The organism is Promicromonospora sp. NPDC052451, assembly GCF_044547525.1.
In the GTDB taxonomy this organism is placed as follows: domain Bacteria; phylum Actinomycetota; class Actinomycetes; order Actinomycetales; family Cellulomonadaceae; genus Promicromonospora.
The window spans coordinates 1-55,554 of record NZ_JBIUAP010000021.1; the positions used below are offsets into that span (position 1 = coordinate 1).

Genomic DNA, 55,554 nt, shown 5'->3' on the forward strand with positions numbered 1-55,554 from the left:
GGGCCTGCGTCGCGGTCACCGCAGCCTTCACCGCCTCCAACTCACCCAGCAGATCCACCCACTCGCCCTGGACCTCCCGCGAGACCAGGCCCGACACGGACGTGTCAGAGGCACCCGGCAGAATCATCCCCGCCAGCGCCTCCCGCACCCCCCGCACATCCGCCACCCCGATGCCTGCACCAATCTCACCGAGCAGCGACGCACCAGACCCACCACCGCCACCGGCCGGCAGCCCACCATCAAGCAACACATCACCGGGCAGCCCACCCTTGGGCAGCCCACCATCAGGCAGCCCACCATCAGGCAGCACCGACCCGGCAGGCTGCCCGCCCGCCAGTCCCCGCACCTCACCCGATCGCGTCATACCATCATCCTATGGCACACCTGTTCGATGTGCTCGCCGAACAACCCCATCCCCACCAGCAGATTCCACGACCCGTCAGCCCTCCGACGACACAGCGTCGCCGCCCGGCACATAGCGCACAAGATCCCCCGGCTGACACTCGAGCGCCACGCAGAGCGCCTCGAGAGTGCTGAACCGGACTGCCTTCGCGCGCCCGTTCTTCAGGACCGCGAGGTTCGCGGGGGTGATCCCGACCCGATCGGCCAGCTCCCCCACCGACATCTTGCGGCGGGCGAGCATGACGTCGATGTCCACGACGATCGGCATCAGATCACCTCGTCGAGCTCGGCCCGGAGCGCCGTCGCCTCGCCCTTCCACCCGACTGCCTTGACGAGCAGGCCACGCAGGACGGCAACGAGGAGCGCGACCCCGCCCGCCAGCACGGCGCACCCGATGAGCGCGAGCCCGATCCCGGGCTGCATCCCGTGGTCCAGGGTCTGCACCGTCAGCCACCCCAGGAGGCCGAGCGCCAGCACGCAGGATCCGGCGGAGGCCCAGATCATCAGGTCGACCCACCGGAACGCGCCGAGCGAGAACACGGCGTCGCGACCGACCAGGCCGAGAAGCTGCCAGATGCCCACGAGCACCATCTGGCGGGCACCAGCACGGCCACCGACCAGGCGAGGGTGGGCGCGCGGAGGCGCGCAGTCTCGGGATAGGCCGATGCGACACCGGCCGAGAGCTCCGGGAGCACCACCAGCTGAACCAGCAGGGTTCCCAGCAGCAGTACGACGATCACGAGCCGCAGAAGCCGTGTCACGAGCGGATTCATGACCCTCCTATCGAAGAACGATAGAAATCTATCGCTTCGCGGGGGTCCTGCCAAGCGTCAGCCCTGCCCCAGCCCCACCACCCACCGCGCCCGCTCCACCATCGCCACGTCGAGAAACGTCCCGTCCTCCAGCGCCACGGCCCCGACCCCCTCGGCCGCGGCACCACGCACCCGGTCGAGCACCTCCCGCGCGGCCGCCACCTCGGCGGCCGACGGCAGGAACGCCGCCCGGATCGTGTCGAGCTGCCCGGGGTGGATCGCCGTCCGCCCGGAGAAACCCAGCCGCCGCCCCACCAGGCACGACGCCGCCAGCCCGTCCAGGTCGCGCACGTTCGTGTACGCCGACATCACCGGCGGTGCCAGCCCCGCCGCCCGCGCCGCGACTACCACGCGGCTGCGCGCCCAGGTCAGGCCCGCGTCGTCGGAGACCCGCAGGTCGGAGCGCAGGTCCGCCTCGCCCAGGCCGATCGAGGCGACCTGCGGCGACGCCGCGGCCAGCTCGAACGCCCGCTCGACGCCGAGCGCCGACTCGACCAGCAGGTGCAGCGCCCGGCCCGGCAGCGCCTCCGCGAGCTCGCGCACCTCACCGGCCGACTCCACCTTGGGCACCCGCACGCCGATCCCGGGCGGCAACGAGCCGAGCAGTGCGACGTCGTCGGCGTGCCACGGCGTGCTGCGGTGGTTGATCCGCACCTGGACCGCCCCGGCCGGCCGGCCGGCGCCCGCGCCGGATCCCGCCGGCCCCGCGAGGATCCGCCCGGCGTTCTCGCGCGCCTCCCCCTTGCGCGACGGCGCGACGGCGTCCTCCAGGTCGACCAGCACCGCGTCGGCGGCAGAGGCCAGCGCCTTGGCCACCCGGTCGGGCCGGTCGGCGGGCACGTACAGCAGGGTCAGCGGCGGAGCGCCGGCCGTCCGGGTCATATCGCCCCCTCCGCGCGCAACGCCGCCACCCGCGCCGGCGAGAACCCCAGCTCCCCCAGCACCTCGTCCGTGTCCGCGCCGTGCGGGCGGCCCGTGAAGCCGATGACGCCGTCGTTCTCCGAGAGCCGGAACAGCGGCCCCTGCATGAGCATCGGCCCCAGCTCGGGATCCTCGATCTCGTGGATCGTCCCGAGCGCCCGGAACTGCGGGTCGGCCACGATGTCGCGCGCGTCGTACACGGGGGCCACCGCGGCCTGGGCCTCCTCGAACGCCGCCACGACCTCCTCCCGTGTCCGGCGGGAGATCCAGCCCCCGACCGCCTCGTCGAGCTCGTCCGCGTGCCGCGCCCGGTCCACGCCGCGCGCGAACCACGGCTCGTCCACGAGCTCCGGCCGCCCCACCAGGCGCATCACGCGCTCCGCGATCGACTGGGCCGACGTCGAGACGGCCACCCAGTGCCCGTCGCTCGTGCGGTAGGTGTTGCGGGGCGCGTTGTTGCTCGACCGGTTGCCGGTCCGCGCCTGCACCGTGCCGAGCTGGTCCCAGCGCGTGATCTGCGGCCCGAGCATCGCCAGGATCGGCTCCACGATCGCGGTGTCCACGACCTGCCCGCGCCCGGTCCGCTCGCGCGCGGAGAGTGCCGTCATGATCGCGAACGCCGTGGCCAGCGACGCGACGCCGTCGGCCAGGCCGAAGGGCGGCAGGGTGGGCGGACCGTCGGGCTCGCCGGTCATCGCGGCGAACCCGCTCATCGCCTCGGCCAGCGTGCCGAATCCCGGCCGCGTGCGGTAGGGCCCGGTCTGACCGAAGCCCGAGACGCGCGCGAGCACCAGGCGAGGGTTGCGCGCCGACAGCTCCTCGTACCCCAGCCCCCAGCGCTCCAGCGTGCCGGGCCGGAAGTTCTCGATCACGACGTCGGACCGCTCGGCCAGCGCCAGGAACACCTCGCGCCCGCCGTCCGACCCCAGGTTCGCCGTGATCGTGCGCTTGTTGCGGCCCAGCGTCTTCCACCAGAGGTTGACGCCGTCCTTGGCCGCACCGTGCGTACGGGACGGGTCGGGCCGCTCGGGATGCTCCACCTTCACGACCGACGCCCCCAGGTCGCCCAGGTGCATCGCGGCCATCGGACCGGCGAACAGCGTGGACGCGTCCACGACGCGCAGGCCCGCCAGGGCGCCGTCGGCGGCGTCCCGCGAGACGCTCATGCCCGCACCTCCCACGCGCACCGGAACCCCACCGTCGCGCTCCGCGCCAGCCCGAGCCCCGGGAGCAGCAGCTTCACCGAGTAGTCCGGCGCGTGCCGCCCGCCCTCGACGTACCAGTCCGAGTCCGCGGCCCGGTAGTCGCTGCCGCCCTTGAGCATGACGAACCGGGTGCGTCCGTCGCTGTGCTCGCTCTCGGTCCAGTTCCAGACGCCGGTGCCCGGCCGTGCGACGCCGAAGAGACCGGGCGCGGCCTCCCCCGCGAGCTGCCACTCGTCCTCCGTGGGCAGCCGACCGCCGCGCCACGCGCAGTAGGCGCGGGCGTCGTCGAGGTCGACGTAGGTGACGGGCTCGTCGCCCGCCGCCGGCACGCCACCGGCCCAGTGCGCCAGGAACCGGTGCGGCTGGGCGGGCGTGTAGCCCGTCGCGGCCAGGAACTCCGCGAACTGCGCGTTCGTCACCTCCGCCGCGGCCACCGCGACCGGCGCGGGCAGCGTGCCGTCGCGCTGGAGCGTGCGCGCGTCGTGCAGGCGCGGCGGCAGCGGCTTCCACTCGTCCACGTACGGCGCGCCCTGGTACATACCGGTCTCCCGGGCGCGGTAGCGGACGGTCAGGGCGTAGGCGCCCTGCGGTACGACGACGGCGTCCGGCTCGGACGTACCCGACGGCGGAACCGACCCGACCGGCGCGTACGTCACCGGGGTGACCTGTGCGGCCGCCTCGCCCACGCGGCGGGCGAGGCGGTGCGGGAACCGGGCGTCGGGGTCGTGCGGGACCGCCGCGAGGGCGTCGAGCAGGTCCGGCAGCCAGGCCGGGTCCGCGACACCGTCGGCGACGTGCAGCAGCGCGGCGATGCCCCGCCCGGGCACGACGACGTCGGCCGACGTGCCAGGCGCGCTGCCAGCCTGTCCGTCCGTGAACGGGAACAGCCGCCCCGACGCCCGCTCCGCGGCCTCCGTGGCCAGCACCTGCCCCGCGTAGTCCGACTCCCCGCGGTTCACCAGCGTCCAGAGCGTCACGCCGTCGAGCGACCACGTCGAGGCGTACACGCCCGCGGCCTCGGCGTCCGGTGAGAGCGGCGCCAGCGGCGTCCACTCGCCGTCGAGCAGCAGGTCGCGCGCCGCGCGCTGGACGGTCACCAGGCGACGCACCGTCGCGGCGTCGCGCCGGGACCAGCCCACCCACACCCCGAACACGACCTCCCACACCATCACGCCCACGCCGTTCAGCCACGCGGACTGCAGCTCCTCGGAGTGGTCCCGGTGCCAGCGCCGCACGTGGTGCTGCATGTGTCGGCGCTCGTACCAGTGCGCCCGCAGCACGCCCGGCACCGGCGAGTCGGCGAAGAACTGCGCCCAGGACGAGGAGTGGTCCTCGATCCGCTCGACGGGCAGCTTGGACTCGCCCTCCAGCACGATCCCGGGCCGCGCCGCCTCCAGCCGCGCCACGAGCTCGGGCTCGGCCTTCTTCAGCGTGTCCAGGAAGACGCCGTCCGCCCCGAGCTCGGCCACGACCGCGGCGAGCTCGGTGAGGTCGTCGGCCCCGCGCCGCGTGCCGACGTCCCACGGGTTGTAGTCCACGAACACGTGCATCCCGGCCTCGTGGAACGTCGCCACCAGCGCGTCCAGGCCGGGCACGTCGCGGTAGAAGTCCCACTGGTTGCGGTCGTCCAGCCCGATCACCGGGTACGCGTGCCACAGCACGACGGCGTCCAGGCCGCCGAACCGCTCGGCGGCGTCGGCCAGGAACCGCTCGGGCGTGAACCGGCGCTCCTCGAACGAGTAGAGCAGCTCGTCCCACAGCCACACCTGCGCCACGGTGCTGCACCGCGCGGCCCACGCCGCCTCGGGCCGTGCGTAGGCGGCGCCCGTGTATCCGTGGCGGGCCCGGGCGTCGGACCGCCAGGCCCGCAGCATCTCGCGCCACGCCGGGCGGTCGGCAGGGTCCGCGGGACCCGAGAAGATCTTGGCCTCGTCCAGCGCCGCGCTCCGCTCGGCGGTCAGCGGCCCGACGACGACGTCCGTCGGCCGGTCGATCGGCCGCGGGACCAGCGGGTCGAAGGTGTAGCTCATGGTGCCTTTCCCAGTGTCTCGGCCAGCGCTGCCACGTCGGCGGCGTCCGGCACGGCGTCCTGTGCCCCGGGCCGGGTGACGGCGAGCGCCCCGGCCGCCCCGGCCAGCCGCGCCGCCTGCGCGAGGCCGGCGAGCCCGGTGCGGGCCAGCGCCGCGGCGAGGACGCCGCAGGAGGTGTCGCCCGCGCCGGTGGTGTCGACGGCCTCGACCCGCGCGGCCGGGACCCGCACCTGCTCCCCGCCCCGCCGGGCGACGAGGCTGCCGTGCGAGCCGAGGGTCATGACCACCGCGGGCACCCGGTCCAGGAGGGCTGTGGCGAGGGCCTCGGGCGTGCCGTCGGCGGCGTCGTCCACCAGGTCCGCCGCTTCGTGCTCGTTGACGACGAGCACGTCGACCTGCTCCCACAGCGCCTCGGGCAGCTCCCGGGAGGGCGCCGCGTTGAGCACGAACAGCGCACCCTCACGACGCTCCCGGGCCGCGGCCACCACGGTGCCGAGCGGGATCTCGAGCTGTGCCAGCACCACGTCCGCGGCCGCGATCCGGCGGGCCTGCGCCGCGCCGACCCGCACCCGCGAGTTGGCGCCGGGGGCCACGACGATGGCGTTCTCGCCGTCGGGCGACACGGTGATCAGGGCGGTGCCCGTCGGGGCGTCGACGCGGTCCACGGTGTCGGTGCGCACGCCCGCACCGCCGAGCGAGGCGAGCAGCAGCTCGGCGGAGTCGTCCCGGCCCAGGGCGCCCACGAACGTGGTGTCCGCGCCCCCGGCCCGTGCCGCCGCCACGGCCTGGTTGGCGCCCTTGCCACCCGGTGTGCGGCGCAGGTCGCCGCCCAGGATCGTCTCGCCGCCGGCGGGGTGCCGGGGCACGTCCACCACCAGGTCCACGTTGGCCGAGCCGACGACCACGACCCGCCCGGTCATGCCGCGCCTCCGGCCAGGGCCACCGTGCGCGCCGCGAGGTCCGCGACGCGCTGCTCCCCGCCCGGCAGGGACGTCGCGATGCGGCCGTCCAGGGGCGCCGCCCACTGCTCGCCGATCCCGTCGGGGTGCAGCGCCCCGACCACGCCGCCGACGGTCGCCGCCGCGGAGTCGGTGTCCCACCCGGCGGTGACGGCGATCGAGACGCTCGGCCCGAACGCACCCCGGCCCGCGGTGAGCGCGAACGCGATCACCGCCGCGTTGTTCAGGGTGTGCACCCAGTGCAGGTGCCCGTACTCGGCGTGCAGCCGGTCGAGCCCGGCGCGGACGCCCGCCTCGCTGCCGTCGCACTCGCGCCCCAGTGCGCGTCCGAGCCGCACGGCGGCGGCCAGCCGGCTGCCCGGCGGCACGACGGCGTCCGCGGCGTCCAGCACGTGCTCGACGTCGTCGGCGACCACGGCCGCCGCGGCGAGGGCCGCCGCCCACGCCGCCCCGTAGACGCCGTTGCGGGTATGGCTCAGGCGGGCGTCGGCCCAGGCCAGGCGGGCCGCGCCGCGCACGTCGCCGGGCGTGACCCAGCCGAGCAGGTCGGTGCGGATGAGCGCGCCGATCCACTCGCGGAACGGGTTGTGGTGCGTGGCCGTCTCCGGCACGGGCCGGCCGTCGAGGATGTTCCGGTAGGCGGCGCGCTCGGCCGTGAAGGTGCGGCCGGCGGGCAGGTTGTCGAGCCAGAGCTGCGCCACGTCGTCCGTGGTGAAGGCGCGGCCGTGCCGTTCCAGGAGCGCGAGCGCGAGGATCGGGTAGTTGAGGTCGTCGTCCTCGGGCATCCCGGCGATGTTCTCCTCCAGCGACGTCGGCGCCGACCGGCGGTTCCACGGCCACCGGGCGGCGACGTCGTCGGGCAGGCCGACGGCCGTGAAGTAGCGCGTCAGCGGCCAGCGGCCGGTCGCGCGCAGGATCTCCTCGATGCCCTGCCGCGGGATCTTCTCCACGGGCTTGCCGAGCAGGCAGCCGGCCGCGCGGCCCGTCCAGGCACCGGCGACCCGGGTCGCGTACGCCGCCTCCGGCTCCGCGCCGGCCGGACGACGCGGCAGGTCGGGCGCGGGCGGCAGCAGCGCCTCGACCTGCTCCCAGGTGTCCGGCTCGTTCGGGGCCGCGGGGGCGGGCCGGGCGTCGAGCTCGTCGAGCAGCGTCCGGGCGAGGTTCCGCAGCGCCGGGGGCGCGGGGACCGGTCCGGCGCCGCTCACCGCGGGCGTCGGCTCGCCGCCCGCCGCGACCCAGCGGTCGCGCACGTCGGCGACGTCCTTGCCCTCGTGCGCCGACTGGACCAGCTCGTGCGCCAGGAGATCCTCCGGCTGGGCCCAGGTCAGCCTCACGCGGGGTCACCCGCCCCGACCGCGTCGAGGGCCGTGAGCCGGGACAGCGCCCGCTCACGATCCGCCCGCAGGATGTCGGTCGCCGCCGAGGCCATGAGGCGGCCTGTCTCGCGGACGTCCATCTTGCTGGCGGCCTCGACCTCGTCCAGCCACTCGGCAGGGACGACGCCGCTGCCGCCCAGCCCGGCGGCGACCGCACCGGCCATGACGGCGATGGAGTCGGCGTCGCGGCCGTAGTTCACGGCGGCGAGCACGGCACCGCGGTAGTCACCGCGGTGGGCGAGCAGCAGGCCGAGCGCGACCGGCAGCTCCTCGATCGACTTGGTCCGCGACGGCCGGCGCGCGTCCATCGACATCTGCCGGTACTCCGGCCCCACCGAGTCGTACGGTGCCACGACCTCCCGCACGAGGCGGGCGAGGCGGCGTTCCTCGTCGTCGGTCCTGGGCGGCTCGGGCCAGCCGTCGACGGCGTCGACGACGGCGCGGAGGGCGGCCGCCGTCCCGTCGTGCGCCACGTCCAGGGCGGCGGTCACGACGTCGTCCAGCGTGGCCCCCGGGGCGACCGAGGCCGCGACCATCGCCGCGAAGACCCCGGCCGCCTCGCGGCCGTAGCTGGACTGGTGGGCGCCCGTGAGGTCGATGGCCTCGGCGTAGGCGCCGCGGGGGTCGCCCGCGTTCGCCAGCCCGACGGGCGCGGCGTACATCGCAGCCCCGCAGTTGACGACGTTGCCGACGCCCGCCTCGCGCGGGTCCACGTGCCCGTAGTGCAGCCGGGCCACCAGCCACTTCTCGGCGAGGAACACCCGCTGGAGCAGCAGCGCCGTCGACTCGAGCTCCGGGATCCAGCGGGGCTCGCCGATCATCAGCGGCACCAGGTCCTCGGCCATGGCGTACGCGTCCAGGTGCGCGCGCCGCTTGGCGTACACCTCGACGAGCGCCCTGGTCATGAGGGTGTCGTCCGTGATGTGCCCGTCGCCCTTGTGGTACGGGGCGATGGGGCGGGCGTCCTGCCAGTTCGGGTACCAGGGCCCGACGATGCCGCGCACGCGGCCCCCGTGCCGCTCCTCGATCTGCTCCGGCGTCCAGCCCTCGGTGGCACCACCGAGGGCGTCACCCACGGCGGCCCCGGTGATGACGGCCACCGACCGGTCCTCCAACCAGCTCACGGATTCTCTCCCTCGTCGTTCCTGCGTCGGTCAGTGTCGGTCCGTCGTCACTGCGTGATCTCGTCCCAGCCGCTCGTGAGCTGGTCGGCGAGCTCCGCCTCGTCGGTCTCCTGCGCCAGGTAGCGCTGGTAGGCCGGCGTCGCCACCGTGTCCTTCCACTGCGCGTAGGAGTCGGCGAACAGGTATGGGGCGGAGACGAAGTGCTGGCCGCCGGCCAGGATCGTGCTCCAGCCGTTCTCGTCACCGAGCTTCTCCGTGAGGGCCTCCTGGGCCGACGTCGTGGCCGGGATCAGGGCGTCCGCCTCGTTGAGCGCGGCCAGGTGCTCGGTCTGCGTGAAGAACTCGATGAACTGCGCGGACTCCTCGACGTGCTCGGAGTCGATGTTGACCGACAGGGTCTGCGGGTTGGCGGCCTGCTGCGCGCCCTCGGGGCCGGCCAGCGGCGGCAGCGCCACCCAGTCGAAGCCCTCGGGGGCGTCCTTGGCGATGTTCGCGGCCTGGTAGGAACCCTGCACGGTCATCGCGGTCTGCCCGGCGTAGAAGGAGGCGATGGCCTCCGACCCGGACTGGGTCAGCGTGACGGGCAGGATCGACTCGTCGTCGTAGGCCATGGCGTACACCAGCTCCGGCAGGGCCATCTCGCCGTCGCCGATGGTCACGGCGGCATCCTCGCCCGTGCCCTCGAAGTACGTGCCGCCGAACCCGGGCGCGAGCGACATGAACGCCGCCGTCGGGCTCGACAGGCCCCAGCCGAGGCCGTAGACGTCGCCCTTCGTGGTGGCCTGCGCGATCTCACGCAGCTCGTCCCAGGTCATGGTGTCGCCCGTCGGGATCTCGACCCCGGCGTCCTCCAGCAGGGCCCGGTTGGCGAACACCACGTACGACTGCAGCTCGGTCGGGTAGGCGACCACCTGGTCGTCCACGGTGACCGACTCGAGGATGCCCTCGGGGATGTCCGCGCGGCGCTCGTCCGACATGAGGTCGGTGAGGTCGGCGAGGTAGCCGTCGCGGGCGAAGGACACGATGCTCGCGGCCTCGTAGTGGATGATGTCCGGCGCGGCACCGCCGTTGAACTGGGTGATCAGCTTGTCGTACACGCCGTCCCAGCCCGCCGGCACGATCTCGACCTGGACGTCGGGGTTCTCGGTGTTCCAGTCCTCGACGATCTGCTCGGTCGCGGCGATCGCGGCCGGCTGGTCGGACAGCGCCTGGAACTTCAGGGTCACGGGGCCGTCGTCGGCGGCGTCCCCGCTGCCGCAGGCGGCGAGCAGGAGGGTGCTGGTCGTGAGGCATGCAGCGATGAACACTCCACGAGACTTCATGGGTCTGCCTTTCGGGTCGGTGGTGCACGTGCGGCGGCGGAGGCTGGTCATCCCTTGACCGCCCCGGCCATGAGGCCGCCGATGAGCTTCTTCTGCATGATCGAGAAGAAGACGATGCTGGGGATCGCGGCGAGCACGGAGCCCGCGGCGAGCGGACCGAGCGCGACCTTGCCCTCGCCGCCGATGAACGTCGACAGCGTGATGGGCAGGGTGTAGTTCTCGGGCGACTGGAGCAGGACGAGCGCGAAGAAGAACTCGTTCCAGGAGGACACGAAGCTGAACATCGCCGTCGCCACGACACCGGGCGCCAGCAGCGGGAAGACGATGCGGCGCAGCACCACGAGGCGGCTGCCGCCGTCCATCGCCCCGGCCTCCTCGAGGTCCACGGGGATGGCGGCCACGTAGCCCTGGAGCATCCACAGCGCGAACGGCAGCGTGTAGGTGGTGTGCACCAGGATCAGGCCGAGCAGGCTGTCGGTGAGGCCGATGGTCCGCAGGATCAGGAACAGCGGCAGCACCACGAGGATCACCGGGAAGACCTGGCTCACCAGGATCCAGCCGACGCCGGCCGCCCGGATCGCACCCTTGAGCCGGGCCAGCACGTAGGACGCCGGCAGGGCGATCAGGATGACCAGGGCGGTGGACGCCAGTGCGACGACGGCGCTGTTGGCGGCCGAGCTCACCAGGCCCTGCCGGGCGAGGGCGTCGGCGTAGTTCTCCCAGTGCCACTCCTGCGGCAGCAGGTTCACCACGAGGGAGTTGAGCTCGGCGGACGACTTCACCGACGCCGAGACCAGCCACAGCAGCGGGAAGCCCAGGAAGAGGATGTAGCAGGCCAGCGCCACGTACTGGGCGGGGCGGACGAGTGCGCGCATCGACTCAGCCCTTCTTCTCGGCACGGTCGTCGCGCAGCTGCGACCGCAGGTAGAGCGCCAGGAGCGCGACGACCACGACGACGAGCACGACACCCATCGCCGCCGCGTACCCGATGTTGCGGTTCTTGAACGCCTCCAGGTACGTGAACAGCATCGGCAGCATCGTGCGGCCGCCGGGCCCGCCCTCGGTCAGCACGTAGACCAGCGAGAACGAGTTGAAGTTCCAGATGAAGTTCAGCGAGGTGATCGAGGTGACGACGGGCCGCAGGCTCGGCCAGGTCACGGCCGTGAAGCGCCGCCATGCGCCTGCGCCGTCCATCGACGCGGCCTCGTGCAGCTCCGCCGGGATCTGCTGCAGCCCCGCCAGGAGGGTCACCGTGGTCTGCGGCATGCCCACCCAGACGCCGACGACGATGACGGCGGGCAGCGCGGTCGAGAAGTCGGCGAGCCAGTTGATGTCGTCCGGCAGGCCCAGCGAGCCGAGGAACGCGTTGAGCGGCCCGGCGTTGGGCGAGTAGATCATCTTCCACATGATCGCCACGACGACGGGCGGCATCGCCCACGGGATCAGCGCGAGCACGCGGGTGAGCCCCTGCAGCTGCAGGCCGGAGTTGAGCAGCTGCGCGAGCCCCAGGGCGGCGACGAGCTGGAGCAGTGTCACGGCCACGGCCCACACCATGCCGATGCGGAACGACTCCCAGAAGAACGAGTTGCCCGCCAGCCGCGTGAAGTTGTCGACGCCCACGAACTGGTAGTCGGGACGGCGCACCAGCTCGGCGTCGGTGAACGCCAGGAGCAGGCCCATGAGCAGGGGCGCCACCGACAGCACCAGGATCGGCAGCAGGGACGGCATCACCAGCGCCGCGGCCTCGCGGCGTCGGGCGCGTTCCATGCCGGTCGCGGCGCGACGGCGCCCGGACCGGGGCGGCGACGGCGGCCGGGGTGAGGCGAGGACGGTCATCGGGCGCTCTTCTCCTTCGAAGCGGCGGGGCGGACGGCGGTGTCGGCGGTTGCGGTGGTGTCGGCGGTGGACTCGCGCACCACGAGGTGGGGGCCGATGGCGATCTGCCGGGCGGGCTCGACGGCGTCGCCCACCCGGTCCAGGACGAGCTGCGCGGCGGCGCGGCCGCGGTCGGCCGACCCGAGGGACACGCTGGTCAGGCTGGGCTGGAAGACCCGGCCGATCTCGGTGTCGTCCATCCCGGTGACGGCGAGGTCGCCCGGCACCGACAGCCTCAGCTCCCCCGCGGCCCGGATCACGCCGATGGCGAGCAGGTCGTTGGCGGCGACGACGGCGTCGAACCGCCCGGCGGCCGGGGTGCGGGCGAGCAGACGACGGGCGGCGTCGAGCCCGGCGGAGACGGTGAAGTCGGCCGCGCGCTCCGTCTCGGCGTGGTCGCCCTGGAAGCCGGGGGCCGTCGTCGCGGCGTCGAACCCGCGCTGGCGCGCCGCACCCGGGGTGGTGTCCAGGGGGCCGTTGACGAACCCGATGCGCCGGCGTCCGATCTCGACGAGGTGCGCGACGGCCTGGCCGAGGCCGGCCGCGGAGTCCGTGGAGACGGAGTCGATCCCGTGCTCGTCGAGCGAGCGACCGATCACGACGACGGGCACGGGCGCCTGCTTGATCGCCTCGACAAGCGCGTCGTCGGTGCGCAGCGGGCTGACGATCAGGCCGTCCACGAACCCGCTGCCGAGGCTGCGGACCAGGTCGACCGTGGATGCGACGGTCTGCCCGGTGGACATGACGACCACCCGGTAGCCGTGCGGCGCGAGCACCTCGTGGATCGCGGTGAGCATCTCGACGTACACCGGGTTGCCGATGTCCGCGACGGCGAACGCGACCTGGAAGGTGCGCTTCATCCGCAGCGAGCGGCCGGTGGCGTCGGGGCTGTAGCCGAGCTCGGCGGCTGCGGCCCGGACCCGGTCCACCATCGCCTGGCTCGCCCCGGTGCCGTGCAGCGCCCTCGACGTCGAGGCGAGCGACACCCCGGCGCGCTGGGCCACCTGGATGAGGGTGGCGCGTGATGACGACACTGTCTCTCCACTTCGGCGTGAGGTTCCGGGCGTCGGGTGCGGCGCCGGTTGGAAACGTTTCCAGGTTGCGGGTGCGGAAGACTGGAAACGTTTCCGGTGATGAGCGTCAGTGTGGCATCGGCGGGGACGGGGCGTCAAGCGGCGGGGGTGTGGGGCGCTGGGGGTGCTGTGGCGGGGCGGGCGCGGGGCCCGGGGGCCGGGGGCCAGCACGAGGCGGGGCGGGCGCCAGGGCCGGGGGGCGGCGGGGAGCGCCGGCGGGAGGTCCAACTCGGCAGTGCGCTTCTACCCAGTCATTGGGCCCAGAATCACAGTGGATTGTGGGCCCAATGACTGGGTAGAAGCGCACTCTTCGTCGGAGGACCAGGGAGGCGGGCGGCGGCGTCGCGTCCGGAAGCCCGGGTCAGGGGCGGGTCGACGTCGGGGTCGGCGTGCGGTGGCGGGAGCGGTAGGCCGAGACCTTGACCCGGTTGCCGCACGTCCGCATGGCGCACCACTCGCGGCGGTGCCCGCGGGAACGGTCGAGGTAGACCTGGGTGCACTCCGGACGGCCGCACTCGCGCAGCAGCTCTGCGTCCGGGCCGCCCAAGATCTCGACGGCCTCACGGGCGATCGCCGCGAGGCCCTGGGCGGCTGAGCCGGCACGGCGGGTGGCCGACACGGCCCCGCCCGCTTCGAGCTGGACGACGAAGGGCGGCTCGGCGGCGTGCCGGTTCAGGACGGCGAGCGCCGCCTCGATCGCCGCGGGATCGGCGGGAGCAAGCGTGCCACCCGGAGCAGTCGCGCCACCCGGAGCAGTCGCGCCAGCGGGAACGTCCACACCAGAAGAAGCACCCGCACCAGAAGAACCGCCTGCACCAGCGGAAGCACCCGCCGCAGCCGCATCGGCCAGCTCGGCCGAAGCCGCCACATCGACACCCGCGGCCAGGGCGACGGCGAACCGCTCGGCGCGCGCCGCGAGCGCCGCCCGCCCGCCGAGGCGTTCCTCGACGAGCAGGTACAGCGCCTCGCGCAGCTCGACAGCCGTCGCGAGGTCCGCCTCGTCGGCGTGCGGGGCGGCGTCGAGCATCCCGGACTCGACGAACCAGTCGTCGAGGAGCGCCGGCGTGCCGAGCTTCTCGGTGGGGACGGGATTGCGGCGGGCGCGCAGCGTGCCCAGGAAGTCGAGGGCGAGCGTCCCGCAGGGGAAGGCGTGGTTCACGTAACCATTCTGAACGGTGACCGGTGTGACGCACAACCCCCTGTAACCAGTTTGACGAGTTACCGAAGCTGTGCCACAGTTCCTGACATTGCCAGTAACCGATCAGACCGGTTACACGAACCGAGGAGAACGTCATGACCGCCGTCCGCTTCCACATCACCTCCGCACTCAGCCCGGAGGACGCGCTGCGGGTGCTGACCGACTTCAGCCCGGCCCGGGCCGAGGCCTGGCCCACGATCGACGCCGACCACCTCACGGTCCACGCGCAGGGCGACACCTGGGCCGAGGTGACCGAGGGCACCGCCGCCGCCTGGGAGCACGCCCGGTACGAGTGGGACGCCGAGCGCGGACGCGTCGACATCACCACGCTGGACTCGAAGGTGTTCGGACCCGGCGGCGGCTGGGTCTTCCAGGTCACGCCGGACGACGGCGGCAGCCGCATCGACGTCGAGCTGACGCGCCGTCCGCAGACCTTCCAGCGCAAGCTCCTCGCCGCGCTCCTCCCCCTGGTGGGACCGGCGTCGCTCAGCAAGTCCTTCGCCGGGCCGCTCCAGGCCCGCTGACCTCCATCCACCACCGAGAAACACCACCGAGAAACAGCACCGAGAAACGGAGAGAAACCATGGAACTCAAGCTCGAGGTCGTCGTCCTGCCCGTGTCCGACGTGGACCGCGCCAAGGACTTCTACGCGGGGCTCGGCTGGCGGCTCGACGCCGACTTCGCCACCGAGCGCGGCCTGCGGGTCGTGCAGCTCACGCCGCCGGGGTCGGCCGCGTCGATCATCTTCGGCGAGCACCTCACGGACGCCACGCCCGGCTCGGTCCGCGGCCTGCACCTCGTCGTGACCGACGTCGCCGCGGCTCGCGCCGAGCTCGCCGAGCGGGGCGCCGACGTCAGCGAGGTCTGGCACGACGAGGACGGCGTCTTCCACTGGGCCGGCGGCGCGCACCGCGTGCCCGGACCGCACCCGGAGCACGACAGCTACGCGTCGTTCGCGTCCTTCGCCGACCCCGACGGCAACGAGTGGGTGCTCCAGCAGGTGGTCACCCGCCTCCCCGGGCGGTGACGGCGATGACCACCGACCAGGAGATCCTGCTCGACCTGCTGAAGCAGGCGGCGACGGCACACGGCGTGCACGAGAAGGAGGAGCTCGGCGGCGTGTACGACGAGAACTGGCCTGCGTGGTACGCCCGGCACATGGCCCGTGCGCTGGCCGACCAGGGGTATCGCATCGTGCGCGACACCGAGCCGGGAGACCCGCGATGAGCCGGCTCGACGAGGCGGAGCAGATGCTCGCCTCCGCACCGCCGCCCGCGGTCGAGCGGGTGCACGCCGACGCCTTCGCCCGGCTGACGCCGGAGCAGCGGGAGGCGGTGCGCGAACGGCTCACCGCCAGCACCGGAGAACCGCCCGCCGACGCGTCCCCGGCCACGCTGGGGCGCGCGGCGGCACGGGTCGAGGGCGGGCAGCGGGGTGCGCTCGCCCGGGCGCTCGGTGCGGATGCGCCGGGGACGGCGCTGAGCGCTGCCGTGGGCGACGCGATCCTCGCCGCGGTGGCGGCCTACGCGGCGTCGTCGGCCCTCTGGGAGGCGTGGGGCGCCGAGGGGGACGACGAGCCACCGGTGTACGGCGGCGGGATCGGGGGCTTCGACTTCTGACCCCGCCGGACACGGCCGCCCTTCTACAGTGGGGACGTGCCACGTACCTACCGTTCCCCCGTGCGCGAGCGCGCCGCCGCCTCCACCCGGACCGCGATCCTGGACGCCGCGGAGGCGCTGTTCGCGGAGCAGGGGTACTCCCGGGTGACCATCGGGCGCATCGCGCAGGAGGCCGGGGTCGCGCAGGGCACCGTCTACGCCTCGTTCGGCAGCAAGACGGCGCTGATCCGCGGGCTGACCGAGCGCGCGGCCGAGGACGGCAGCATCGGCGCCGCGCTCGCCGCCATCGACGAGGCGTCCGACGGCCGCGCCATCGTCGACCTGTCCGTGCGCAGTACCGGGGACCTGGTGCGGCGGCACGGCCGGTTCATGGCCGTGCTGGTGGGCAACGCCGCGGTGGACCCGGTCATCGGGGAGACGTTCGAGGGCACCGAGCGCCTGCTGCGCGAGCGGTTCCGGCGGATCGTCGAGCGGCTGGACGCGGTGGGAGCGCTGCGCCCGGGCCTGACGACGACGCGGGCCACCGACGTCCTGACCTACTACCTCGGCCCGGAGTCCTGGCTACGGCTGCGCGGCCTCGGCTGGGGGTGGCCGGCATGCCAGGACTGGTTGCGCCGGGAGGTCCTGTTCGCGCTGTGCGACATCGGGGACGGCGACGCCTGAGCAGGGACAACGTCGCCCATTGGATGAAGCAGTACGCTAATCAATATGCGGATACTCTTCTCAAGCACCCCGGCCCACGGACACCTGCTGCCCCTGCTCCCGCTGGCCCGCGCCTTCCAGGAGCGCGGCGACCAGGTGGCGGTCCTGACGGCCGGGGTCTTCGCCCCGGTCCTGGCACCCGAGGGCATCGAGCTGCTCCCGGCGGGACCCGCCGCGGACGTCCTCTTCGCGGAGTCGGGCCGCCGGACCGGCGTCGACGCGGCCGCGAACCCGACACCCGAGGCCGTGGCGGAGTTCTTCGCGGGCACCCGGATCGACCTGACCGCGGACGAGGCGCTGGCCGCGGCCCGGCAGTGGGCGCCGGACCTCGTCGTGGCCGAGGCGATGGACTTCGTGGGCCCCCTGGTCGCGGCGGCGCTGGGTGTCCCGCTCGCCACCCACGCCTTCGGCCCGGCGGTCCCGCCCGAGTTCACGGACGGCATCGCCGAGGTGGCCGCCGCCCGCTACGCCGCACGGGGGCTGACCCCGGTCCCGGCCCGTTGGTACGTCGACCCGTGCCCCGACCTGCTCCAGGCACCGGGCTGGGCGCCGGCCGCCACTCGTCTCCCGCTCCGGCCCGAACCCCACCGCGGCCCGGGCGCCGCCGGGCCCGCCCCGGCCGCCGGGCCGCGCGGCGGCGACCGGGCACGGGTGCTGGTCACGTTCGGGACCCACTTCTCCGACCCCGCGGTGCTGACCCCGATCCTGGCCGAGCTGCGTGCCACCGGCGCCGACCTGGTGATCACCCTCGGCCTCACCGCGCGAGCCGAGGACTACGACCTCGACGACGACGGCATCACCTTCGCCCCGTTCACCCCGCTCGCGGACCTGCTGCACGACGTCGACCTCGTGGTCACCCATGGCGGCGCCGGCACCACGCTCGGCGCCCTGGCCCGCGGCCTGCCGCTCGTCGTGGTGCCGCAGGGTGCCGACCAGTTCCTCCAGGCGGCCGCGGTCGAGAGGGCCGGGGCGGGGATCGCCGTGCCGCCCGGCGCCGACGTGCCGCAGGCCGTCGCCAAGGCGGTCACCGCGCTGCGGTCGGACGGCACGCACGCCGCGGCGGCCCGCGCCGTCGCCGACCAGGTGGCGGCCATGCCGTCGCCCGGCCAGGTCGCCGCGACGCTGGCGGCCGCCCTGGCCTGACGGCCTAGCTTCTCCGCCGGCCCGCCACCGCGCACCCGGCGACCACCACGCACAGCGCGGCGGTGGTCAGCAGGCCGACGGAGAAGCCGGCCCCGGCCGCGACGAAGCCGACGACCAGGGATCCGAGCCCGGTCCCCGCGTCGAAGCCGATGTTCCACACCGCGCTGGCCAGGCTGCGGTCGCGGTCGGGCACCGCGGCGAACGCCGTGACCAGGGTCAGGTTCTGGAGGCTGCCGTACGAGACGCCGACGAGCGTCATGCCCGTGACCAGCCCGGCAGCGCCCGGACCGCTGCCCGTGAGCGCCCACGCGCACAGCGCGAGACCGCCGGCGCACAGCACGAGCAGCGGCGGCACGAACCGGCCGGGTCCGTACCGGTCGGCCAGGCCCCCGACGAGCCACCGCGACAGCGCGGCGGCGGTCGTCAGCCCGAGCAGGCCGGCCATCGCCGCGACGGCACCGTGGCCGAGCTGCGGGGCGAACGTCAGCAGCGCGCCGCCCGGCGTCGTCACCGCGAGCAGCACGACCGAGGGCAGGGCGAGGGCCAGCAGGGTCCGCGCCCGGGGCGCCGCCCGGCCCCCGGCTGCGGGCGCGTGGCCGGGGGTGGCGTCGAGGCGCCGGCCGAGGGCGGCCGCGAACGGCACCGCCAGGGCGGGCAGGGCGCCGGCGACGAAGACGACCCGGAAGTCGACGCTCCCGGCGATCCAGGCCGCGGTCGGCGTGAGCAGCACCTGCGGGGCGGCCACCGCGAGTCCGTAGACGCCGATCGCCCGGCCCCGGCGCGCGGCGTCGACGAGCTCGGCGATCGCTGTCGCACCGCACACCGTCACGATCGCGAACCCCGCGCCGCGCACGGCGGAGGCGGCCAGGATCCAGCCGAGCTGGTCGGTGAGCACGAGCGCGAGCGACGGCAGGCCGAGCAGCAGCACGCCGGCCACCAGCGTCGTGCGCCAGCCCACGCGGCGCAGCGCCCACGGCACCGTGGTCTGGAACAGCACCGTGGCCAGCATGAGCACGGCGTTCACGAGCCCCGCACCGCCCTCGTCGGCGCCGCCGTGCACGGCCCACAGGGGCGCCGTCGGCAGCAGGAGCGCGTACCCCGCGAAGCCGAGGAGCGACAGGAACACCAGGGGCCGCACTCCCGGTACCCGCAGGATCGGCTGGTTCGGGCTGGCCGGGGCAGGCATGCGGTTCACGTGGACCCACCCTAGGCTCCCCGGCGAGCCGCACGTGCTCAGTCGCTCAGCCGCCGGTAGCGCTGGAGCCGGGCGAAGCCCGCGGCGTCGGGCCGCTCGGCGGGTGTCAGGGCGCGTTCCAGGCGCGCCCGCACCTGGCCCACCTCAAGGTGCATGCCGATCGCGACGAGCTCGCCCGGGCCGCCGTCGCCTCGTCCGGCGGCACTCGCCACGTGCACCGAGCGGCCCACCACGTTGACGACGTAGCCGCGCAGGCTGCGCCCGGTGTCGACCGTGACCCGGCCCTTGATCCGGTAGGCGCCCGGCGGGGGATCCTCCAGGAGGTCGACCAGCAGGCCCGGGCGGACCGGACCGGGCGCCGCGACCGTCACGGCGTCGGCATGCTCGTGGTCGTGCGCCCGGGCGTCGCGCAGCAGCGCCGCCAGCGGGAGCTGGTCGGGCGGGTCCTGCGTGGAGGCGGCGTCGTAGACCAGGGCCGGGTCCACGCGCCCGTGCGACGTGCGGACCACCTGGGCCGCGGGGTTGCGCTCCCGCACGCGAGCCTCGATGCGCGCGAGCGTGCGCTCCCGCTCCGCGGCAGGCAGCCGGTCCGTCTTGTTGACCACGACGAGCGACGTCACCGCGTACCGCGCGGGCGGCGCACCGCCGCGGTCCACGGTGCCGAAGTGCTCCACGGCGTCCACGACGTCGACCACTCCCCCGGGGCGCACCCGCTCGACGCCGCTGAACCGGATCAGGCGCGACAGGGTCACCGGGTCCGCGATGCCGCTCGCCTCCACGAGCACCACGTCGAGCCCCAGGCGGGGGTGCGTGAGCTTCTCCAGCGCGTCGTCGAGGCCGCCGGCGTCGGGCAGGCAGCACAGGCAGCCGCCCGCGATCGACGCCGGCTCGTCGACCTGGCCGGTGACCAGGCCCGCGTCGACGTTGACGGTCCCGAAGTCGTTCACCACCACGCCGACCCGCGCGCCCGGCTGCTGCAGCAGGTGGTTGAGCAGGGTGGTCTTGCCCGCGCCCAGGTGCCCGGTCAGCGTCACGACGGGTACGCGTCCGCGCACGGTGCTCCTCCCGGTGGTCCGACGGCGCCGTCACGGCACCGCCAGGATGATAACCGTTCTCAGGAAGGCCGGCGTGCCACGGCCCAGCGGAACGCGTTGACCAGGCGGTAGCTGCCGTCCGGGCGCCGGAACGGCGCGGCCGCACCCAGGATCACCGGGGCGAGCTCCTCGACGGTCGCGGGCGACTCCCCGAACAGGATGCCGCGCACCAGGTCCGTACCGTCGCGGACCACCCACGGCACCGACGTCACCCCCTCGTCGAGCACCGTCCAGCCCGCGTCGCCGAGCACGGCCGCGAGCCCGCCCTCGACCCGCAGCGGGCCGTCCTCGGGCGGCTCCTCGCCGTCGGCCTCGGCGAGCGCGGCGTTCAGCGCGTCGAGGTCGTTCCGCGCACGCTCGGCCCACCCGGCCAGGCCGAGCACGCCGCCGGGCACCAGCACGCGGGCCGCCTCGGCCAGGGCGTCGTCCGGCTCCGCCGCGAACTGGAAGGCGTTCACGGCGAGCACCGCGTCGAGGCGGCCGCCCTCGAACGGCAGGTGCTCGAAGTCGCCACGCCGGACGTCCGCGCCCACGGCGCGCGCCCGCGCGAGCTCGACCATGCGGCGCGCCGGGTCCACGCCGTGGGCCTGAGCGCCCTGGTCCTGCAGGTGCTCCAGGAGCTCGCCGCTGCCGCAGCCGACGTCGAGCACCCGCGACCCGGCGCCGATCCGGGCGGCTCGCAGCAGGGGCTCCCACACGGGCCGCGCGAAGGAGCCCCAGTACCGGCCCCAGTCGTCGGCGACGGCGGACCAGGGATCGTCGGCGCGGGAGGGCATCCTCGGAGGTTATCCGACCGTGGTCAGCGCAGCCCGCGGGCGACCTCGCGGAGCACGGCCACGACCGCGTCCACCGCGGCGGACCGGTCGGCCCGGGTGACGGCCACCGCCGCCCGGCCGAGCCAGGCGGGGTCGTCGACGCGGACGGTGACGACGTCGGCCGGCAGGCCGGGGGCGGCGAGCTCGGGCAGCGTCGTGATGCCCAGCCCGGCGGCGACCAGCCCGAGCCGGGCGAGCCACTCGCGCGCCGTGTACGCGACCCGGGGCCGGAGCAGGGTGGGCCAGGCCCCGAACTGCGGGTCGCCGCGCAGCCCCGTGCCGACCACCCACTCCTCGTCGGCCAGCTCCGCGACCGGGACCTGGTCGCGCCCCGCGAACCGGTGCTCCCGCGACACCGCCACCAGGGACCGGCCGTCCACGAGATGGTCGCGGCGCAGCCCGTCCAGGTCGTAGGCGGGCAGGTCGGCGCCCATGCCGATGACCGCGACATCGAGGCGGCCCGACCGCAGGGCGCGTAGCTGCGCCGGGGTCGACGCCTCGTGCAGCTGCACGGTCACGCCGGAGTGCCGCTGCCGCACGGCCGCGACGGCGCGCGGCGCGAGGACCCACGCCGCCGTGGGGAACGCACCCAGCACCACGCGACCGCCGAGCGGGTCGGCGAGCCCCGCCAGGTCCGTGCCCACGGCGTCGAGCTCGGCGAGCACCACGGCGGCGCGGCGCGCCACCAGCGCACCCGCCGGGGTCGGCGCCACGCCGCGCGCACCGCGCACGAACAGCGCCGCGCCTGCCGCGGACTCGGCCGCCGCGACCTGGCGGGAGACGGCGGACTGGGTGTACCCGAGCAGGTCGGCCGCCGCGGTGAAGGACCCGGTGCCGACCACGGCGTGGACCACGCGCAGCGCGGTGACGGTGAGCTCAGCCATGGGCCCATCATGAGCCATGCTGTTCGGTCATGTCTTGCGTGCGAAAGAGTCGCTGGTGGAATGGCTGGCGCCGCCGCACGATGGAGGCATGCACACCACATGGTTCATCACCGGAGCATCCCGAGGGCTCGGCCGCGAGTGGGCCGAGGCCGCGCTCGACCGCGGGGACCACGTCGCCGCCACCGCCCGCGACGTGCGCGCGCTCGAACCCCTGAGCCAGGCGTACGGCGACGCCTTCGTGCCGATCGCGCTCGACGTCACCGACCGGGCCGCCGTCCTCGGCGCCGTGGAGCACGCCGTCGAGCGGCTGGGGCGCCTCGACGTGGTCGTGAACAACGCCGGGTACGGGCAGGTCGGCATGGTCGAGGAGATCACGGAGCAGGAGCTGCGCGAGCAGCTCGACACCAACTTCTTCGGCACGGTCTGGGTCACCCAGGCGGTGCTGCCCGTGCTGCGCGCGCAGGGTTCCGGCCGGATCCTCCAGGTCACCAGCGAGGGGGGCGTCCGGGCCTTTCCCGGCTTCGGCGCGTACCACGCCTCCAAGTGGGCGGTGGAGGGACTGACCGAGGCGCTCGCCCAGGAGGTGGCACCCTTCGGCGTCCACGTCACGAACGTCGAGCCCGGACCGTACGCCACCGGGTTCGGCCCGGGCCTGCGCGTCAGCGCCGAGCACCCGGACTACGCCGAGGTGCGCGTCGCCACGGCGCCGGAGTTCGAGCTCGGGGACCCGCGTGCGACCCGCGACGCGCTGCTGCGCATCGCCGACGCACCCGAGCCGCCGCTGCACGTCTTCCTCGGCAAGCCGCTGGCCGACGTCGAGCAGATCTACGCCGACCGGCTGCGCACCTGGCGTGCGTGGGAGCCGGTCGCGCAGGAGGCGTTCGGGGCCTAGGCCCCGGGCGCGGTCAGAGGACCCGCTGCGCCTTGGTCAGGTTCTCCCGCAGCTCCTCGGCGTTCTGCCGGGAGACGTACGCCGGGCGGTCGCGCTCGAAGCGCCACGACTCGCTGAGCGGGCCGGCGCTGACGGTGTCGAAGCCCGCCTCGTCGTAGATCCGGGTGACCAGCTCGACGGCCTCCGGGTAGTCGCTCGCGGTGGCCAGGGCCCGGCGGTCCTCCGTCCCGGCGGGCGTGCCGTCGGTGGTGATGCTCGCCGCGACGATCTGGTTGAACGCCTTCACGACCTTCGACGTGGGCAGGTGCTCCTGCAGCAGGCCCGCGGTGGTCGCCTCGCCGCGGTCGAGCGCCTCGACGTGGCCGTCGCGCTCCCAGTAGTAGTTGTTGGTGTCGAGCACGATCTTGCCGGCCAGCGGCTCCACCGGGATGTCACGGTAGGCCTTGAGCGGGACGGAGACGACGGCGACGTCCGCTGCCTCGGCCGCCTCCTGGGCCGTGGCCGCGCGGGCCCGTGGCCCGAGCTCCTCGACGAGACCGGCGAGCGTCTCCGGCCCGCGGGAGTTGGCGATCACCACCTCGTGACCCTGCGCGATCACCACGCGGGCGACCTGGCTGCCGATGTTTCCTGCTCCGATGATGCCGAATGTGCTCATACGGTCGGCAACCCCGGGCGGTCGCCCGGCATTCCGCCCGCTCCCGCCGTCCCGTCCGTTCGTACGATCCGTTCGTACGATGGCCCCCATGGTGAACGGCGACACGGCAGACCGGGCGCGGTCGTACCGCAAGGCCCCCGAGCGGCGCGCGCAGATCCTCGCGAGCGCCATCGCCGTGTTCGCCGAGCGCGGGGTGGGGGCGTCCCTGCGTGCGATCGGCGAGGCGATCGGGGTCTCGCACGCGGCGCTGCGCTACTACTTCGCGAACCGCGACGAGCTGCTGGTCGAGGTCTACCGGGCGCACGAGGCCACGGTGCGCGACGCCACGGCCCACCTGCCGTCGGCGCCGCAGGAGGTCTCGGCGGTGGCGATGATGGAGCGCAGCGCCGAGCGGAACCGCTCGATCCCGGGCCTGGTCGAGCTGTACGCGACGCTCACGACCGACGCCCTGCAGGCGCAGCAGCACCCCCAGACGCGCGAGTTCGTGCGGGAGCGGTTCCGCCGGGTGCGCACGGACCTCGCCGGACGGGTCCGGGCCGGGCAGGCGGCGGGCACGATCGCGGCCGACGTCGACCCGGACGACGCCGCCGCGCTGGTCGCGGCGGCGTCGGACGGGCTCCAGCTGCAGTGGCTGCTCGACCCCGACGCCGTGGACGTCCGCCGGTCGCTGGCGCTGTTGGAGCGGCTGCTGCCGAGCCGCGGGCCCGACGTGTGAGCCGCGCGCGCTACCCCGTCGCCTCCGCCGGGTCCCAGCCCTCCGGGAGCGGGGCGACCGGTGCGACGGCGGAGGCGATCTCCACCGCCTGCCCGGTCTCGGCCGCGTCCCGGACGGCGAGCAGGACGTCGAGGACGTGCGCCGCCAGAGCCCCCGAGGCGCGCTCGGTGCGGCCGTCGCGGATCGAGCGCACCAGGTCGACGACGCCGGCCCCGCGGCCGTACCCCGCGCCCTGCGCGGGCAGCACCGTCGGCTCGTCGGAGCCGTACCGCCACAGGGCCGAGTCGCCGTCGAACCCGTTCGGGTCGGGCAGCACGATGGTGCCCTCGGTGCCGTTGACCTCCACGAACCCCGACCGGGGCAGGGCGTGCTGGAACGAGAACGTCGACTGTGCGGACCGCCCCGGCCCGAACTCGATCAACGCGGCGTGGTGGGTGGGCACCTCGACGTCGAACACCTCGCCCGCCCGCGGCCCGCTGCCGATGACCCGCCTCGTGCGTGAGGTGGAGGCCACCGCCTGCACCCGGGTCGCGGAGCCGAGCACGTGCACGAGCGTGGTCACGTAGTAGGGGCCCATGTCGAACAGCGGGCCCGCACCGCGCGCGAACAGGAAGCCGGGGCTCGGGTGCCACGACTCCGGGCCGGGCACGTGGAACATCGTCGTCGCCGTGAGCGGCTCCCCGATGTCGCCGCGTGCGATCGCCCGCAGCGCCGTCTGGAGGCCCGCGCCCAGCACCGTGTCCGGGGCGCACGCGACGCGCAGGCCGCGCGCCTGCGCGTCGGCGAGCAGGGCGGCGGCCGCCGGAGCGTCGAGGGCGAGCGGCTTCTCGCTCCACACGTGCTTCCCGGCGGCGAGGATCCGGTGACCCACGTCGGCGTGCACCGCGGGGACCGTGAGGTTCACGACCACGTCGACGTCGTCGCGCGCCAGCAGCTCGTCCACCGTGCCCGACGCCGGCACGCCGTACGCCTCGGCCTGGGCCGCCGCCCGAGCGAGGTCGAGGTCCGCGACGAACCGCACCTCGACGTCGGCGTACCGGGTCAGGTTCTCCAGGTACTGGGTCGAGATGTTGCCCGCCCCGATGACGCCGACACCGGCCGGCGCGGTCATCGGTCGTGCTCCGTCAGCCAGGCCAGCGACCGTGCGATGCCGTCGAACACGTCGCCGGCGTAGGCGTCGAACTCGATGACGCGGGTCGCCGCCGGGGCTGCGGCGAGGATGGCCGGGACGTCCACGTCGCCGGAGCCCGCGGGCTCCTGCCGGTCCACGTCGCCGTCGAGCGTGCCGTCCTTGACGTGGACGAGCCGCACCCGGTCGCCCAGCCCCCGCAGCAGGGCCGGCGCGTCCGCTCCCCCGACGGCAGCCCAGTAGGTGTCCACCTCCAGCACCACCTCGGGCGCGAGGTGCCCGACGAAGACCTCCAGCGCGTGGCGGCCGTCCAGGCGGGTGCTCAGCTCCCAGGCGTGGTTGTGGTAGCCGAACTCCAGGCCGCGCTCGGCCGCCACCGCCGCCAGCGCGTTCACCCGGTCGGCGAGCCGGGCCACCTGCTCGGCCGTCTGCCACTGGTCCGCGGGCAGGAAGGGGTCGATCACGGTGTCGATCCCGAGCGCGGCCGCGGCGTCGAAGATCTCCTCGGGCGCGTCGGCGGCGAGCACGGGCGCGTGGCCCGACGGCGCGCTCACGCCCGCTGCCGCGAACGCCCGGAGGTAGTCGTCGGTGCGCTGGTGGAAGCCGTACGGCTCCACGTACCGCAGACCGATCTCGGCCAGGCGCGCCACGGCACCGGCCAGGTCTGCGGCGACAGCGTCCCGGACCGAGTAGAGCTGGACAGAGGTCGGCGTGGTGGTCGGCATGAAACTCCCTCGTTCGGCCATCGTTGGCACCGCCGACGATCGTAGCGAGGAAATTCTTACAGTGGAAGATTCTGCGGGACGGTTACCGGAAGGCGCCCGCCTCCAGGTACCAGGACAGCCGCCCGGCCGTGTCCAGGTGCGCCCGCCGGTCCGGGGCGGCGCGGTCCAGGTTCGTCTCCGCGCCCAGCAGCGGCTCGACGCCGATCGAGCGGTAGGGGCTCCCCTCGGGCCAGCCGCCGAGGTTGCGCCAGACGACGAGCGAGAGCGGGGCCGAGCCGGGCGTGCCCCAGCGCACGCTCAGGCGGTCGGCGCCGTCCACGACGTCGACCCGGTCGGTCGCCACGACGGCGCACCGGGCGGTGCCGTCGTCGGGCCCCAGGGCGTCGAGCGGCACTCCCCCGCCGTCGGGCCAGGTCGTGCCGGTCGTGGCACCCGGCTCGGGCCACTCGACCACGAGCACGTCCGGGCACCCGGGGACCTCCAGGCGCGCGTCCAGGCCGACGTCGAGGAGCATGTGCACGGCGTGCAGCACGGCGGCGCCGGGCGGGCCGTCGACCGTGTAGTCGGCGCGGACCACGCCGTCGTGCGTGGTGAGCCGGCGGGTCAGGGCCAGGGCACCGGCCCGGGCCCGTGCCACGCCCGGCGCGCCGGTGGTCCAGGGCCGCGACCAGACCTCGCCGTGGTCGCTCGGACCGTTGATCGTGGGGAAGCACTCCTCGGCGCCGCCCGCGTCCACGAACGGGTCGCCGGGCGCCACCGCGACCCGGTCCGCCGCGGGGACGCGGGGGTTGCGCCAGAGCCACTCGCGCTCCGGGGTCGCCAACGAGGTCCAGCGGCCGCCGAGCGCGGGGTCCGTGCGGACGGTGAGCGGGCGGGCGGCGGGCACGCTCACAGCCGGTCCAGGACGACGACGTCGCAGTCCCGCCAGGTCCACGGCACGACCAGGCCGTCGGTCGCCAGCTCCTTGCCCGTGCGGATCTCGTCGGTGCCCCGCACGCGGTAGCGGGCATCCGGGTCGAGGTCGCCGAGGTGGACCGTGAGCGGGGCGTCCCCGGCGCGGCGCCAGGCCAGCACGACCACGGCGTCCTCCCCGGCGTACTGGACCGCGCACGCGGCGTCGGCCGGTGCGCCGTGCCGCCGGGTCAGCCCCGTGTGCACCACCGGCCGGATCTCGCGGTACAGCCCGACGAACGACGCCGCTCGCCCGCGGGTGGCGTCGTCCCAGGCCAGCAGGTCCGCGCCGATGCCGAGCACCCCGGCCATCGCCACCACGAACCGGAACTCCAGGCTCGCCGGCGCGCTCTCCCGGTCGGGGTCGAGCAGGTCGGGCAGGTCGGTGACCCAGGAGCTCATGGTCCAGGCCGGCAGCACGCCCAGGAACCCGTGCTGGATCGCGAGCCGATCGCGCGGCCCGGTCTCGTCGCTGGGCCAGACCACGTCCGTCCGGGCGAGCACGGCGTGGTCGATGCGCCCGCCGCCGCCCGCGCACGCCTCGACCGTCACACGCGGGAACTCGGCGCGCAGGGCGTCGAGGATCCGGTGGTACGCGTGGGTGTGGCGCCAGGACCAGTCGTCGCCCGCCGGGGACGTGCGGCCGCCGTCGGCGATGGAGCGGTTCATGTCCCACTTGAGGTAGGTGATGTCCGTGCTGGTCAGCAGGCGGCGCAGCGTGCCCAGCACCCACTCCTCGACCTCGGGCAGGCCCAGGTTGAGCACGTACTGGTGGCGCAGCGTCTCCAGCGGGCGGCCCGCGACGTGGTGCGCCCAGTCGGGGTGCGCGCGGTACAGGTCGCTGTCCGGGCTCACCGCCTCCGGCTCGACCCAGAGGCCGAACCGCATGCCGAGCCGCGTCACGCCGTCGGCCAGCGGGCCGAGGCCACCGGGGATGCGGTCGGTGTCGGCCTCCCAGTCGCCCAGTGCGGCGCGGTCGCTCGTGCGGCCGCGGAACCAGCCGTCGTCCACCACGAAGACCTCGGCGCCCACCTCGGCGGCGGCCTCGGCGAGGCGGAGCTGGTGCTCCACGCGGACGTCGAACGTGGTGGCGAACCACGAGTTGTAGACCACGGGCCGGTGCTCGGGGCCCCGGGTGCGGGCCAGCGTCGCCTGGTAGGCGTGCCAGGCCTGGGCCAGGTCGTCGGCGTCGCCCTCGACCCGGACTCCCGCGAGGACCGGGGTGGTCAGGGCGTCGCCGGGTGCCAGGGTGAGGATGCCGGACTCGTCGTCGGGGCCCGCGGAGACCCGGACGTGACCGGCGAAGGGGACGGCGTCGAGCGCCATGCGCCACGAGCCGCTCCAGGCGAGCGCGACGCCGTACCGGACGCCGTCGGCCCCGGCGGGGACCACGGTCACCACCGGCGCGTACGTGTGGCTCGTGATGCCCTGGCGGCTGCCGATGCTCAGCGTGCCCGCCCCCAGCGACGCCGCGAACGGCGTGAGCTCGCGTGACCACGCGCCGCCCAGCAGGGCGACGTCCGCCCCGCCCGACGTCGGCACGGTGAACGCCCCGCCCCAGCCGCGGAGCAGCTCGATCGGCTGCCCGGCGTGGTTGCGCAGCTCGGCCCACTTCTCCACGACATCGTGCACGGGGTGGGTGCGCAGGTGCAGGGTCACGGCCAGGCCGAGCGCCTCGTCGGCGAGCGGGCAGGCCAGGTGGGTGCCGCCGTCGTCGTCCTGGGTCAGGACGACCTCGCCGGTCAGGGCGAGGCGCGCGCCACGGACGCCGTCCGCACGGCGGACCACCAGCTCGGCGCCGTGCACGTTGCGGGTGCCGAGCGCGGTGGCCTCCAGCGGGAGCAGGTCGAGGTCGGCCTCGAACGAGGACGTCGCCGCCACGGGCGGCACGGCCTCGGCCGCTGCCGGTCCCCAGCCGACGGCGACCAGCCCGGCCCCGCGCGGGGCCTCGGCCACGACGTACTGACCCGTGCGGGTCGGGAGGGTCCAGGTCACTTGTTGGCTCCCACGAGAAGTCCGGACACGAACTGCTTCTGGAACAGGAAGAACACGATGGCCGTCGGCACGGCCGCGATCAACGATCCTGCCGCGACCACGTTCCACGCGCTCGAGAAGCCGCCCTGGAGGTTGAGCAGGGCGGCCGTGATCGGGAACTTCGCCTCCGTGCGCAGCACCGTCATCGCCCAGATCAGGTCGTTGAAGATCCAGGTGGTGGCCAGCGCCGCGAGCGCCGCCAGCGACGGCCGCGACAGGGGCAGCACGATGCGCCAGAAGATGCCGCCGGGGCCGGCGCCGTCGAGCCGGGCGGCCTCGAAGACCTCGTTCGGCAGGCCGCGCATGAAGCCGTGCAGCACGAAGGTGTAGAAGCCGATGCCGAACCCGACCTGCACCACGACCAGCGCGGTCAGCGTGTCGCCGATGCCCAGGGCGGCGGTGATGGACGCGACCGGGACCAGCAGGATCTGCGGGGGCAGGAGGTTCCCGGCGAGCATGGTGAGCAGGATGGTGCGGCGCCCGGGGATGTCGAACCGGCTCAGGGCGTAGGCGGCGAAGGACGACAGGGCGAGCGAGGCGAGCACCGCGCACACCGTCACCAGCACGCTGTTGCCGAGCGAGCGCAGCACGCCGCCCTGGGTCAGCGCCGTGGCGAAGCCGTCGAGACTGAACGTGGCCGGGAACGCGCCCAGGCCGCGGCCCGCGATGTCGTCGTAGGAGCGGACGGCGACGAACAGCACGAACACGATGGGGCTGAGCCACAGCAGCGTGACCGGGAGCATCGCGACGTGCAGCCACGGCGAGCGCGCGGGCCGGGGCTTGCGCAGCCGGGGGGCGGGCCGGTCGCGGACCGCCGCGGGCGCGCCGGAGGCGGGTGGGGCGAGTGCTGACATGTCAGTCCTCCGTCCGGGCCTGGCGGGCGAGGTAGGTGATGATGAAGCCGATCGCCAGGGCGAAGATGACCACGGCGATCGCGGAGGCGTAGCCGAGGTTCCCCGTGGTGAACGCCTGCTGGAACATGTAGGTGCTCAGGAGCTGGGTCTCGTTGTAGGGCCCGCCGCGGGTCATCGCCCAGACGATGTCGAAGGTGCGCAGCGAGTCGATGACCGTGACGGCGAAGACCACCATGTTCACGCCGCGCAGCTGCGGCATGACGATGCGCCAGAACCGCTGCCACGCGTTCGCGCCGTCGACGGCGGCGGCCTCCTCCAGGGTGCCGTCGGTGCCCTTGAGGCCGGCCAGGTACAGCACCATGATGTAGCCGACCTGGCGCCAGACGGCGGCGATGAGCACGGCCCAGAGGGCCACGGCGGGGTCGGCGAGCCACTGGCGTTCCAGGTGCTCCAGCCCCAGCAGCCCCAGCGTGCCGTTGATGGGCCCGTCGGGCGCGTACATGACGCGCCAGAACAGGCCGCTGACGGCGAGCGAGACGACCATCGGCAGGTAGATGGCGCTGCGGTAGAGGCTCACCATGGGTCCGGGCTTGTTCAGGGTGACGGCGAGGGCCAGGCCGCCCACCACGGACAGGCCGCCGAACCCGAGCACCCAGATCACGTTGTTGCGCAGGGCGGTCAGGAAGATCGGGTCGGCGGCCAGGTCGCGGAAGTTCTGCAGGCCCACGGGCTCGGCCAGGCCGATCCCGTCCCAGCGGGTCAGGGCGAGCGAGAACGAGTTGGCCGCGGGCCAGAACACCCAGAACAGCTCGATCGCGAGCGGGACCAGCAGGAACGCCCAGACGAGCAGCGGGACGCGGGCGAGTCTCGCGCTCACGACGCGAAGACCCCCTCGGCCGCCCGCTGCCACTCGTCGAGCACGCTCTTCATGGAGTCGGGCTCGGCGAGGAACTTGGTCAGGGCGGTGTCGGCGGTGGCCTGCAGGGCGTCGGAGGAGTCCCGGTTGAAGAACTGGGTGATCTCCTCGGTGCTGTTCAGCAGCTCGATGCCCTTCTGCACCAGCGGGCTGAACGAGGACGTGTCGACGTCGGGCGAGGTGGGCAGGTTGGACGACTTGGACTGCTCGATGTACTGCTGCTGCGACTCGGCGGAGGCGAGGTAGCTCAGCAGGTCCAGGGCGCCCTGGTGGTTGTCGCTCCGCGCGGCGGCGAAGAAACCGTCGGTCGGCGCCTCCTCCGCCGTGGGCACCGAGTCGTTGATGACCGGCACGGAGAAGAAGTCGAGGTCGTCGCGCTGGTCCTCGGGGAAGTAGCCGGAGACGAACGCGCCGACGAGGTACATCGCCGACTTGTCCTGGGCGACGGGCGTCGCGGCGTCCTGCGCGGTGTAGGACGCCGCGTTCTTGTCGAAGTACGGGATGAGCCGCTTGTACTCCTCCATGACGGCCACCACCTCGGGGTCGTTGAAGGCATGCTCCCCGGCCAGGAGCTCCCGGTGGTACTGGGCGCCGTTGATCCGCAGGTCCAGGTAGTCGAACCAGCCCGACGCCATCCACGGCGTGGACGACAGGCCGTTGGTCAGCGGCACGATGCCCTGGCCGCTCAGGTTCTCGCACAGCGCGTGGAACTCGTCCCACGAGGTGGGCGGCTCGACGCCCCACTTCTCGAACGCCGACTTCTTGTAGAACACGCTCCACCAGTAGTAGCTGGTCGGCACGAAGATCTGCTTGCCCGCCGTGTCGGACGACAGGCTGCGCAGCGCGTCGGAGAAGCCCGCGCACGCGCCGTCGCCCTCCCAGAGGGACGAGACGTCGAGCAGCAGCCCCTCCTCGGCGTAGGACCGGGCCACGGACCCGGCGTACCAGCTCAGCACCTCGGGCGAGTCGCCGGACCGCAGGTAGTTCGTGAGCTGCGCCCGGAACTGCTCGGTGGCCACCGAGTTCATCGTCACGTCGCCGCCGGGGTAGGCCTTGACCAGGGCTTCCAGGGCGGCCTTGGGGTCGGCGTCCTGGATGGAGTTCTGCAGGGTGACCAGGCCGGAGCTCGCGCCGCCCCCGCCCCCGCCGCTGCCGCCCGACGTGGTTCCCACGCACGCGGCCAGCAGGCTCGCCGCACCCAGCGTCATGCCGCCCGCGAGGAGCTCGCGGCGGGTGATCGTTCGCTTGGACATCGTTGTTCCTCCTTCGTGCACCCTCGTTGGCGCACCTGGTACCTCTGGCGATCACGGGCGCGGGTCGGTCCGCGCCCGTCAGATTCCCGGGGCCTGCTGCACAGCCTCCCCGACGACGGCGGCAGGCCCGTGCAGCAACGCCTCTCCCCGGCGCGCGACGGCGTGCCGCAGATCGGCCGCGTGGCGGGACGCCGCGAGCTCCGGCCGGCGCAGCAGCGCGTCGGCCGTGGCGGCGTCGTCGGCCAGCAGGGCGAGCTGGGCGTCGAGGAAGAGCACGCGCCGGTCGCGCACGCGCAGCGGGTCCTCCTCGAAGAGCAGCAGGTCGGGCAGCGACGTGGCGAAGTAGTCCACGCGCGGCACCTCGACGGCGAACCGGTCGCGGTAGGCGCGCAGCGCGGCCGTCAGCGTGTCCGCGGCGGCGGCGTCCCCGGTGCGGCGCAGCGCGAGGACGGTCCAGAACGTCTGCTCGCCGTGCTCCTGCGTGCTCATCTCGACGAAGTCTCCCCGCTGGGCGGCGGCGGTGCGCCAGGCGGCGGTGGCTTCGTCCGCGGCGCCGGCCGCCGCCAGGGCGTCGCCCAGCAGCAGGTGCAGGGTGGCCGTGCTGGCCAGCGGATGGCGGGCCTCGCCCAGGTTCGACGGCGGGGTCAGGGCCGAGCGCAGGTGGGCGACGGCGTCGTCGGCGCGGCCGGCCGCGAGCGCGTCGAGCGCGCGGTGGGTCTGCCCGCGGTCCCAGGCCAGGAGCGCCTGCCCCTCGCCGCCCTCCCACGGGTGCAGCCGACGGCCGCCGAGGATCGTCAGGGCTTCCTCCGCGCGGCCCGCGGTGACCATGAGGTGCAGGGCCTCGACGGCGAGGTCGTCGCGGTCGAGGGCGCCGCCCCCAGCAGGCGCATGGTCGTTCCCCAGGAGGTTGGCCAGCCGGGCCGCCGGAGTCTGTCCGGTCAGCGCCGCGAGCTGGTCGCTCTCGTACCGCAGCCGTGCGTCCTCCGGCGCGACGGCGCACGCCTGGTCGTAGGCGGCCGCCGCGGCGGCCAGGTCGCGCTCGTGGTTGACGGCGGCCAGGCCGATGTTGCGCCAGGCCACGACGTCGGACGGGTCCAGGGCGACGGCGGACCGCCACAGCGCCAGGGCGTCGGCGCGGCGCCCGGCGGCATAGGTCCAGTGCCCCAGGAGGGACCGGGCGCGGGCGTCGGCGGGGTCGGCGTCGGCGGCCTCGCGCAGCACCGCGACGTCCGCGAGGCGGCCGGGGAAGCACCAGGTCGCGTCCAGGGTCCGGGCACGAGCCCGCTCCGCGGCGGCCTCGGCCGCGCGACCGGCGAGCCGCAGCACGTGCGCGCGGTGGTAGGCGAGCAGGGGGCGGACGGCGGTCTGCCCGGCGGGCCGGTGGTCCTCGCGGGCCTCGGCCTCGTCGAGGCAGGCCAGGGCGGCGTCGTGCTCCCCCACCCCCGCAAGCTCGATCGCGACGTCGAGCAGGGTCTGGGCGTCGTCGCTGGCCGGCAGGCCCGCCAGGTGGCGCAGCCAGGCGTCGAGCGGGTCGAGCGCGCGGGCCGCCGTGAGCGCCGATGCCGCCGCGGCGTGCTGCCCCAGCCGCTCGTGGCAGACCACGCTCAGGGCGAGCGCCTGGAGGTGGTCGGGCTCGGTGCGGCGCACGTCGTCGAGCCGTGCCAGCGCATCGGCGTGGCGGCCGGCGCGCGCGTCCAGGCGCGCCATGCGGTAGCCCGCCGGGGCGCGCCAGGCGCGCGACCAGGCGGCCTGCGCGTAGGCGTCGTAGGCGCCCGCGTCGTCGCCCAGCTGCTCGCGCACCAGGCCGAGCAGGTAGAGCGCCGTCGTGTCGCGGGGGCTGCGGTGCAGCCGGGTCAGCCGCGCGACGGCACGCTCCAGAAGCTCGCGGGCCCGCTCGGACTCGCCCGCCGCGTAGGCGCGGCGGGCGAGGCCCACCAGGCTGTCGACGTGCCCGGGGTCGCGGCGCAGGGCCTCGTGCCAGTACGGCTCGGGGGCGCGCGTGGCGTGCCGGTACAGGTCGAGGTGCGTGGCGACGAGGGCGAGCTCCTCGACCGTGCCGACCTCGTCGGGGGCCGGCGGCTCCTCCGCCGGGGCGGGCTCGGGAGCCGGAGCCGCGGGGGCGGGCTCGGTCCAGGTGACCAGGGTCCGGTCGCCGTGGGTCACGGTGACGGTGAGCGGCCCCGTCCCCTCGGGGACGTCGTGCTCCAGGAGTGCGGGGCGCGTCGGGTCGACGTCGACCACGTCGGTGGCGAGCACCGCGCCGGCCGCCGTGAGCGTCACCGTCAGATCGTCCAGGGCGCGCGGCACGACGACGCCGAGGCGCGCCGCCGTCCCGCCGTCCGGCCGGTCGAGCCGGACCGCGGCGTCCAGCGTGGCCCGGTCCACCGGGCCGACGTCGCGCACCGGGTACCAGAACTGGGAGAACACCTTGGTCTCGCCCGGGGCGAGGTAGGCGAAGTCGGGCTGGTTGTCCGTGAACACCCCGGCCATGAGCTCCACGTAGTGGGATCCGTCGTCGGCCAGGTTCGCGTCCCAGGCATGGCCGAACGGGGCGTTGCCCCAGGTCCACTGCTTCTTGCCCGGCGAGATCGCGCGGTCGGCCACGTGCACGAACCCGAGGCCCGACGCGTGGTCGTACCCGCCGAAGAACTCCTCGTCGCTGCCCAGGCACATGTACGACGTCGGCACCGGGATGTTGCGGTACCAGTCGAGCCGGTCGCCGCCCTCGCTCGCGAGCGCCGGGTAGTCGACGCCGTAGTAAGGGCGGTCGGCGTGCGGGAACGCCGTGATCGCGCGGCGCGCGTGGTCGGCCACGTAGGTCACGTCGTGCGGGAAGAACGACTGGTAGTGGTCGTCGACCTTGGCGGCCACGTTGGCCCACCAGAGGAACGACTGCGGCAGCTCGCTGCGGTTGTAGAGCCGCACCGTCAGCTCCAGGACGGCGCTGCCGGGGCGCAGCCGCACGCCGTGCATGCCCTTCATCCGGGTGAACGGGTCGTGGTCGGAGCACCAGACGACGACGGCGCCGTCGGGCTCCTCCTCGATCTCGACGTCCACCGGGAGGTAGGTGGCCGGGCGGTGGTGCTGCGGCCAGTTGAGCTCCACCCCGCCGGCCACCCACGGACCCGCCAGGCCGACCAGCGCCGGCTTGATGACGGGGTTGGTCCAGAAGAGGTCCCGGCCGCTGCCACGCTCGCGGGCCACGTGGATGCGCCCGCCCAGCTCCGGCAGCACCACGACGCGGAGCCACTCGTTCTCCAGGTGCACGGCGCGCCACTCGCGCGGGTGGGGCTCGTCGGCGATCTGGTGGTGGAACGGGAGGGGGTACACGCGGCCGGACGACCCCTGGTAGACGCGCCGGTCCAGGTACGCCGGGAACCGGTCGGGCGGCAGGGGTTCGTAGGTGGTCAGGGTGAGCGGCGCCTCCCAGGCGGCCGCGGCCCGGCCGGCCAGGTCGGCGGGCCGGTCGGGCAGGTCGAGCACGGACTCCACATCGAGCATGGTTCCGACGCTACGAACCCGTCCGGTGCGCCGGGAAGCGACGGATCGACGCACTTGCCTGGACGATCCGACGATTCCCGCGGGTGCTGACACCGGCCCCGGCCCGGCGCTACCCTCCGGAGATGCGCATCCGTGACGGGTTCCCCGGACAGCGCCTGCGGGTGCTGCCGTCCGCAGTGGTGCGGGCGGCGTCCCAGGCCGGTCCCGCGTCGCGTCTGCTGGTCACCGACGCGGGCTACTTCCCGCATGCCGCGAACCACGGCCGGGTGCGTGCGCGGGGCGCCGTCGGCACCATCGTGATCGTGTCCGCCGCAGGGCGCGGGTGGTGCCGCACCCCCGGCGGCCTGCACCGCATCGACGCTGCTCAGGCACTCGTCATCCCCGCCGGCGTGCCCCACGAGTACTGGGCGGACGACGACGATCCATGGACGATCTGGTGGATGCACGCGCGCGGCCCGGACGTGGGCGAGTTCGAGCGCGACCTGGCCCGGCACGCGGGTCCCGACGACGTCGCCGTGGTCGAGGTGCACGACCAGGTCCGCGTCCTGGCCGACCTCGAACGCGTCGTCGACGCCCTGGAGGCCGACGAGACCTACCCCAGCCTGCTGCGCTGCGCCGGCGCGGGCTGGTCGGTGCTCGCCCAGATCGGGGCCGACGCCGCCGCGGGCAGCCCGGTGCGCGGCGAGCCGGTGCGCGCCGCCCAGGAGTACCTGCGCACGCACCTGGACGCCGTGGTCGAGGTGGCGGCGCTCGCGCGGCGGTTCGGCCTGAGCACGTCGCACTTCTCGGCGCGGTTCCGGGCGGCGACCGGCGGTGGCGTGGTCGAGTACGTCAAGCGGCTGCGGATGGCGCGGGCGTGCGAGCTGCTCATCACGACGGAGCTGCCGGTGGCCGACATCGCACGCTCGGTGGGCTACCCGGACCCGTTCTACTTCTCCCGGCAGTTCCGCACCGTGCACTCGTGCAGCCCGACAGCCTTCCGGCAAGGCGCCCACGACCGCTGAGGCCGGTGCCGGGGAGGCGGGCGCCGGTCGGTCGGCGGGATCTGCCCGGCGCGTCGGATCGTCCAGGCGGGTACGTCGTCCTCTGCATTCCCCGGGACCGGGGCCGGCGGAATGCTGGGCGGGTTCCTCCCCTCGGCCCTCCGGCCGAGCCGACGACGACGACGTCAGGAGACCCATGTTCACCGTACGAACCTGGGTGGCGCGAGCGAGCGCCGCCCTGCTCACCACGGCGCTGGCCGCGGCCGGGCCGGCGGGCGCCGCCTTGGCCGCCCCGGCCGTGCCCGCCGAACCTGCGGCGCCCGCCCCGGCGCCCGGTCCCAGCCCCACGCCCTACCAGGGCTGGAACACCTACTACGGCCTCGGTGGCGACTTCACGGCCGACGAGGTGCTGGACGTGGCCGACTTCCTGGTGTCGTCCGGCCTCGCGGAGGCGGGCTACGACATCGTGTGGCTCGACGGCGGCTGGCAGGCCGACGTGCCGCGCGGCGCCGACGGCCGCCTCCAGGGCGACCCGTCCCGGTTCCCCGACGGCATGGCGGCGCTGGCCGACGAGATCCACGACCGCGGCCTGCGCGCCGGCATCTACACCGACGCCGGCCCGTACATCCCCGGCACGTGCGGGCTGGGCAGCGGCGGCCACTACCAGACCGACGCCGACACCTTCGCCGAGTGGGGGTACGACGCCGTCAAGGTCGACTTCCTGTGCGGCATCACCGCCGACCTGGACCCGCAGGAGGCGTTCACGGCGTTCGCGGAGGCGCTGCGGAACAACAGCTCCGGCCGGTCGATGATCTTCAACCTGTGCAACCCCGTGACGTCCCCCGACTGGGGCGACTACCCGGAGGAGCAGCAGTCGACCTGGTCGTGGACCTACGCACCCGAGATCGCGGAGTCGTGGCGCACCTACACCGACGTCGGGTTCGTGGGGCAGATCCAGTTCAAGGACGTGCTGCGCAACTTCGACGCGAACGCCCGGCACCCCGAGGTCGCGGGGCCGGGACACTTCAGCGACCCGGACTACCTGGGCCCGGAGCTCGGCATGACCACCGAGGAGTTCCGCACCCAGATGTCGCTCTGGACCGTCGCAGCCGCGCCGCTGGTCATCTCCAGCGACCCGCGCACGCTGAGCCGGGAGTCCCTGGACATCCTGCTCGACGACGACGTGCTGGCGATCGACCAGGACCCGCTCGGCGTCCAGGGCACCCGGGTGGGCCCGGCCGGCACCACGGAGACCTGGGCCAAGCCGCTGACGGACGGCTCCGTCGCGGTCGCGCTGCTGAACCGCGGCGACCGCGCCGCCGAGGTGGCCACGACCGCCCGTGACCTGGGGCTGCGCGGCCGAGCGTTCGAGGTGCTGGACACCTGGACGGACGCCCGCACGCAGTCCGCCGGCACGATCCGGGCCGCGGTGCCCGCGCACGGCGCGGCGCTGCTGCGTGTCACGCCGTCCCGGGCCGACGGCGCCCCGCGGCTGGTCGCCGCGCCGCCGGTCTTCACGGCCGTGGGAGCCGACGACATCGCGCCGACCACCGACGTGCTGGCCGCCGCCGGCGACCGGCTGACCACGCAGGTGACGCTGCACAACGACGGCAGCACCCCGGTACGCGACCCGCGCGTCGTGCTCGACGCGCCCGAGGGGTGGACGGCGCGCCCGTCCGGCGGCACCCCGCGGACCGTCCGGCCGGGTACCTCGGCCACGGTGTCCTTCACCCTGACCGTCCCGGCCGGCACCGCCACCGGCGGCCACGACGTCGCGGCGTCCGTCTCGTCCGCCGGCGGCCCGGCCGTGACGACGCCGCCGGCCCGGGTGACCGTCGCGCCCTCGGCACCGTCGGGTGGCGACGTGGTGCTCTCGCGGCACCCGTGGGTGAGTGCGAGCAGCGGCTGGATGGAACCCACCGTGGACCAGAGCGTCGGTGGTGGCTCACCCCTGACGGTCGCCGGCGTCGTGCACCCGGCCGGGATCGGCGTCGCGAGCCCGTCCACGGTCCGGTACTACCTCGGCGCCGCGTGCACCGCGCTGACCGGCAGCGTCGGCATCGACGACGTCGTCGGCACGGTCGGCCCGGAGGGCGGCACGGCGACGTTCGACGTCGTCGGCGACGGCGCGACCCTCTGGAGCAGCGGCACGGTGGAACGGGGCGCGGCGGTCGCGTTCGACGTGGACGTCACGGGGGTCCGCGACCTGTCGCTCCGGGTGGGCGACGCGGGCGACGGCGGCTACAACGACCGCGCCGACTGGCTCTCCCCGACCCTCACCTGCTGACCCCGTTGAGTGCTGGACATTCGCCCTCTTGGCACACCGAAAAGGGCGAATATCCAGCACTCGACGGTCAGGGCTGGGCGTCCGACAGGAGTTCCGTCAGGTGCGGGGCCGGTGAGTTGCGGTCCGGGGTCGTGACCAGCGAGACGATCCAGTCCCCGGCGCCGTCCGGCGCCACCGGGACCGCCACCAGGCGGGCGGCCTGCGGCTTGGCCGCGACGTGCCGCGGCACGACGGCGACGCCGAGGCCGCGGTCGACCAGGTCCAGCAGCGTGTGCACGTCGTTGACCGTGAACCGCACGCGGCGGCGCACACCCCGCGCGGTGAACGCGTCGTCGTTGAGCTGGCGGATCGCCCACGACGGGTGGAAGTCGATGAAGCTCTCGCCGCCGAGGTCGGCCCGGTCCACGGCCGCGCGGGCGGCCAGCGGGTGGTCGGGCGGGCACAGGAGCACCACCGGCTCCTGACCGAGCACGGTGCGCGGCAGCACGCCCACGTGATCGGCCGTCGCGACGAACGCCGCGTCGAGGTCGCCGTCGCGCACCCCGGCCAGCAGCTCGTGCGAACCCGCCTGCTGGAACGCGATCTCCACGCGCGGGTAGCGCCGGTGGAAGCGTTCCAGCAGCGTGGCGACGTCGACGACGCCGAGGCACTGCTCCGCGCCCACCCGCAGCGTGCCCGCGAGCTCGCGCGAGACCTGGACCACCGCGTCGCGCGCCTCCGTCGCAGAGGAGAGCATGGAACGGGCGAACGGCAGGAGCGCCAGACCCGCCTCGGTGGGCTCGACCCGGCGGGTGGTCCTGGTGAACAGCTTGGTGCCCAGCTCGACCTCGAGGTTGCGGATGGCGGCCGACAGGCCGGACTGGGAGACGCCGGTGAGCTCGGCGGCCCGGGTGAACTGCCGTTCGTCCGCGAGGGCCACGAGGTATTCCATCTGACGCAGTTCCATTGAGCACTACCAGTTCTAGGAATGATGATCCACAGTTGTTGGACTTCTAGGTTACGGCTTCCTAGTCTCAGGTCCGAACACGTCGCGACACAAGGAGAGAACTCATGCAGCTCCGCACCATCGGCGGCCGTTCCGTCTCCGCGATCGGCCTCGGCGGCATGCCGATGTCGATCGAGGGCCGGCCGGACCGCGACCGTTCGATCGCCACGATCCACGCCGCCCTCGACGCCGGCGTGACCCTGATCGACACCGCTGACGCCTACCACCTGCACGCCGACGAGGTGGGCCACAACGAGGCGCTCATCGCCGAGGCCCTGCGGTCCTACGGCGGCGACACCTCGGACGTCCTGGTCGCCACCAAGGGCGGCCACCTGCGGCCCGGGGACGGGTCCTGGACCAAGGACGGCCGGCCCGAGTACCTCAAGGAGGCCGCGAAGGCGTCGGCCAAGCGGCTCGGGGTCGAGGCCATCGGCCTGTACCAGTTCCACCGCCCCGACCCGGCCGTGCCCTACGGCGACTCCGTGGGCGCCATCCGTGACCTGCTCGACGAGGGCGTCATCGAGCTGGCCGGCATCTCGAACGCGAACCCCGACCAGATCCGCGAGGCCAACGAGATCCTGGGCGGCCGCCTGGTGTCCGTGCAGAACCAGTTCTCGCCGCGCTTCCGCTCCTCGCTGCCGGAGCTGGAGCTGTGCGCCGAGCTGGGCATCGCGTTCCTGCCGTGGAGCCCGCTCGGCGGCATCTCGCTGGCCCGCTCGGGCGAGCTCGGCACCGAGTACTCGGCGTTCCAGGAGATCGCGGACGCGCACGGCGTCTCGCCGTTCCGGGTGACGCTCGCCTGGGAGCTGGCGCTGGCGCCCGTCGTCGTGCCGATCCCCGGGGCGTCGCGCCCGGAGAGCATCCGCGACTCCGCGCAGGCACCCGACCTGACCCTCACGGCGGACGAGGTCGCCCGCCTGTCGGCGGCCTGAGCCCCACCGCACCCACCACAGGAGAGAACCCGTGAAGACCTTCACCCTGCCCGGGACGGACCTCACCGTCCCGAACGTCGTGCTCGGCCTCATGCGCATCCAGGAGAAGACCGACGAGGAGGTGCGCACCCTGGTCAAGACGGCCCGGGACGCCGGCATCTCGTTCTTCGACCACGCCGACGTGTACGGCTCCGGCCCGCACGGCTGCGAGAAGCGGTTCGCCGAGGCCATGCAGCTCACGCCGTCCGAGCGCGAGCAGATCGTGCTGCAGACCAAGGCCGGCATCGTGCGCGAGGGGCCGTACTTCGACTACTCGTACGAGCACCTCGTCGAGTCGGTGAACGGCTCGCTGGCCGCGCTCGGGACCGACTACATCGACATCCTGCTGCTGCACCGCCCGGACGCCCTCGTGGAGCCGGACGAGGTGGCGCGGGCCTTCGACGACCTGTCGGCCGCGGGCAAGGTGCGCGCGTTCGGCGTCTCGAACCACACGCCCGGCCAGATCGAGCTGCTGCGCAAGTCCGTGACGCAGCCCCTGGTGGCCAACCAGCTCCAGCTCTCGGTGACCCACGCGCCCCTGGTGGCGCAGGGCGTGGCCGCGAACATGCAGGGGCTGGACCAGTCGATCAGCCGGGACTCCGGCACGCTCGACTACTGCCGCCTGCACGACATCACCGTGCAGGCCTGGTCCCCGTTCCAGGCCGGCTTCTTCAACGGCACCTTCCTGGGCTCGCCGGACTACCCGGAGCTGAACGCCGTGATCGACCGGCTGGCCCAGAAGTACGACGTGCCGGCCATCGCGATCGCCACCGCATGGATCACGCGCCACCCCGCGCAGATGCAGGTGGTGCTCGGCACCACCAACCCGGAGCGGGTCGCGGGTGCCGCGCTCGGGTCGGAGGTGCCCCTGACGCGTGCCGAGTGGTACGAGATGTTCCGGACGGCGGGGTACACGGTTCCCTGACGCGCGCGGGCGGTGCGGCCGGGCGAGCGGTCCGGACGGGCGGTCCGTGCGAGCGGTCCGTGCGAGCGGTCCGGGCGAGCGGTCCGTGCGAGCGGGCGGTCCGGCCACGCTGCCGACGACGAGACCGCCGCCCGGGAACCTGCCCCGCGGGGGTGTGTTGCGCTCCGTAGACAACGTCTACCGTGTGCGACACACCCCCGCAGGGCAGGTTCCTCCGGGGTTGTGTTGCGCTCCGTAGACAACGTCTACCCTGTGCAACACACCCCCGAAGCGCAGGTTTCTCCGGGGTTGTGTTGCGCTCCGTAGACAACGTCTACTGTGTGCAACACACCTCCGCGGGGCAGGTTCTTCCGGGACGCTCCCGCCGGCCCGAACCCGAACCCGGACCCGGCCCGACCCGGACCAGGCCGGGCCGACGCCGTCAGGGCCTGACGTTGTGGTTCGACGCGAAGAGGTTGCCCGGGTCGTACTCCCGCTTCACCTCGCGAAGCCGGGCGAGCGTCGCCTCCGGGTAGGCGTTGCGGACGTCCTCCTCCGTGGCGGCCCCCATGAAGTTCACGTAGCCGCGGCCGGCGACGCCGAGCGCCGACGCCGCCGATGCCACCCACTCCTGGGTCGCGGGCAGCGCCTCGGCCGCCGGCGCGCTCCCACCCACCGTCACCATGAAGGCCGGGTCGCGGTGCGCGAAAGCCGTCGCCGCCGGGTCGACCCGGCCGATCGCGCCACCCATGGGCCGGATGTTCACCGCGGCCGGACCGGCCGCCCCGGACACGGCCTCGATCGCGGCGGCGGCCCAGTCCTCGTCGGGCGCCCAGACACCCCGGCCGAGGAACCCGGTCCGCGCGTCGCCGACACCGCCGGCCGGCGGGCCGCCCGCGCCCTCGAACATGGCGGCGTACGGCAGCTCGCGGACGCCGTCGAGCACCGGGCCGAGCGCACGCAGCGGCGCGAGCGCCTCGTCCGCCGCCGCGGACGTGCCCGAGTGGACCAGCAGCGCCATGAGCACCGGCGTGCCGTGCAGCTCGGCGGGGATCATCGGCGCGGGCGGGGCGACCATCACGTTGATCATGCCCGCGAACTCCTCCGGGCCCTCGGCGAAGGCACGCAGGATGGTGGCCAGCCCGGCCGGCGTCGGCTCCCACATCATCATGCCGCCCGTGACGGTACCGACCTCCCGCAGCCGCAGGTCCAGCCGCGTCACGACGCCGAAGTTGCCGCCGCCACCACGCAGCGCCCAGTACAGGTCCGGGTTCTCGTCCGGACCGGCCTCCACCACCTGGCCGTCCGCGAGCACCACCTGTGCGCCCAGGAGGTTGTCGAGCGTGAGGCCGTCGCGCCGGCTGAGGTAGCCGATCCCGCCGCCGAGCGTGATGCCGCCGACGCCGACGGTCGCGGTGTCGCCGAACCCCGTGGCCAGGCCCTGGGCACCGGCCGCCGCCGTGTAGGCACCCGCGAGCACCCCGCCCTGCGCACGGCCGACGCCGGCCGCGGCATCGATCTCGACGCCGTCCAGGAGCCGGAGGTCGAGCACGAGGCCGCCGTCGACCAGGGCGTGCCGGGCCTGGTGGTGGCCGCCGGCGCGCACCGCGAGCGGCAGCCCCGCATCGCGGGCGACGACCAGCGCCGTGCCGACCTCCGCGGTGCTGCGCACGCGCGCGATCGCCGCCGGGATCCGGGGCGGACCGCCCACGAACACGGTCGCCGCCTCGGCGAACCCGGCCGCCGCCGGGGTGAGCAGGCGGTCGCCGAGGGCGGCCGCGAGCGGGGCGAGGGCGCGCTCCAGCGCCTCGGGAGAACGTGGTGCGGTGGTGCCGGTGGTGCTGTCGTGCGTGGACATCTCAGGGCCTCCGGGGGGTCGGGTACTGCCGCGGGCAACGTTAGACATCTAAGGATTAGGCGTCAACGCATTTCGGCGTGGGGCGAACTACGCTGCCTCCATGGCACCGAACGGGCGGCCCGACGGCCAGTCAGACGCGACCGACCACCCGGCGACCGGGCCGACACCCGTCGCGGTCGCCATGTGGCAGTCCGTGCAGCGCGTGATGCGCGCGTTCGACGCGCTCCTGTCCGAGCAGGGCGGGAGCTGGCAGGTCTGGCACATCCTGCTCGCCCTGCACCAGGGCACGCCCGCCACCCAGCGGGAGCTCGCGCGCGCCGTGGGCATCCGCGAGGCGACCATGACGCACCACCTGCGCTCCATGGAGGACCGCGGGCTGATCGCCCGCACCCGGGACGCGTCGAACCGCCGGGTGCAGCGCATCGAGGTCACCGAGTCCGGCGAGGCGCTCTACCGCCGGCTCAAGTCCGCGGCCATCACCTTCGACCGCACGCTGCGGGAGGCGATCGGCGGCCGCGAGGGGGACGTCGACGCGTTCTTCGGCACGCTCTGCCGGCTCGCCGACTCCGTGCCGGACGACGGCCGCGGCGTCGTACCGGAGGGCATCCCCGGCAACCGGAGCGCCTGACCCGGCACGACCCGCGGCCGGGTCGAGATCTGGTCGCGGCCTCTAGGCCGACGTCGGCAGCGTGAGGATCTCCGCGCCGTCCGGCGTGATCGCGATCGTGTGCTCGCTGTGCGCGGTGCGGCAGCCGGTCGCGCTGCGCAGGGTCCAGCCGTCGGCGTCGACCACGAGCTCGTCGGTGTCGGCCATGACCCAGGGCTCCAGCGCCAGCAGGAGGCCGGGGCGCAGCCGGTACCCGCGGCCGGGCCGCCCGGTGTTCGAGACGTGCGGGTCCTGGTGCATCGTCGAACCGATGCCGTGCCCGCCGAACTCCGTGTTGATCGGATAGCCCGCCCCGCCCAGGACGGTGCCGATGGCGTGCGAGACGTCGCCGAGCCGGCCGCCGGGCCCCGCGGCGGCGATCCCGGCGGCCAGGGCCCGCTCGGTCACGTCGATCAGCGCGACGCTCTCCGGGGGCCGCGCGTCACCCACCACGAAGCTCACGGCGGAGTCGGCAGCGATGCCGTCGAGCAGCACGGCCAGGTCGAGGGTCAGCAGGTCACCGTCCGCGAGCGCGTAGTCGTGGGGCATCCCGTGCAGCACCGCGTCGTTCACCGCGGTGCACACGTAGTGGCCGAACGGGCCGCGCCCGAACGACGGCGCGTAGTCGACGTAGCAGGACTGCGCACCCGCCTCCTCGATCAGCTCCCGGGTCCACCGGTCGAGGTCCAGCAGGTTGGTGCCGACCACGCTCCGGCTGCGCAGGGTCCGCAGGATGTCCGCGACCAGGGCGCCGGTGGCGCGCGCCCGGGTCAGCTCGGCGGGGTTCAGGATCTCGATCATGGGGGCCTTTCCTCGGCACGTCCGACTGCGTTCCCAATAACTATACCGGCCATGTCATACCGGTACTACTATCGGGGCCATGGTCAGGTTGCCGCTCACCCCCGCCGAGGTCGAACGCGGGCAGCGCCTCGGCGCCCGCCTGCGCCGCGCCCGGGGAGACCGCCCGATGCTCGACGTCGCGCTCGCGGCCGGCGTCTCGCCGGAGACGCTCCGGAAGATCGAGACGGGCCGCATCGCCACACCGGCCTTCCCGACCATCGCGGCCATCGCCGACGTCCTGGGCCTGTCGCTGGACGAGCTGTGGTCCGAGGTGAACCAGCCCGCCCGCGAGCCGCTCGCCTCGTGACCCCCGGCACTCCCGCGGGAATAGGAGATGCCCCGGGCAACTTTGCATGTGTCGTGCAGCACACCCGGAGCCCCCAGCCATGACCGCGTCCGAGACCTCGTCGGCCGAGGCAGCCACCGACACCAGGCTCGGCCTGCGCGGCGACCGCGGCCCGATCCTCGGCGCGCTGATGCTCGCCACGGCGCTGGTCGCGCTCGACGCCACGATCCTCGCCACGGCCTCGACCACCATCGCGCGCGAGCTGGGCGCGTTCGAGCAGGTGCCGTGGCTCTTCTCGGCCTACACGCTGGCCCAGGCCGTGACCGTGCCGGTGTACGGACGGTTGGCGGACGTGTTCGGCCGCAAGCGCGTGATCCTGGCCGGGATCGCCCTGTTCGTGCTCGGGTCCGTGCTGTGCGCGGTGGCCTGGAGCATGCCGGCGCTGATCTGGTTCCGGGTGCTGCAGGGCCTGGGCGCGGGCGCCATCCTGCCGATGTCGATGACGATCACCGGCGACATCTACACGCTCGCCGAGCGCGCGAAGACGCAGGGCTACATGGCCAGCGTGTGGGCCGTCTCCTCCGTGCTCGGCCCCACCCTCGGCGGCGTGTTCAGCCAGTTCGTGAGCTGGCGCTGGATCTTCTGGGTCAACCTGCCGATCGGCGCGGCGGCCCTGCTGGCCCTCTGGCTCCGGTTCCACGAGAAGGAGCGCGACGGCGCCCGCGAGCCCGTCGACTACGTGGGCGCGGTGCTGCTCACGGCGGGCAGCACGCTGCTCGTGCTCGGCCTGCTGGAGGGCGGTCACGCCTGGGGCTGGGCGTCGGCGCCGTCGATCGGCATCTTCGGCGCCGCGGTGGTGCTGCTGGCGGCGTTCGCCGTGTCGGCGCGGCGCACCGCGCACCCGATCTTCGACCTGCGGCTGCTGCGGCGCCGGGTCGTGGGCGCCTCGACGGCGGCGTCGCTGATGGTCGGCGTCATCACCCTCGGCCTGTCCACCTACGTGCCGATCTACGCGCAGGGGGTGCTCGGCGTCGGGCCGCTCGTGGCCGGGTTCGCGCTGGCCGCGCTCACGCTCGGCTGGCCCATCGCGGCCACGCTGTCGGGGCGGGTCTACCTGGCCATCGGGTTCCGCTGGACCAGCCTCATCGGGTCCGTCGTGGTGCTGACGGGTGCGCTGCTGACCCTGGTGCTCGACGCGGGCTCCGCCGTCTGGCAGATCTCGGTGGCCGTGTTCGTGATCGGCCTGGGCATGGGCCTGGTGGCGGTGCCCACGCTGCTCGCCGCCCAGCACAGCGTGGGCTGGGGCGAGCGCGGCGCGGTGACGGCGACCAACATGTTCGCCCGGTCGATCGGTCAGGCCGTCGGCGTCGCGGCGCTCGGCGCGGTGGTCAACGCCCTGACGGTGGTGGGCCCGGACGGCACGCCCGAGGGCGCGGGCCTGGCCAGCGCGATGCACCTGGTGTTCTGGTGCGTGGTGGGCTGCGCGGCGCTGATGATCGGCACGGTGCTGCTGCTCCCCCGCGACCACCCGGCGCCGGCCTGAACCAGGGCGGCTACGCGCTCTCGCGGAGGGTGCGGCGCTCGGCCTCGATCGCCAGGAGCTCGGCGAACGCCGCCTGGTAGGCCTCCGTGTCCGACGGGTCCAGCCGCTGCAGGCGGCTGCGCGCGTCGGCCACGCGCCGCATCAGACCCATGTCCACCACCCGGCGCACGACGCCCTCGACGAAGGCCGCGATGGCCGTCTCGCGGTCCTCCGGGAGCGAGGCCACGGAGAGCTGCGTGACCAGGCCCGCGACGGTCTCGGAGGCCTGGTCCAGCACGGCCGCGACCCACTGCGCGGCCGACGTGTCCCGCCCGGCGGCGACACCCCCGGCCGCCCGGATCGCCGTGTGCACCGCGCGCCACGCGGGAACCGCGAAGGCGTCCTCGCCCAGGTCGTCGAACGACGGCGGCACGTGCTGCGGGTACTGCAGCACCGCCACCAGCGCGAGCCGCTCGTCACGGGCCACGGGGTCGCGCGGGTCGGGTGCGGGCACCTGGGGTACGCCGCCCGACGCGGGCCGGCGGTCGCCGTCCGCCCCCGGTCCGGCAGGGCCGCCGGACGACGGCGCGGTGGCCGGCGCGTCCCGCAGGGACGGTGTGCTCGCCGCACGCTGGATCTCCCGGACCACGGCGCGCTCGTCGGTGCCGATCCAGCCCGCCAGCAGGCGCGCGTACTCGGGACGCAGCGCGGTGTCCCGGATGCCCGCGATGATCGGGGCGGCGGCACGGAGCGCGCCGACCCGGCCCTCGGCGGTGTCGAGGTCGAACTCGTCGAGCTTGCTGCGCACCACGAACTGGAAGAGCGGCACCCGCCCGTCCACGAGGGCGCGCACCGCCTCGGGGCCGTTCGCCATGCGCAGGTCGCACGGGTCCATGCCGCTGGGCTCGACGGCCACGAACGTCTGCGCGAAGAACCGCTGGTCCTCGCCGAAGGCGCGCACGGCGGCCTTCTGCCCGGCCGCGTCGCCGTCGAAGGTGAAGATGATCTCGCCGCCGAGCGAGGCACCGGACTTGAGCTGGAGCCCGCCGCCCGCGGTCGTGTCGCCCAGCAGACGCCGCACGACCTTGGCGTGGTCGGCGCCGAACGCCGTACCGCACGTCGCCACCGCGGTCGTGACACCGGACAGGTGCGCCGCCATGACGTCCGTGTACCCCTCGACCACCACGACGCGCTTGCCGCGGGCGATCTCGCGCTTGGCGAGGTCGATGCCGTACAGCACGTGCGACTTCTTGTAGAGGCTGGTCTCCGGGGTGTTGAGGTACTTGGGGCCCTGGTCGTCCTCGAACAGGCGCCGGGCACCGAACCCGATCACCGCGCCCGTCACGTCGCGGATGGGCCACATGACCCGGCCGCGGAACCGGTCGTAGATGCCGCGCTGGCCCTGCGACATCAGCCCGCTCGCCACGAGCTCGGCCTGCGTGAAGCCCCGGCCCTGGAGGTGGCGCTGGAGCGCGTCCCAGCCCTTGGGGGCGAACCCGACGCCGAACCGCTCGGCGTCGGACCGGTCGAAGCTGCGCTCGGCCAGGAACGCACGGGCCGCGGCCGCGTCGGGGCCCATGAGCTGCTCGGCGTAGAACTCGGCCGCCACGCGGTGGGCCTCCAGCAGGCGCTGCCGCTTGCCGGGCTCCTCGCGCGGACGGGCGGAGCCGCCCTCCTCGTACCGGAGCTGCACGCCGGTCTTGCCCGCGAGGTACTCGATGGCCTCGGTGAAGCTCAGCCCGTCCATCTTCATGACGAACTCGATGACGTCGCCGCCCTCACCGCACCCGAAGCAGTGGTACCGCCCGACGCTGGGGCGCACGTTGAAGCTGGGGCTGCGCTCGTCGTGGAAGGGGCACAGACCCACCAGCGCGCCGACCCCGGCGGGCTTGAGGGTCACGTGCGCCGAGACGATCTCGTCGATCCGCGCGCGCTCACGGACCAGGTCCACGTCCTCACGTCTGATCAGCCCGGCCACGCTCCGAAGTCTATGCTCGCGCGGCGGGGCCCGAGGCCGCCGTCCACACCTCCGGCTCAGCCGAGGGCGGCCGCGCAGGTGCGTGCGTACTCGCCCGGCGCGACGCCGACCGCCCGGAGGAAGTCCCCCGTGAAGTGCGCCTGGTCGTAGTAGCCGACGGCGGCGGCCAGCCCCGCGAGGTCCAGCGCCGGATCCCGCCCCAGCAGCTCCGCGGCCAGGTGCACGCGGTGCCGCTGGAGCACCCACTTGGGGCTCACGCCCACCCAGTCGGCGAACAGCCGCTGCAGCGACCGCGGGGTGGTGCCGAGGCTGGCCGCGAGTGCCGCGACGGTGGTGCCGGGCACGGCGTCGGAGATCGCGGCGAAGGCCTCGGCCAGGGCCGCCAGGGCCGCCGTCGAGCGGGGCGTACGGGCGCTTTCCGCGGCGGCGAGGAGCAGCGGGGTGACGGTCCGGACGGCGTCGTCCGGGCGGCCGCGGCGGGCCTGGGCGATGGCCTCGGCCCCGGTGCGGTCCGCCGTCGGGCCGAGGACCAGGGCCGGGCCGACGGCGCCCCGCTCCCCCGGACGGTCGAGGCCGAGCAGGGCCCGGTATCCGCCGGGGCGCAGCTTGGTGCCGACCACGCCGCCGGCGCCGGACAGGGTGCGCCGGTCGACGGCCGCCGCCGGCATGGCGTAGGCGAGGAACCCGGTGTGCTCGGCGACGACCTGGCCCACCGGGTGCGGCACCACCGCCTGCGTGAACGTGACGCCGGGCGGCAGGTCCCAGGTGATCACCCAGTGCCAGTCCACGAGGTCGGCCAGCCCCGGGTCCGGGTCCACGCGCGCCAGCACGAACCGGTCGCGCGCCCGCGCGGGGTTGACGATGCCGAGGGTCGGTCCGTCGTCGAGGGCCTGGGTGACGGGCGCGGCGCCGTCGAACACCTGTCGCATTCTTCCAAGACTGGCACACCGGGGCCGCGGCAGCATCGACGGCATGAAGAACTCAGCCCTGCACCCCAACATCGCCGTGTCCGACGCCCGTGCCGCCATCGCGTTCTACGAGGCGGCGCTCGGTGCCGAGACGCTCGACGTGATCACGGCGGGCGACGCGGTGATCCACTCCGACCTGATCCTGCGGTCCGCGGCCGGCGAGTCGACGTTCACCGTCGCCGGCGCGTTCCCGCCGGACTCCGTGGCGCCCGAGCCGGGAGAGCCCACGCACGCGAGCTTCACTGTCCCGGTCGACGACACGGACGCCGCCTACGCCCGGGCCGTCGAGGCCGGGGCGAGCAGCATCGCCGAGCCCGCCGACTGGTTCGAGGGGTTCCGGCAGGCGGCCGTACGCTGCCCGTTCGGGCACCGCTGGTACTTCGTGACGGTCGCGGAGTCGGTGACCGCGCAGGACGTGCAGCAGGCCAGCGACGCCTGGGTCGCGGCCCGGGACTGACCGCCGCGACGCTCAGGCGGGGGCCACGAGCCGTCCGTGCAGCGCCAGCGCCGACAGGTCCGTCAGCGACGCCACCTGGTCGACCACCACGCGCAGGCGCGCCGCGTCGTCGGACGCGGCGCGCCAGTCGGCGGCGAACGGCGCCTCCAGGTCGAGGGGCGCACGGTCGGCCAGGACGTGGACGAGGTCCGCGAGGATCTCACGCTCCCGCAGGTAGCGCGGCTCCTGCCCGCGCGGGGCCATCACGTAGGCCACGGCGATGCCCTTGAGTGCGAGGATCTCGTGCTCGGTCTCGTCGGGCACCACGAGCCGGGCAGCATACCGCGTGAGGGCGCCGTCGCCGTACTCGGCGCGGGTCGCGTCGATCGCCGCGCCGATGAACCGGCCGATGAGCTGGCTCGTCATGTCCTTGAGCGAGGCCAGGGAACGCCGCGACCCGTCGAAGGCCCGCACCAGGTGCCCCTCGCCGCGCAGGTACTCCTGCAGCCGCCCGATCGCGGCGTCGACGGCGTCGGCCCGGTACCACTCGCCGTACCAGGACCGCACGTACTCGGCCACGCGCGCCCGCTCCTCGGCGTCGGCCATGAGGTCCAGGTCGATGCGGCCGGCCACGACGCCGTCCTCGACGTCGTGCACCGAGTAGCTGATGTCGTCGGCGAGGTCCATGACCTGCGCCTCCAGGCACTTCACGCCGTCGGGCGCATCCTTGCGGAGCCAGGTGAAGACGGGCAGGTCGTCGGGGTAGACGCCGAACTTGCGGCTCGCGGTCCCGTCGGGCCGCGCGGGGCCGGCCCCGTAGGCCCACGGGTACTTGACGCTCGCGTCGAGGCTCGCGCGGGTGAGGTTGAGGCCGGCGGGGGTGCCGTCGTCGGCGAGGACCTTGGGCTCCAGCCGGGTCAGGAGGCGCAGCGTCTGCGCGTTGCCCTCGAAGCCGCCGATCGGCTCGGCGATCTCCGCGAGCGCCGTCTCGCCGTTGTGCCCGAAGGGCGGGTGCCCCAGGTCGTGGGTGAGGCAGGCGGTGTCCACGACGTCGGGGTCGCAGCCCAGGGAGCGGCCCATGCCGCGGCCCACCTGGGCCACCTCGAGGGAGTGGGTCAGGCGGGTGCGTACGAAGTCGTCGTGCCCCGCACCCAGGACCTGGGTCTTGGCGCCGAGGCGCCGCAGCGCGGAGGAGTGCACCACGCGCCCGCGGTCACGCTCGAACGGGGTCCGGGCCTGTGACTTGGGCGGTTCTGTCACCCAGCGCTCGACGTCCTGCGCGCTGTACGACGGCGGGATGCTCTTCCCAGCGGGTTGCTCCACGCCGCCACTCTAGTCCGGCTACTTGTTGTTGCTGTACCAGCTCAGTCCGCCGGGCAGGTTGATCGAGTGCTTCTTGGTCTTCGAGTTCCAGGTCCAGGGACCGATCTTGAAGCTCATGGACGACAGGCCCCGCTGGGTGATGTTGAACTTGAGCGGGCCGAGCGACAGCCGCTTGCGATACCGGATTCCCATGATCCTGACTTTCCTCCTCGGGTCGGGGCAAAGCGTACCGAACTGCGCTAGCCCGGCAAAACGAATGTTCGCCCCTCAGAGCCAGCCGTTCTCCCGCGCGATCCGGACCGCCTCGGCGCGGGTGCGTGCCCCGGTCTTGCCGATCGAGGACGACAGGTAGTTGCGCACGGTGCCCTCGGACAGGTGCGCCTCCGCGGCGATCCCCGCGACGGTGCCGCCGTCGGCCGCGAGCGCCAGCACGTGCGCCTCCCTGTCCGTGAGCGGGCTGGCACCGACGGTCAGCGAGGCGACGGCCAGGTCCGGGTCCACCACGCGCAGGCCCGAGTGCACCCGGCGCACGGCGTCGGCGAGCAGCTCGGCGGGCGTGTCCTTGACGACGAACCCGCTCGCACCGGCGTCGAGCGCCCGGCGCAGGTAACCCGGGCGACCGAACGTGGTGACGATGAGCGAGCGGCAGCCCGGCACCTGCTCCCGGAGGGCGGCGGCCGCCGCGACGCCGTCCAGGCCCGGCATCTCGACGTCGAGCAGCGCGACGTCGACGGCGTGCTCGCGGACGGCCCCGACCACCTCGTCGCCGCGTCCCACCTGCGCCACGACCTGCAGGTCGGCTTCGAGGTCGAGCAGGGCGGCGACGGCACCGCGCACGAGGGCCTGGTCGTCGGCGAGGAGGAGGCGGATCATGCGTCGTCCTCCGGCCGGGCGTCGGTACGGGAGCGGGCAGCGTCGCGGCGGGCGAGACCGGGGGGCTCCGCGGGGCGCGGGTACGTCACCGCGAGCCGGAAGCCGCCGCCCGGGCGGGGGCCCGCCTCCAGGACCGCCCCGGCCCCGCGGGCCCGGTCCGCAAGACCGGGCAGGCCGTGCCCGCCGGCGGCCGGTGTCGGGCCGCCCGGGGTGGGGCCGCCGTCGCCCGGCCCGCGCCCGTCGTCCTCGACGGCGAGCTCCTCGGCACTCACCGTGATCCGTACGTGCCGTGCGTCCGCGTGCCGGAGCACGTTGGTGGAGCCCTCGCGCAGCACCCAGGCGAACAGCTCGCGGCGTTCGGCCGGGACGACGTCGACCGCGCCCGGCAGGTCGGCCTCGATCCCGGCGGCGTCGAGGGCGGAGCGCGCCGTGGCCAGCTCCCCCGCGAGCGAGGCGCGGCGCTCGTCCGCGATCATGGCGCGCACGTCGGCCAGGGCGGAGCGGGCGAGGGACTGGACGTCGGCCAGCTCGTCGGCCGCACGCTCCTGGGCGGCACCAGCCCTGAGCAGGCGTCCGGCCAGCTCCGCCTTCACGGAGATCACGGTGAGCGAGTGGCCCAGCACGTCGTGCATGTCCCGGGTGATGCGCTCCCGTTCGCGGAAGGTGGCGAGCGCCGCGACCTCCTCCTGTGCCCGGCGGAGCTGCCGGTTGCGTTCCATGCCCTGCATCATGGCGAGCACCGCGACCCCGCCGAGCAGGGCAGCGACGGCGCCGGCGTCGTCAGGCCGCCAGCCCGGGAGCACCCGGGGCAGACCGACCATGGCCAGCACACCGAGACCGACGATCCAGGCCGCGGCCGTGCGCGGCACGAGGTAGGTCGCGGCGAGGCACACGAAGATCGCCGTGGCGAGGCCCTCCTCGCGGGCGGCGAGGCAGACGAGGACCACGCACACCACCTGCCCGCCGAGGACCGCGGCGGACAGGGCCGGCGCCGGGCGGTCGTGCCGGGCGCGGTAGCGGACCGCCACCCAGCCGAACAGGACGGCGAGGCCGGCGAGCCCGGCGACCCCGGCCACCACCGCCGGTCGCGGGGCGGCGAGGACCGCCGTGACCGTGTCCCGCAACAGGGTGACGGCGAGCACGACCCCGGCGGCGACACCGATCCGGGTACGACGGCGCCGGGCCTCCTCGGCCTGCGCCGTCGTCCGGGGCATCCGTACGTCCGCTGTCGCTGTGGTCACGGGCATCACCGTGTCACACACGAGACGTGTCGCGGCGGAAGCGCCACGCGGCACCGGCCACGAACAGGGCCGTCCAGACAGCCACGTTCACCACGGCCCAGCCGTCCAGCTCGCCGCTCAGCGGCGCCCTGGCCAGCACGGCCGCGCCCCAGGTCGGCACGTACGGTGCCACGTCGCCGAGCACGCCGCCCAGCGGTACGAACAGCCCGCCGGCGACGGCGAGCAGCGTGACCACGGGGCTGAGCACGCGGGTCACGGCCTCCACCGGCAGCAGGTAGCCCGCGAACAGGCCGAGCGCGGCGAACGGCGCCGAGACCAGCCAGCCCATCAGCGCGCAGCCCACCCAGGCGGCGACCGGCATCCGCACCCCCTGCAGAGCGCCGAAGGCGAAGGTCACGACCATCGACAGGCCCCCGAGCGTCATCGACGCCAGCACCTTCGTGACCGCGTAGGCGCCGGGCCGCAGCGGTGTGAGCCGGAGCTGGCGCGTCCAGCCCTGCGCGCGCTCCGCGGCGACGCTCGCCCCGCCGGTGGCCGTGGCGAGGACGGCACCGTACAGCGCGACCGACACCAGCAGGCCCGGCTCGTCCACGCCGACGATCACCAGCACCGCCGGCGGCAGCACCAGCGCGAGCAGGTAGCTGCGCCGGTCACGGAAGGTCCGGCGCACCTCCAGGGCGAGATAGGTGGTGCTCATCGCGCACCTCCCCCGGCGGGCGTCCCGGCCCCTACCGAGGTGACCTGGACGAACGCGTCCTCCAGCGTGCGCACGCCGACCCGGTCCTTGATCTGCTGGGCGGTGCCGTCGGCGACGACCCGGCCGCGGCTGACCATGACCACGCGGTCCGCGTAGAGCTCCGCCTCGTCCAGGTAGTGGGTGGCGAAGACGACGGTGCGCCCGCGGGCGGCGTCGTCCCGGACGGCGGACCAGAACTGGCGGCGGCCCATGACGTCCATGCCCGTCGACGGCTCGTCGAGGAACAGCAGGTCGGGTTCGGAGACCAGCGCCATCGCGAACCGCAGCCGTTGCTGCTGGCCGCCTGAGCACGTGCCCACCGGGCGGCGTTCGAGGTCGGCGATGCCCGCCCGCTCCAGGCAGGCGGCCACGTCCTGGCCGCTGCCGAACAGCGCTGCGGTCAGCCGCACCGTCTCGCCCACCGTCAGGTCGCGCAGCAGCCCGCCCGTCTGCATGACGGCGGCGACCCGTCCCGCGGCGACGGCGTCGGCCGGTGCCCCGCCCAGCACGCGGACGGTGCCGGACGTCGGCCGGGTCAGGCCGAGGGCCAGATCGATGGTCGTGGTCTTGCCCGCGCCGTTCGGCCCGAGGAACGCGACGACCTCGCCGCGCTCGACGCGCAGGTCGAGGCCGTCCACGGCCCGGACGGTGCCGCCGCGGCCGCGGAACTCCTTGACGAGGCCGCGGACGTCGAGCGCCGGCGTGCTCCCGTGCTGTCTCGGTGCTGGTGTCTGTGTCATGCCTCCAGGCTGGTCCCGCCCGGGGCGCGGCACGCAGGCCGTGCGTCACCGGCCGGACATGACATCCGTCATGGGGGGCCGGGAACCTCCACCGCGCAGACGGGTTGCACTGAGTAGACGTTGTCTACACAGCGCAACCCGTGCCCGCGGGGCACCTTCCCGGGCACGCGCTCGGCGTGCGGCAGCCGGGTCGGCGCGAGGCGGACCGACGCGATCAGCCCTTGACCGAGCCCGCCGTCAATCCGCCCACGATGTACTTCTGGAGAAAGAGGAACAGCGCGAGCACCGGCACCGCCGAGACGACCGCGCCCGCCGTGAACAGGCCCCAGTTGGCGTCCTGGAGCGACGAGACCCAGCCGTAGAGCCCCACGGCCAGGGTCCAGTTCTCCTCCGACTGCAGCAGCACCCGGGCGATGATGAACTCCCCGAAGGTGCTGATGAAGCTCAGCAGCCCCACCACGGCGAGGATCGGGGCGGTCAGGCGCAGCACGATGGTCCAGTAGATCTGGGCGTGCGTGGCGCCGTCGATCTTCGCGGCCTCGTCGATCTCGCGCGGCACGGTGTTGAAGAACCCGTACATGAGGAACGTGTTGACCCCCAGCG

General features: G+C 74.4%; 53 protein-coding genes and 2 pseudogenes (1 of these 55 only partly in view). 16 read left to right on the forward strand and 39 right to left on the reverse strand.

Features of this window, described 5'->3' with window-relative positions:
* The 14 genes and pseudogenes from ACIG47_RS25170 to ACIG47_RS25235 form a co-directional block, all read right to left on the reverse strand.
* Positions 1-364, reverse strand: a pseudogene (locus ACIG47_RS25170) (hypothetical protein); the annotation flags it as partial.
* A gap of 75 nt (positions 365-439) precedes the next feature.
* Entirely contained in the window at positions 440-670 is a 231-nt protein-coding gene (locus tag ACIG47_RS25175; protein ID WP_397433816.1) for a helix-turn-helix domain-containing protein, read from the reverse strand.
* Positions 670-993 (reverse strand): DUF2975 domain-containing protein, encoded by a 324-nt coding sequence (locus tag ACIG47_RS25180; RefSeq protein ID WP_397433817.1) that lies wholly within the window; start codon positions 991-993, stop codon positions 670-672. Before ACIG47_RS25180 ends, ACIG47_RS25175 begins: the two co-directional genes overlap by 1 nt.
* 239 nt (positions 994-1,232) lie before the next feature.
* Positions 1,233-2,096: an HpcH/HpaI aldolase/citrate lyase family protein gene (locus tag ACIG47_RS25185; RefSeq protein WP_397433819.1), complete on the reverse strand. Its 864-nt coding sequence runs from the start codon at positions 2,094-2,096 to the stop codon at positions 1,233-1,235.
* Positions 2,093-3,301, reverse strand: coding sequence for a CaiB/BaiF CoA transferase family protein (locus ACIG47_RS25190; RefSeq protein WP_397433820.1), 1,209 nt, complete (start codon positions 3,299-3,301; stop codon positions 2,093-2,095). The genes ACIG47_RS25185 and ACIG47_RS25190 overlap by 4 nt, the downstream gene beginning before the upstream one ends.
* On the reverse strand, positions 3,298-5,370 hold the full coding sequence (locus ACIG47_RS25195) for an SUMF1/EgtB/PvdO family nonheme iron enzyme (protein WP_397433821.1): 2,073 nt from the start codon (positions 5,368-5,370) through the stop codon (positions 3,298-3,300). The genes ACIG47_RS25190 and ACIG47_RS25195 overlap by 4 nt, the downstream gene beginning before the upstream one ends.
* Entirely contained in the window at positions 5,367-6,290 is a 924-nt protein-coding gene (locus tag ACIG47_RS25200; protein WP_397433823.1) for a ribokinase, read from the reverse strand. Before ACIG47_RS25200 ends, ACIG47_RS25195 begins: the two co-directional genes overlap by 4 nt.
* Positions 6,287-7,663, reverse strand: a complete 1,377-nt coding sequence (locus tag ACIG47_RS25205) for an ADP-ribosylglycohydrolase family protein (RefSeq protein ID WP_397433824.1) — start codon at positions 7,661-7,663, stop codon at positions 6,287-6,289. The genes ACIG47_RS25200 and ACIG47_RS25205 overlap by 4 nt, the downstream gene beginning before the upstream one ends.
* Positions 7,660-8,829, reverse strand: coding sequence for an ADP-ribosylglycohydrolase family protein (locus tag ACIG47_RS25210; RefSeq protein ID WP_397433825.1), 1,170 nt, complete (start codon positions 8,827-8,829; stop codon positions 7,660-7,662). Before ACIG47_RS25210 ends, ACIG47_RS25205 begins: the two co-directional genes overlap by 4 nt.
* A gap of 47 nt (positions 8,830-8,876) precedes the next feature.
* Complete coding sequence (locus ACIG47_RS25215) at positions 8,877-10,151, reverse strand: ABC transporter substrate-binding protein (RefSeq protein WP_397433826.1); 1,275 nt, start codon at positions 10,149-10,151, stop codon at positions 8,877-8,879.
* A gap of 47 nt (positions 10,152-10,198) precedes the next feature.
* The gene (locus ACIG47_RS25220) at positions 10,199-11,026 is read right to left on the reverse strand and encodes a carbohydrate ABC transporter permease (RefSeq protein WP_397410926.1); all 828 of its coding nucleotides are present in this window, start codon (positions 11,024-11,026) and stop codon (positions 10,199-10,201) included.
* A 4-nt stretch (positions 11,027-11,030) separates the two neighbouring features.
* Positions 11,031-11,987, reverse strand: coding sequence for a carbohydrate ABC transporter permease (locus tag ACIG47_RS25225; protein ID WP_397433827.1), 957 nt, complete (start codon positions 11,985-11,987; stop codon positions 11,031-11,033).
* Positions 11,984-13,060: a LacI family DNA-binding transcriptional regulator gene (locus ACIG47_RS25230; RefSeq protein ID WP_397433828.1), complete on the reverse strand. Its 1,077-nt coding sequence runs from the start codon at positions 13,058-13,060 to the stop codon at positions 11,984-11,986. The genes ACIG47_RS25225 and ACIG47_RS25230 overlap by 4 nt, the downstream gene beginning before the upstream one ends.
* A gap of 400 nt (positions 13,061-13,460) precedes the next feature.
* A complete protein-coding gene (locus tag ACIG47_RS25235) occupies positions 13,461-14,258 on the reverse strand; it encodes a CGNR zinc finger domain-containing protein (protein WP_397433829.1) in 798 nt (265 codons plus the stop codon).
* A 134-nt stretch (positions 14,259-14,392) separates the two neighbouring features.
* Here ACIG47_RS25235 and ACIG47_RS25240 point away from each other — a divergent pair, with 134 nt between their 5' ends.
* From ACIG47_RS25240 to ACIG47_RS25265, 6 genes are read left to right on the forward strand one after another with little or no spacing between them, the layout of a single operon-like run.
* On the forward strand, positions 14,393-14,821 hold the full coding sequence (locus ACIG47_RS25240; RefSeq protein ID WP_397433830.1) for an SRPBCC family protein: 429 nt from the start codon (positions 14,393-14,395) through the stop codon (positions 14,819-14,821).
* A 59-nt stretch (positions 14,822-14,880) separates the two neighbouring features.
* The gene (locus ACIG47_RS25245; protein ID WP_397410933.1) at positions 14,881-15,324 is read left to right on the forward strand and encodes a VOC family protein; all 444 of its coding nucleotides are present in this window, start codon (positions 14,881-14,883) and stop codon (positions 15,322-15,324) included.
* Between the two features lie 5 nt (positions 15,325-15,329).
* Complete coding sequence (locus ACIG47_RS25250; RefSeq protein ID WP_397410935.1) at positions 15,330-15,524, forward strand: hypothetical protein; 195 nt, start codon at positions 15,330-15,332, stop codon at positions 15,522-15,524.
* Positions 15,521-15,916 (forward strand): hypothetical protein, encoded by a 396-nt coding sequence (locus ACIG47_RS25255; protein WP_397410936.1) that lies wholly within the window; start codon positions 15,521-15,523, stop codon positions 15,914-15,916. Before ACIG47_RS25250 ends, ACIG47_RS25255 begins: the two co-directional genes overlap by 4 nt.
* 36 nt (positions 15,917-15,952) lie before the next feature.
* Positions 15,953-16,579, forward strand: a complete 627-nt coding sequence (locus tag ACIG47_RS25260; RefSeq protein WP_397433832.1) for a TetR/AcrR family transcriptional regulator — start codon at positions 15,953-15,955, stop codon at positions 16,577-16,579.
* Positions 16,580-16,624: 45 nt separating this feature from the next.
* On the forward strand, positions 16,625-17,761 hold the full coding sequence (locus ACIG47_RS25265) for a glycosyltransferase (protein WP_397433833.1): 1,137 nt from the start codon (positions 16,625-16,627) through the stop codon (positions 17,759-17,761).
* 4 nt (positions 17,762-17,765) lie between these two features.
* On the opposite strand, the gene ACIG47_RS25270 is transcribed toward ACIG47_RS25265, so the two are convergent.
* The 4 genes from ACIG47_RS25270 to ACIG47_RS25285 are packed head-to-tail and all read right to left on the reverse strand — an operon-like array spanning position 17,766 to position 21,749.
* Entirely contained in the window at positions 17,766-18,947 is a 1,182-nt protein-coding gene (locus ACIG47_RS25270) for an MFS transporter (RefSeq protein WP_397433881.1), read from the reverse strand.
* A gap of 47 nt (positions 18,948-18,994) precedes the next feature.
* Positions 18,995-20,011, reverse strand: coding sequence for a CobW family GTP-binding protein (locus ACIG47_RS25275; RefSeq protein ID WP_397433835.1), 1,017 nt, complete (start codon positions 20,009-20,011; stop codon positions 18,995-18,997).
* 59 nt (positions 20,012-20,070) lie between these two features.
* Positions 20,071-20,826, reverse strand: a complete 756-nt coding sequence (locus ACIG47_RS25280; protein ID WP_397433836.1) for a class I SAM-dependent methyltransferase — start codon at positions 20,824-20,826, stop codon at positions 20,071-20,073.
* A gap of 23 nt (positions 20,827-20,849) precedes the next feature.
* The gene (locus ACIG47_RS25285; protein ID WP_397433837.1) at positions 20,850-21,749 is read right to left on the reverse strand and encodes a LysR family transcriptional regulator; all 900 of its coding nucleotides are present in this window, start codon (positions 21,747-21,749) and stop codon (positions 20,850-20,852) included.
* 88 nt (positions 21,750-21,837) lie between these two features.
* Between ACIG47_RS25285 and ACIG47_RS25290 the strand changes: the two genes are divergently transcribed.
* Entirely contained in the window at positions 21,838-22,641 is an 804-nt protein-coding gene (locus ACIG47_RS25290; RefSeq protein WP_397433839.1) for an SDR family NAD(P)-dependent oxidoreductase, read from the forward strand.
* Positions 22,642-22,654: 13 nt separating this feature from the next.
* Here the strand turns inward: ACIG47_RS25290 and ACIG47_RS25295 are convergent.
* Positions 22,655-23,308: pseudogene (locus ACIG47_RS25295) on the reverse strand (NADPH-dependent F420 reductase); the annotation flags it as partial.
* Between the two features lie 76 nt (positions 23,309-23,384).
* Here ACIG47_RS25295 and ACIG47_RS25300 point away from each other — a divergent pair.
* A complete protein-coding gene (locus ACIG47_RS25300) occupies positions 23,385-24,011 on the forward strand; it encodes a TetR/AcrR family transcriptional regulator (protein WP_397433840.1) in 627 nt (208 codons plus the stop codon).
* A gap of 10 nt (positions 24,012-24,021) precedes the next feature.
* Here the strand turns inward: ACIG47_RS25300 and ACIG47_RS25305 are convergent, their stop codons facing one another.
* The 8 genes from ACIG47_RS25305 to ACIG47_RS25340 form a co-directional block, all read right to left on the reverse strand.
* A complete protein-coding gene (locus ACIG47_RS25305; RefSeq protein ID WP_397433841.1) occupies positions 24,022-25,122 on the reverse strand; it encodes a Gfo/Idh/MocA family protein in 1,101 nt (366 codons plus the stop codon).
* Positions 25,119-25,865, reverse strand: coding sequence for a sugar phosphate isomerase/epimerase family protein (locus ACIG47_RS25310; RefSeq protein WP_397433842.1), 747 nt, complete (start codon positions 25,863-25,865; stop codon positions 25,119-25,121). Before ACIG47_RS25310 ends, ACIG47_RS25305 begins: the two co-directional genes overlap by 4 nt.
* Positions 25,866-25,947: 82 nt before the next feature.
* A complete protein-coding gene (locus ACIG47_RS25315; protein WP_397433844.1) occupies positions 25,948-26,757 on the reverse strand; it encodes a hypothetical protein in 810 nt (269 codons plus the stop codon).
* Positions 26,754-28,811 carry an alpha-galactosidase gene (locus ACIG47_RS25320; RefSeq protein WP_397433845.1) on the reverse strand — a complete coding sequence of 686 codons (2,058 nt, stop codon included), beginning with the start codon at positions 28,809-28,811 and terminating at the stop codon, positions 26,754-26,756. The genes ACIG47_RS25315 and ACIG47_RS25320 overlap by 4 nt, the downstream gene beginning before the upstream one ends.
* A complete protein-coding gene (locus tag ACIG47_RS25325; RefSeq protein ID WP_397433846.1) occupies positions 28,808-29,704 on the reverse strand; it encodes a carbohydrate ABC transporter permease in 897 nt (298 codons plus the stop codon). Before ACIG47_RS25325 ends, ACIG47_RS25320 begins: the two co-directional genes overlap by 4 nt.
* Position 29,705: 1 nt before the next feature.
* Entirely contained in the window at positions 29,706-30,581 is an 876-nt protein-coding gene (locus tag ACIG47_RS25330) for a carbohydrate ABC transporter permease (protein ID WP_397433847.1), read from the reverse strand.
* Positions 30,578-31,873, reverse strand: coding sequence for an ABC transporter substrate-binding protein (locus tag ACIG47_RS25335; protein ID WP_397433848.1), 1,296 nt, complete (start codon positions 31,871-31,873; stop codon positions 30,578-30,580). Before ACIG47_RS25335 ends, ACIG47_RS25330 begins: the two co-directional genes overlap by 4 nt.
* A 78-nt stretch (positions 31,874-31,951) precedes the next feature.
* A complete protein-coding gene (locus ACIG47_RS25340) occupies positions 31,952-35,374 on the reverse strand; it encodes a DUF5107 domain-containing protein (protein WP_397433849.1) in 3,423 nt (1,140 codons plus the stop codon).
* Between the two features lie 122 nt (positions 35,375-35,496).
* Here ACIG47_RS25340 and ACIG47_RS25345 point away from each other — a divergent pair, with 122 nt between their 5' ends.
* On the forward strand, positions 35,497-36,378 hold the full coding sequence (locus ACIG47_RS25345) for a helix-turn-helix domain-containing protein (RefSeq protein WP_397433850.1): 882 nt from the start codon (positions 35,497-35,499) through the stop codon (positions 36,376-36,378).
* Positions 36,379-36,553: 175 nt separating this feature from the next.
* Positions 36,554-38,644, forward strand: a complete 2,091-nt coding sequence (locus tag ACIG47_RS25350) for an NPCBM/NEW2 domain-containing protein (protein ID WP_397433851.1) — start codon at positions 36,554-36,556, stop codon at positions 38,642-38,644.
* A 67-nt stretch (positions 38,645-38,711) separates the two neighbouring features.
* Here the strand turns inward: ACIG47_RS25350 and ACIG47_RS25355 are convergent, their stop codons facing one another.
* The gene (locus ACIG47_RS25355; RefSeq protein ID WP_397433852.1) at positions 38,712-39,590 is read right to left on the reverse strand and encodes a LysR family transcriptional regulator; all 879 of its coding nucleotides are present in this window, start codon (positions 39,588-39,590) and stop codon (positions 38,712-38,714) included.
* Between the two features lie 104 nt (positions 39,591-39,694).
* Here ACIG47_RS25355 and ACIG47_RS25360 point away from each other — a divergent pair, with 104 nt between their 5' ends.
* On the forward strand, positions 39,695-40,561 hold the full coding sequence (locus tag ACIG47_RS25360; protein ID WP_397410990.1) for an aldo/keto reductase: 867 nt from the start codon (positions 39,695-39,697) through the stop codon (positions 40,559-40,561).
* A gap of 31 nt (positions 40,562-40,592) precedes the next feature.
* Entirely contained in the window at positions 40,593-41,525 is a 933-nt protein-coding gene (locus ACIG47_RS25365; protein ID WP_397410992.1) for an aldo/keto reductase family oxidoreductase, read from the forward strand.
* 421 nt (positions 41,526-41,946) lie between these two features.
* Here the strand turns inward: ACIG47_RS25365 and ACIG47_RS25370 are convergent, their stop codons facing one another.
* Positions 41,947-43,362 carry an FAD-binding oxidoreductase gene (locus ACIG47_RS25370; protein ID WP_397433853.1) on the reverse strand — a complete coding sequence of 472 codons (1,416 nt, stop codon included), beginning with the start codon at positions 43,360-43,362 and terminating at the stop codon, positions 41,947-41,949.
* Positions 43,363-43,462: 100 nt separating this feature from the next.
* On the opposite strand from ACIG47_RS25370, the gene ACIG47_RS25375 reads away from it, so the two are divergent.
* On the forward strand, positions 43,463-43,990 hold the full coding sequence (locus tag ACIG47_RS25375; RefSeq protein WP_397433854.1) for a MarR family winged helix-turn-helix transcriptional regulator: 528 nt from the start codon (positions 43,463-43,465) through the stop codon (positions 43,988-43,990).
* A 42-nt stretch (positions 43,991-44,032) separates the two neighbouring features.
* Here the strand turns inward: ACIG47_RS25375 and map are convergent, their stop codons facing one another.
* A complete protein-coding gene (gene map, locus ACIG47_RS25380) occupies positions 44,033-44,809 on the reverse strand; it encodes a type I methionyl aminopeptidase (protein ID WP_397433855.1) in 777 nt (258 codons plus the stop codon).
* 79 nt (positions 44,810-44,888) lie between these two features.
* On the opposite strand from map, the gene ACIG47_RS25385 reads away from it, so the two are divergent.
* Positions 44,889-45,155, forward strand: a complete 267-nt coding sequence (locus ACIG47_RS25385) for a helix-turn-helix domain-containing protein (protein ID WP_397433856.1) — start codon at positions 44,889-44,891, stop codon at positions 45,153-45,155.
* A gap of 79 nt (positions 45,156-45,234) precedes the next feature.
* Entirely contained in the window at positions 45,235-46,677 is a 1,443-nt protein-coding gene (locus ACIG47_RS25390; RefSeq protein WP_397433857.1) for an MDR family MFS transporter, read from the forward strand.
* A gap of 10 nt (positions 46,678-46,687) precedes the next feature.
* Here ACIG47_RS25390 and dnaG read toward each other — a convergent pair whose 3' ends face one another.
* Positions 46,688-48,634, reverse strand: a complete 1,947-nt coding sequence (dnaG, locus tag ACIG47_RS25395; RefSeq protein WP_397433858.1) for a DNA primase — start codon at positions 48,632-48,634, stop codon at positions 46,688-46,690.
* Positions 48,635-48,690: 56 nt separating this feature from the next.
* A complete protein-coding gene (locus tag ACIG47_RS25400; RefSeq protein WP_397433859.1) occupies positions 48,691-49,563 on the reverse strand; it encodes a helix-turn-helix domain-containing protein in 873 nt (290 codons plus the stop codon).
* 43 nt (positions 49,564-49,606) lie between these two features.
* Here ACIG47_RS25400 and ACIG47_RS25405 point away from each other — a divergent pair, with 43 nt between their 5' ends.
* Positions 49,607-50,059 (forward strand): VOC family protein, encoded by a 453-nt coding sequence (locus tag ACIG47_RS25405; protein WP_397411008.1) that lies wholly within the window; start codon positions 49,607-49,609, stop codon positions 50,057-50,059.
* Positions 50,060-50,071: 12 nt separating this feature from the next.
* Here the strand turns inward: ACIG47_RS25405 and ACIG47_RS25410 are convergent, their stop codons facing one another.
* From ACIG47_RS25410 to ACIG47_RS25440, 7 genes are all read right to left on the reverse strand, one after another.
* Complete coding sequence (locus ACIG47_RS25410) at positions 50,072-51,361, reverse strand: deoxyguanosinetriphosphate triphosphohydrolase (RefSeq protein ID WP_397411010.1); 1,290 nt, start codon at positions 51,359-51,361, stop codon at positions 50,072-50,074.
* A gap of 18 nt (positions 51,362-51,379) precedes the next feature.
* Positions 51,380-51,553 (reverse strand): DUF4236 domain-containing protein, encoded by a 174-nt coding sequence (locus tag ACIG47_RS25415; RefSeq protein WP_119143454.1) that lies wholly within the window; start codon positions 51,551-51,553, stop codon positions 51,380-51,382.
* A gap of 75 nt (positions 51,554-51,628) precedes the next feature.
* Complete coding sequence (locus ACIG47_RS25420) at positions 51,629-52,234, reverse strand: response regulator transcription factor (RefSeq protein ID WP_397433860.1); 606 nt, start codon at positions 52,232-52,234, stop codon at positions 51,629-51,631.
* Positions 52,231-53,475 carry a sensor histidine kinase gene (locus tag ACIG47_RS25425; RefSeq protein ID WP_397433861.1) on the reverse strand — a complete coding sequence of 415 codons (1,245 nt, stop codon included), beginning with the start codon at positions 53,473-53,475 and terminating at the stop codon, positions 52,231-52,233. Before ACIG47_RS25425 ends, ACIG47_RS25420 begins: the two co-directional genes overlap by 4 nt.
* A gap of 13 nt (positions 53,476-53,488) precedes the next feature.
* Complete coding sequence (locus ACIG47_RS25430; RefSeq protein WP_397433862.1) at positions 53,489-54,172, reverse strand: ABC transporter permease; 684 nt, start codon at positions 54,170-54,172, stop codon at positions 53,489-53,491.
* On the reverse strand, positions 54,169-54,951 hold the full coding sequence (locus ACIG47_RS25435) for an ABC transporter ATP-binding protein (protein ID WP_397433863.1): 783 nt from the start codon (positions 54,949-54,951) through the stop codon (positions 54,169-54,171). The genes ACIG47_RS25430 and ACIG47_RS25435 overlap by 4 nt, the downstream gene beginning before the upstream one ends.
* A 214-nt stretch (positions 54,952-55,165) precedes the next feature.
* Positions 55,166-55,554 carry the final stretch of a sugar ABC transporter permease gene (locus ACIG47_RS25440; protein WP_397433864.1) on the reverse strand. The gene runs 523 nt beyond the window's last position, so only the last 389 of its 912 coding nucleotides appear in the window; its start codon lies off the right edge, out of view; the stop codon is at positions 55,166-55,168.

Bases quoted from the DNA above. Each gene is read 5' to 3' on its own strand.
- ACIG47_RS25175 (WP_397433816.1), bottom strand. From the start codon at position 670: ATGCCGATCGTCGTGGACATCGACGTCATGCTCGCCCGCCGCAAGATG.
- ACIG47_RS25180 (WP_397433817.1), bottom strand. From the start codon at position 993: ATGGTGCTCGTGGGCATCTGGCAGCTTCTCGGCCTGGTCGGTCGCGAC.
- ACIG47_RS25185 (WP_397433819.1), bottom strand. From the start codon at position 2,096: ATGACCCGGACGGCCGGCGCTCCGCCGCTGACCCTGCTGTACGTGCCC.
- ACIG47_RS25190 (WP_397433820.1), bottom strand. From the start codon at position 3,301: ATGAGCGTCTCGCGGGACGCCGCCGACGGCGCCCTGGCGGGCCTGCGC.
- ACIG47_RS25195 (WP_397433821.1), bottom strand. From the start codon at position 5,370: ATGAGCTACACCTTCGACCCGCTGGTCCCGCGGCCGATCGACCGGCCG.
- ACIG47_RS25200 (WP_397433823.1), bottom strand. From the start codon at position 6,290: ATGACCGGGCGGGTCGTGGTCGTCGGCTCGGCCAACGTGGACCTGGTG.
- ACIG47_RS25215 (WP_397433826.1), bottom strand. From the start codon at position 10,151: ATGAAGTCTCGTGGAGTGTTCATCGCTGCATGCCTCACGACCAGCACC.
- ACIG47_RS25220 (WP_397410926.1), bottom strand. From the start codon at position 11,026: ATGCGCGCACTCGTCCGCCCCGCCCAGTACGTGGCGCTGGCCTGCTAC.
- ACIG47_RS25225 (WP_397433827.1), bottom strand. From the start codon at position 11,987: ATGACCGTCCTCGCCTCACCCCGGCCGCCGTCGCCGCCCCGGTCCGGG.
- ACIG47_RS25240 (WP_397433830.1), top strand. From the start codon at position 14,393: ATGACCGCCGTCCGCTTCCACATCACCTCCGCACTCAGCCCGGAGGAC.
- ACIG47_RS25245 (WP_397410933.1), top strand. From the start codon at position 14,881: ATGGAACTCAAGCTCGAGGTCGTCGTCCTGCCCGTGTCCGACGTGGAC.
- ACIG47_RS25250 (WP_397410935.1), top strand. From the start codon at position 15,330: ATGACCACCGACCAGGAGATCCTGCTCGACCTGCTGAAGCAGGCGGCG.
- ACIG47_RS25255 (WP_397410936.1), top strand. From the start codon at position 15,521: ATGAGCCGGCTCGACGAGGCGGAGCAGATGCTCGCCTCCGCACCGCCG.
- ACIG47_RS25265 (WP_397433833.1), top strand. From the start codon at position 16,625: ATGCGGATACTCTTCTCAAGCACCCCGGCCCACGGACACCTGCTGCCC.
- ACIG47_RS25270 (WP_397433881.1), bottom strand. From the start codon at position 18,947: ATGCCTGCCCCGGCCAGCCCGAACCAGCCGATCCTGCGGGTACCGGGA.
- ACIG47_RS25280 (WP_397433836.1), bottom strand. From the start codon at position 20,826: ATGCCCTCCCGCGCCGACGATCCCTGGTCCGCCGTCGCCGACGACTGG.
- ACIG47_RS25285 (WP_397433837.1), bottom strand. From the start codon at position 21,749: ATGGCTGAGCTCACCGTCACCGCGCTGCGCGTGGTCCACGCCGTGGTC.
- ACIG47_RS25290 (WP_397433839.1), top strand. From the start codon at position 21,838: ATGCACACCACATGGTTCATCACCGGAGCATCCCGAGGGCTCGGCCGC.
- ACIG47_RS25300 (WP_397433840.1), top strand. From the start codon at position 23,385: ATGGTGAACGGCGACACGGCAGACCGGGCGCGGTCGTACCGCAAGGCC.
- ACIG47_RS25305 (WP_397433841.1), bottom strand. From the start codon at position 25,122: ATGACCGCGCCGGCCGGTGTCGGCGTCATCGGGGCGGGCAACATCTCG.
- ACIG47_RS25310 (WP_397433842.1), bottom strand. From the start codon at position 25,865: ATGCCGACCACCACGCCGACCTCTGTCCAGCTCTACTCGGTCCGGGAC.
- ACIG47_RS25325 (WP_397433846.1), bottom strand. From the start codon at position 29,704: ATGTCAGCACTCGCCCCACCCGCCTCCGGCGCGCCCGCGGCGGTCCGC.
- ACIG47_RS25335 (WP_397433848.1), bottom strand. From the start codon at position 31,873: ATGTCCAAGCGAACGATCACCCGCCGCGAGCTCCTCGCGGGCGGCATG.
- ACIG47_RS25340 (WP_397433849.1), bottom strand. From the start codon at position 35,374: ATGCTCGATGTGGAGTCCGTGCTCGACCTGCCCGACCGGCCCGCCGAC.
- ACIG47_RS25345 (WP_397433850.1), top strand. From the start codon at position 35,497: ATGCGCATCCGTGACGGGTTCCCCGGACAGCGCCTGCGGGTGCTGCCG.
- ACIG47_RS25350 (WP_397433851.1), top strand. From the start codon at position 36,554: ATGTTCACCGTACGAACCTGGGTGGCGCGAGCGAGCGCCGCCCTGCTC.
- ACIG47_RS25355 (WP_397433852.1), bottom strand. From the start codon at position 39,590: ATGGAACTGCGTCAGATGGAATACCTCGTGGCCCTCGCGGACGAACGG.
- ACIG47_RS25360 (WP_397410990.1), top strand. From the start codon at position 39,695: ATGCAGCTCCGCACCATCGGCGGCCGTTCCGTCTCCGCGATCGGCCTC.
- ACIG47_RS25370 (WP_397433853.1), bottom strand. From the start codon at position 43,362: ATGTCCACGCACGACAGCACCACCGGCACCACCGCACCACGTTCTCCC.
- ACIG47_RS25375 (WP_397433854.1), top strand. From the start codon at position 43,463: ATGGCACCGAACGGGCGGCCCGACGGCCAGTCAGACGCGACCGACCAC.
- map (WP_397433855.1), bottom strand. From the start codon at position 44,809: ATGATCGAGATCCTGAACCCCGCCGAGCTGACCCGGGCGCGCGCCACC.
- ACIG47_RS25385 (WP_397433856.1), top strand. From the start codon at position 44,889: ATGGTCAGGTTGCCGCTCACCCCCGCCGAGGTCGAACGCGGGCAGCGC.
- ACIG47_RS25390 (WP_397433857.1), top strand. From the start codon at position 45,235: ATGACCGCGTCCGAGACCTCGTCGGCCGAGGCAGCCACCGACACCAGG.
- ACIG47_RS25400 (WP_397433859.1), bottom strand. From the start codon at position 49,563: ATGCGACAGGTGTTCGACGGCGCCGCGCCCGTCACCCAGGCCCTCGAC.
- ACIG47_RS25405 (WP_397411008.1), top strand. From the start codon at position 49,607: ATGAAGAACTCAGCCCTGCACCCCAACATCGCCGTGTCCGACGCCCGT.
- ACIG47_RS25415 (WP_119143454.1), bottom strand. From the start codon at position 51,553: ATGGGAATCCGGTATCGCAAGCGGCTGTCGCTCGGCCCGCTCAAGTTC.
- ACIG47_RS25420 (WP_397433860.1), bottom strand. From the start codon at position 52,234: ATGATCCGCCTCCTCCTCGCCGACGACCAGGCCCTCGTGCGCGGTGCC.
- ACIG47_RS25430 (WP_397433862.1), bottom strand. From the start codon at position 54,172: ATGAGCACCACCTATCTCGCCCTGGAGGTGCGCCGGACCTTCCGTGAC.
- ACIG47_RS25435 (WP_397433863.1), bottom strand. From the start codon at position 54,951: ATGACACAGACACCAGCACCGAGACAGCACGGGAGCACGCCGGCGCTC.